52 protein-coding genes and 1 pseudogene (2 of these 53 cut by a window edge) are annotated in these 55,818 nt (G+C 66.8%); 24 read left to right on the forward strand and 29 right to left on the reverse strand.

Annotated features, from left to right (window positions below; all coding sequences use genetic code 11):
* The 4 genes from ACV095_RS00570 to ACV095_RS00585 all read left to right on the forward strand — a co-directional run.
* Positions 1-565 carry the 3' portion of an ABC transporter permease gene (locus tag ACV095_RS00570; protein ID WP_018769746.1) on the forward strand. 425 nt of this gene lie to the left of the window's left edge, so only the last 565 of its 990 coding nucleotides appear in the window; its start codon lies beyond the left edge, outside the window; the stop codon is at positions 563-565.
* Positions 562-2,760 carry an ABC transporter ATP-binding protein gene (locus ACV095_RS00575; protein WP_478222677.1) on the forward strand — a complete coding sequence of 733 codons (2,199 nt, stop codon included), beginning with the start codon at positions 562-564 and terminating at the stop codon, positions 2,758-2,760. The genes ACV095_RS00570 and ACV095_RS00575 overlap by 4 nt, the downstream gene beginning before the upstream one ends.
* A 49-nt stretch (positions 2,761-2,809) precedes the next feature.
* The gene (locus ACV095_RS00580) at positions 2,810-4,525 is read left to right on the forward strand and encodes an ABC transporter family substrate-binding protein (RefSeq protein ID WP_018769744.1); all 1,716 of its coding nucleotides are present in this window, start codon (positions 2,810-2,812) and stop codon (positions 4,523-4,525) included.
* A gap of 124 nt (positions 4,526-4,649) precedes the next feature.
* Positions 4,650-5,711: a Gfo/Idh/MocA family protein gene (locus ACV095_RS00585; protein ID WP_134164895.1), complete on the forward strand. Its 1,062-nt coding sequence runs from the start codon at positions 4,650-4,652 to the stop codon at positions 5,709-5,711.
* A gap of 85 nt (positions 5,712-5,796) precedes the next feature.
* Here the strand turns inward: ACV095_RS00585 and ald are convergent, their stop codons facing one another.
* Entirely contained in the window at positions 5,797-6,915 is a 1,119-nt protein-coding gene (gene ald, locus ACV095_RS00590) for an alanine dehydrogenase (RefSeq protein ID WP_026265840.1), read from the reverse strand.
* Positions 6,916-7,149: 234 nt separating this feature from the next.
* Between ald and ACV095_RS00595 the strand changes: the two genes are divergently transcribed.
* Complete coding sequence (locus tag ACV095_RS00595; protein WP_056392484.1) at positions 7,150-8,370, forward strand: PucR family transcriptional regulator; 1,221 nt, start codon at positions 7,150-7,152, stop codon at positions 8,368-8,370.
* A 16-nt stretch (positions 8,371-8,386) separates the two neighbouring features.
* On the opposite strand, the gene ACV095_RS00600 is transcribed toward ACV095_RS00595, so the two are convergent.
* The 3 genes from ACV095_RS00600 to ptsP are packed head-to-tail and all read right to left on the reverse strand — an operon-like array spanning position 8,387 to position 11,354.
* Entirely contained in the window at positions 8,387-9,196 is an 810-nt protein-coding gene (locus ACV095_RS00600) for an alpha/beta fold hydrolase (protein WP_223993091.1), read from the reverse strand.
* Positions 9,197-9,201: 5 nt separating this feature from the next.
* The gene (locus ACV095_RS00605) at positions 9,202-9,624 is read right to left on the reverse strand and encodes a helix-turn-helix domain-containing protein (protein ID WP_223993089.1); all 423 of its coding nucleotides are present in this window, start codon (positions 9,622-9,624) and stop codon (positions 9,202-9,204) included.
* A 44-nt stretch (positions 9,625-9,668) separates the two neighbouring features.
* Positions 9,669-11,354: a phosphoenolpyruvate--protein phosphotransferase gene (gene ptsP, locus ACV095_RS00610; RefSeq protein ID WP_056392488.1), complete on the reverse strand. Its 1,686-nt coding sequence runs from the start codon at positions 11,352-11,354 to the stop codon at positions 9,669-9,671.
* A 161-nt stretch (positions 11,355-11,515) separates the two neighbouring features.
* Between ptsP and ACV095_RS00615 the strand changes: the two genes are divergently transcribed.
* The 6 genes from ACV095_RS00615 to ACV095_RS00640 all read left to right on the forward strand — a co-directional run bounded on the left by ACV095_RS00615 (position 11,516) and on the right by ACV095_RS00640 (position 17,960).
* Positions 11,516-12,244: a TetR/AcrR family transcriptional regulator gene (locus ACV095_RS00615; RefSeq protein ID WP_026265838.1), complete on the forward strand. Its 729-nt coding sequence runs from the start codon at positions 11,516-11,518 to the stop codon at positions 12,242-12,244.
* Positions 12,245-12,331: 87 nt separating this feature from the next.
* Positions 12,332-14,389 carry a PTS mannitol transporter subunit IICBA gene (locus ACV095_RS00620; protein ID WP_018769736.1) on the forward strand — a complete coding sequence of 686 codons (2,058 nt, stop codon included), beginning with the start codon at positions 12,332-12,334 and terminating at the stop codon, positions 14,387-14,389.
* Complete coding sequence (locus ACV095_RS00625) at positions 14,389-15,552, forward strand: mannitol-1-phosphate 5-dehydrogenase (RefSeq protein WP_018769735.1); 1,164 nt, start codon at positions 14,389-14,391, stop codon at positions 15,550-15,552. The genes ACV095_RS00620 and ACV095_RS00625 overlap by 1 nt, the downstream gene beginning before the upstream one ends.
* A gap of 179 nt (positions 15,553-15,731) precedes the next feature.
* Complete coding sequence (locus ACV095_RS00630) at positions 15,732-16,223, forward strand: GNAT family N-acetyltransferase (RefSeq protein ID WP_082581788.1); 492 nt, start codon at positions 15,732-15,734, stop codon at positions 16,221-16,223.
* A 41-nt stretch (positions 16,224-16,264) separates the two neighbouring features.
* On the forward strand, positions 16,265-16,705 hold the full coding sequence (locus ACV095_RS00635) for a MarR family winged helix-turn-helix transcriptional regulator (RefSeq protein WP_056392494.1): 441 nt from the start codon (positions 16,265-16,267) through the stop codon (positions 16,703-16,705).
* 28 nt (positions 16,706-16,733) lie between these two features.
* Positions 16,734-17,960: an MFS transporter gene (locus ACV095_RS00640; RefSeq protein WP_056392496.1), complete on the forward strand. Its 1,227-nt coding sequence runs from the start codon at positions 16,734-16,736 to the stop codon at positions 17,958-17,960.
* Positions 17,961-18,080: 120 nt separating this feature from the next.
* Here ACV095_RS00640 and ACV095_RS00645 read toward each other — a convergent pair whose 3' ends face one another.
* The 3 genes from ACV095_RS00645 to rraA form a co-directional block, all read right to left on the reverse strand.
* A complete protein-coding gene (locus ACV095_RS00645) occupies positions 18,081-19,520 on the reverse strand; it encodes a sugar porter family MFS transporter (RefSeq protein WP_144601171.1) in 1,440 nt (479 codons plus the stop codon).
* A 200-nt stretch (positions 19,521-19,720) separates the two neighbouring features.
* Positions 19,721-21,385, reverse strand: a complete 1,665-nt coding sequence (locus ACV095_RS00650; RefSeq protein ID WP_478222678.1) for an MDR family MFS transporter — start codon at positions 21,383-21,385, stop codon at positions 19,721-19,723.
* Between the two features lie 71 nt (positions 21,386-21,456).
* Positions 21,457-21,978, reverse strand: coding sequence for a ribonuclease E activity regulator RraA (rraA, locus tag ACV095_RS00655; RefSeq protein ID WP_478222679.1), 522 nt, complete (start codon positions 21,976-21,978; stop codon positions 21,457-21,459).
* A gap of 143 nt (positions 21,979-22,121) precedes the next feature.
* On the opposite strand from rraA, the gene ACV095_RS00660 reads away from it, so the two are divergent.
* From ACV095_RS00660 to ACV095_RS00685, 6 genes are all read left to right on the forward strand, one after another.
* Positions 22,122-23,405: an MFS transporter gene (locus ACV095_RS00660; RefSeq protein ID WP_478222680.1), complete on the forward strand. Its 1,284-nt coding sequence runs from the start codon at positions 22,122-22,124 to the stop codon at positions 23,403-23,405.
* Positions 23,406-23,542: 137 nt separating this feature from the next.
* Complete coding sequence (locus tag ACV095_RS00665; protein WP_134164906.1) at positions 23,543-24,151, forward strand: TetR/AcrR family transcriptional regulator; 609 nt, start codon at positions 23,543-23,545, stop codon at positions 24,149-24,151.
* A 288-nt stretch (positions 24,152-24,439) separates the two neighbouring features.
* A complete protein-coding gene (locus ACV095_RS00670; RefSeq protein WP_142070184.1) occupies positions 24,440-25,639 on the forward strand; it encodes an NAD(P)-dependent malic enzyme in 1,200 nt (399 codons plus the stop codon).
* A 94-nt stretch (positions 25,640-25,733) separates the two neighbouring features.
* The gene (locus tag ACV095_RS00675; RefSeq protein ID WP_478222681.1) at positions 25,734-26,237 is read left to right on the forward strand and encodes a DUF456 domain-containing protein; all 504 of its coding nucleotides are present in this window, start codon (positions 25,734-25,736) and stop codon (positions 26,235-26,237) included.
* 40 nt (positions 26,238-26,277) lie between these two features.
* Complete coding sequence (locus ACV095_RS00680; protein WP_268002193.1) at positions 26,278-26,670, forward strand: nuclear transport factor 2 family protein; 393 nt, start codon at positions 26,278-26,280, stop codon at positions 26,668-26,670.
* A 9-nt stretch (positions 26,671-26,679) separates the two neighbouring features.
* On the forward strand, positions 26,680-27,657 hold the full coding sequence (locus ACV095_RS00685) for a hypothetical protein (protein WP_478222682.1): 978 nt from the start codon (positions 26,680-26,682) through the stop codon (positions 27,655-27,657).
* A 13-nt stretch (positions 27,658-27,670) separates the two neighbouring features.
* On the opposite strand, the gene ACV095_RS00690 is transcribed toward ACV095_RS00685, so the two are convergent.
* The gene (locus tag ACV095_RS00690) at positions 27,671-28,330 is read right to left on the reverse strand and encodes a LysE family translocator (RefSeq protein ID WP_377204917.1); all 660 of its coding nucleotides are present in this window, start codon (positions 28,328-28,330) and stop codon (positions 27,671-27,673) included.
* Between the two features lie 107 nt (positions 28,331-28,437).
* On the opposite strand from ACV095_RS00690, the gene ACV095_RS00695 reads away from it, so the two are divergent.
* Positions 28,438-28,893 (forward strand): Lrp/AsnC family transcriptional regulator, encoded by a 456-nt coding sequence (locus ACV095_RS00695; protein WP_081620204.1) that lies wholly within the window; start codon positions 28,438-28,440, stop codon positions 28,891-28,893.
* An 18-nt stretch (positions 28,894-28,911) separates the two neighbouring features.
* Here the strand turns inward: ACV095_RS00695 and ACV095_RS00700 are convergent, their stop codons facing one another.
* From ACV095_RS00700 to ACV095_RS00710, 3 genes are all read right to left on the reverse strand, one after another.
* A complete protein-coding gene (locus tag ACV095_RS00700; RefSeq protein ID WP_377204916.1) occupies positions 28,912-29,424 on the reverse strand; it encodes a hypothetical protein in 513 nt (170 codons plus the stop codon).
* A 140-nt stretch (positions 29,425-29,564) separates the two neighbouring features.
* Entirely contained in the window at positions 29,565-31,037 is a 1,473-nt protein-coding gene (locus tag ACV095_RS00705; protein WP_018769719.1) for a WXG100 family type VII secretion target, read from the reverse strand.
* A 99-nt stretch (positions 31,038-31,136) separates the two neighbouring features.
* Positions 31,137-31,604 (reverse strand): Lrp/AsnC family transcriptional regulator, encoded by a 468-nt coding sequence (locus tag ACV095_RS00710; RefSeq protein WP_018769718.1) that lies wholly within the window; start codon positions 31,602-31,604, stop codon positions 31,137-31,139.
* 325 nt (positions 31,605-31,929) lie between these two features.
* On the opposite strand from ACV095_RS00710, the gene gluQRS reads away from it, so the two are divergent.
* Positions 31,930-32,829, forward strand: a complete 900-nt coding sequence (gene gluQRS / locus ACV095_RS00715; protein ID WP_478222683.1) for a tRNA glutamyl-Q(34) synthetase GluQRS — start codon at positions 31,930-31,932, stop codon at positions 32,827-32,829.
* Positions 32,830-32,838: 9 nt separating this feature from the next.
* Positions 32,839-33,462 (forward strand): HD domain-containing protein, encoded by a 624-nt coding sequence (locus tag ACV095_RS00720; protein ID WP_018769716.1) that lies wholly within the window; start codon positions 32,839-32,841, stop codon positions 33,460-33,462.
* On the opposite strand, the gene ACV095_RS00725 is transcribed toward ACV095_RS00720, so the two are convergent.
* The 3 genes from ACV095_RS00725 to ACV095_RS00735 form a co-directional block, all read right to left on the reverse strand.
* Positions 33,429-33,977 carry a flavodoxin domain-containing protein gene (locus ACV095_RS00725; protein ID WP_134164916.1) on the reverse strand — a complete coding sequence of 183 codons (549 nt, stop codon included), beginning with the start codon at positions 33,975-33,977 and terminating at the stop codon, positions 33,429-33,431. The genes ACV095_RS00720 and ACV095_RS00725 overlap by 34 nt on opposite strands.
* A gap of 92 nt (positions 33,978-34,069) precedes the next feature.
* Entirely contained in the window at positions 34,070-35,386 is a 1,317-nt protein-coding gene (locus ACV095_RS00730; RefSeq protein ID WP_018769714.1) for an ATP-binding protein, read from the reverse strand.
* A gap of 123 nt (positions 35,387-35,509) precedes the next feature.
* On the reverse strand, positions 35,510-36,457 hold the full coding sequence (locus tag ACV095_RS00735; protein WP_018769713.1) for an L-lactate dehydrogenase: 948 nt from the start codon (positions 36,455-36,457) through the stop codon (positions 35,510-35,512).
* A 90-nt stretch (positions 36,458-36,547) separates the two neighbouring features.
* Here ACV095_RS00735 and ggt point away from each other — a divergent pair, with 90 nt between their 5' ends.
* The gene (gene ggt, locus ACV095_RS00740) at positions 36,548-38,401 is read left to right on the forward strand and encodes a gamma-glutamyltransferase (protein WP_478222684.1); all 1,854 of its coding nucleotides are present in this window, start codon (positions 36,548-36,550) and stop codon (positions 38,399-38,401) included.
* Between the two features lie 82 nt (positions 38,402-38,483).
* Here ggt and ACV095_RS00745 read toward each other — a convergent pair whose 3' ends face one another.
* The 8 genes and pseudogenes from ACV095_RS00745 to ACV095_RS00780 all read right to left on the reverse strand — a co-directional run bounded on the left by ACV095_RS00745 (position 38,484) and on the right by ACV095_RS00780 (position 46,774).
* Positions 38,484-39,998, reverse strand: a complete 1,515-nt coding sequence (locus tag ACV095_RS00745) for an amino acid permease (RefSeq protein ID WP_134164919.1) — start codon at positions 39,996-39,998, stop codon at positions 38,484-38,486.
* A 27-nt stretch (positions 39,999-40,025) separates the two neighbouring features.
* Positions 40,026-41,441, reverse strand: coding sequence for an aspartate ammonia-lyase (locus ACV095_RS00750; protein ID WP_056391096.1), 1,416 nt, complete (start codon positions 41,439-41,441; stop codon positions 40,026-40,028).
* A 40-nt stretch (positions 41,442-41,481) separates the two neighbouring features.
* On the reverse strand, positions 41,482-42,522 hold the full coding sequence (locus tag ACV095_RS00755; RefSeq protein ID WP_134164920.1) for an asparaginase: 1,041 nt from the start codon (positions 42,520-42,522) through the stop codon (positions 41,482-41,484).
* 30 nt (positions 42,523-42,552) lie between these two features.
* On the reverse strand, positions 42,553-43,260 hold the full coding sequence (locus ACV095_RS00760; protein ID WP_018771937.1) for a FadR/GntR family transcriptional regulator: 708 nt from the start codon (positions 43,258-43,260) through the stop codon (positions 42,553-42,555).
* Positions 43,261-43,302: 42 nt separating this feature from the next.
* Positions 43,303-43,938, reverse strand: a complete 636-nt coding sequence (locus tag ACV095_RS00765) for a DedA family protein (RefSeq protein ID WP_018771936.1) — start codon at positions 43,936-43,938, stop codon at positions 43,303-43,305.
* 9 nt (positions 43,939-43,947) lie between these two features.
* Positions 43,948-44,703: a phosphatase PAP2 family protein gene (locus ACV095_RS00770; protein ID WP_144601525.1), complete on the reverse strand. Its 756-nt coding sequence runs from the start codon at positions 44,701-44,703 to the stop codon at positions 43,948-43,950.
* A gap of 83 nt (positions 44,704-44,786) precedes the next feature.
* Positions 44,787-45,404, reverse strand: coding sequence for a uracil-DNA glycosylase family protein (locus ACV095_RS00775; protein ID WP_018771934.1), 618 nt, complete (start codon positions 45,402-45,404; stop codon positions 44,787-44,789).
* A 130-nt stretch (positions 45,405-45,534) separates the two neighbouring features.
* Positions 45,535-46,774 (reverse strand): annotated as a pseudogene (locus ACV095_RS00780) (HNH endonuclease).
* A gap of 300 nt (positions 46,775-47,074) precedes the next feature.
* On the opposite strand from ACV095_RS00780, the gene ACV095_RS00785 reads away from it, so the two are divergent.
* Positions 47,075-47,587, forward strand: coding sequence for a hypothetical protein (locus ACV095_RS00785; RefSeq protein ID WP_478222685.1), 513 nt, complete (start codon positions 47,075-47,077; stop codon positions 47,585-47,587).
* Positions 47,588-47,604: 17 nt separating this feature from the next.
* On the opposite strand, the gene ACV095_RS00790 is transcribed toward ACV095_RS00785, so the two are convergent.
* A complete protein-coding gene (locus tag ACV095_RS00790; protein WP_018771931.1) occupies positions 47,605-47,988 on the reverse strand; it encodes an RNA-binding S4 domain-containing protein in 384 nt (127 codons plus the stop codon).
* Positions 47,989-48,142: 154 nt separating this feature from the next.
* Here ACV095_RS00790 and ACV095_RS00795 point away from each other — a divergent pair, with 154 nt between their 5' ends.
* Complete coding sequence (locus ACV095_RS00795; protein WP_018771930.1) at positions 48,143-48,499, forward strand: hypothetical protein; 357 nt, start codon at positions 48,143-48,145, stop codon at positions 48,497-48,499.
* A 46-nt stretch (positions 48,500-48,545) separates the two neighbouring features.
* On the opposite strand, the gene ACV095_RS00800 is transcribed toward ACV095_RS00795, so the two are convergent.
* The 4 genes from ACV095_RS00800 to ACV095_RS00815 form a co-directional block, all read right to left on the reverse strand.
* Complete coding sequence (locus ACV095_RS00800) at positions 48,546-49,673, reverse strand: sulfite oxidase (protein ID WP_268002184.1); 1,128 nt, start codon at positions 49,671-49,673, stop codon at positions 48,546-48,548.
* A gap of 106 nt (positions 49,674-49,779) precedes the next feature.
* The gene (locus ACV095_RS00805; protein WP_263422511.1) at positions 49,780-50,577 is read right to left on the reverse strand and encodes an SDR family oxidoreductase; all 798 of its coding nucleotides are present in this window, start codon (positions 50,575-50,577) and stop codon (positions 49,780-49,782) included.
* A 78-nt stretch (positions 50,578-50,655) separates the two neighbouring features.
* Complete coding sequence (locus ACV095_RS00810; RefSeq protein ID WP_018771927.1) at positions 50,656-51,660, reverse strand: aldo/keto reductase family protein; 1,005 nt, start codon at positions 51,658-51,660, stop codon at positions 50,656-50,658.
* Between the two features lie 54 nt (positions 51,661-51,714).
* A complete protein-coding gene (locus tag ACV095_RS00815) occupies positions 51,715-52,374 on the reverse strand; it encodes a hypothetical protein (RefSeq protein ID WP_478222686.1) in 660 nt (219 codons plus the stop codon).
* 162 nt (positions 52,375-52,536) lie between these two features.
* Between ACV095_RS00815 and ACV095_RS00820 the strand changes: the two genes are divergently transcribed.
* Complete coding sequence (locus ACV095_RS00820) at positions 52,537-52,935, forward strand: YchJ family protein (RefSeq protein ID WP_018771925.1); 399 nt, start codon at positions 52,537-52,539, stop codon at positions 52,933-52,935.
* On the opposite strand, the gene ACV095_RS00825 is transcribed toward ACV095_RS00820, so the two are convergent.
* Together ACV095_RS00825 and ACV095_RS00830 are read right to left on the reverse strand one after the other, a co-directional pair.
* Positions 52,936-53,769, reverse strand: a complete 834-nt coding sequence (locus ACV095_RS00825) for a TIGR04086 family membrane protein (RefSeq protein ID WP_478222687.1) — start codon at positions 53,767-53,769, stop codon at positions 52,936-52,938.
* Positions 53,770-53,833: 64 nt separating this feature from the next.
* Positions 53,834-55,818, reverse strand: the 3' portion of a protein-coding gene (locus tag ACV095_RS00830) for an acyl-CoA dehydrogenase family protein (protein ID WP_478222688.1). The gene runs 16 nt beyond the window's last position; the window shows 1,985 of its 2,001 coding nt (coding positions 17-2,001); the start codon falls outside the window, past its right edge — the gene reads right to left on this strand; the stop codon is at positions 53,834-53,836.

The raw sequence follows: 55,818 nt of genomic DNA on the forward strand, positions 1-55,818 counted from the left end.
GGCCCTGATCATGATGCCGGCACTCCTGGTGGTGGCCGTCGCCACCAGCGGCGGCGCTGCGGGCCTCAAGCGGGACCTTCCCTCATGGCTGCTGCTCATCATCGTGCTGCTGGTATTCAGCTGGATGGGGACGGCCCGCCTGATCCGTTCCATGTCCATGTCCCTCATGCAGCGTGACTTCGTCAAGGCCGCCCAGTACATGGGCGTGCCGCCGCGGCGGATCGTCTGGCGCCACCTGGTTCCGAACATCGGCTCGCTGCTGATCCTGGACATCACCCGCGGGGTCACGGCGGCCATCCTCGCCGAGGTGGCCTTTTCCTTCATCGGCATCGGGATCAAGGTCCCGGACGTGAGCCTCGGCGTCCTGATCGGCGGTGCCACCTCCCAGGTGCAGACCTTCCCCTGGATGTTCTGGGTACCGCTGACCGTCATGTTCCTCCTGACCGGCTCGCTGGCCATGATGAACGACGGCCTGCGGGACGCCTTCGACCCCAGCTCCAGTTCCACCGGCAAGGCCAGGAAGGCCAAAGCCCGGACCATCCCCGCGGAAAAGAAGACGGCATGAGCAGCGAAACCACCACCGGAGCCATGGAACCCGCCCGGTCGGACGTGGAGCGCCTGCACGTGGCAGGACTGCACGCCCCTGCCGACGCAGTGCTGTCCGTCCGCGACCTGAATGTCCGCTTCAGTTCAGAGAACGGCGTTGTCCACGCCGTCAGGGGCGTCGACTTCGACCTGATGCCCGGCAAGACCCTGGGGATCGTTGGTGAATCAGGCTCCGGCAAATCGGTCACCTCGCTGGCCATCATGGGACTCCTCCCGCCCGCGGCCCAGGTCTCCGGCTCCGTCCGGCTCAACGGCAGGGAACTGCTGGGGCTGAGCGACAAGGCCATGTGCCAATTCCGCGGGAACGACCTTGCCATGGTGTTCCAGGACCCCCTCTCCTCCCTTACTCCCGTCTTCACGGTGGGCACCCAAATCATCGAAGCGCTGGCCATCCACCACCCCTCCATGAGCAGGAAGGCCAAGGAAGCCCGCGCCGTCGAGCTTCTCGCCATGGTGGGGATCCCCAGCCCCCGTGAACGGCTGAAAGCCTTCCCGCACGAGTTCTCCGGCGGCATGCGCCAGCGCGTCATGATCGCCATCGCCATCGCCAACAACCCGCGCGTCCTGATCGCGGACGAGCCGACGACGGCCCTGGACGTCACCATCCAGGCCCAGGTCCTCGAGGTGCTCCACGCGGCACAGGAGGAGACCGGTGCCGCCGTCGTGATGATCACGCACGACCTCGGCGTGGTGGCCGGGATGGCAGACGACATCATGGTCATGTACGCGGGCAAGCCGGTGGAAACCGGTGCCGTGGACGACATCTACTACAACCCGCGGATGCCCTACACCATGGGCCTGCTGGGCGCCGTGCCCCGGGTGGACGTGGCGGAGAAATCCTCGCTCGTCCCCATCGAGGGAATGCCGCCCAACCTGCTCCACGCCCCCACCGGATGCTCGTTCGCACCCCGCTGCCCCCTTGCCTCGGAGGCCTGCCTTGACGGCGAGCCCGCCCTCGCACCCGTCGACGGCGGCGCACTGCACCGTGCCGCCTGCATCAAGTCCGGATCGCTGGGCGGAACTGTGGATGTCCACGACGTGTTCGCCGCCCCGCCGGTGCCTGTGTCCCGCTTCGACGCCATCCCCCGTGCCCAGCGGGACACCGTGCTGAAGCTCAAGGACGTGCGGAAGCATTTCCCGCTGACCAGGGGCGCCTTGATCAAGCGCAGGATCGGCACGGTCAAGGCCGTGGACGGCGTGACCTTTGATATCCGCGAAGGTGAATGCTTCTCCATCGTGGGCGAGTCCGGATCGGGAAAGACCACCACGCTCCTGGAGATCATGGAGTTCCATCCGGACCAGGACGGCGAGGTGGTGATCGGCGGGCTCAGCAACAAGCAGGCTGCCGACGCAAAGACCAAAGCCAGGATGCGCCGCGAGCTCCAGATGGTGTTCCAGGATCCCACCGGCGCCCTGGATCCCCGGTTCACGGTGTACGAGGTCCTTGCCGAACCCCTGCAGAACGCGGGCATGGACCGGGCGGCCACCAGGAAGCGGATCATGGAGCTGATGAAGCTCGTGGGCCTGCAGCCGGACCACGTCAACCGCTTCCCCAACCAGTTCTCCGGCGGCCAGCGGCAGCGGATCGGGATCGCCCGGGCGTTGGCCGTGAACCCCAAGCTGGTGGTTTTGGACGAACCCGTCTCCGCCCTGGACGTATCGGTCCAGGCCGGCGTGATCAACCTCCTGGACCACCTGCGCGCCGAACTGGGCCTGAGCTACCTGCTGGTGGCGCACGACCTCTCCGTGGTGCGCCACATCTCCAACCGGGTGGCGGTGATGTACTTGGGCAAAATCGTGGAGATCGGTGCCGTGGACCGGGTGTTCGACAACCCCCGGCACCCTTACACCCGCGCGCTCCTCTCCGCCATTCCCGTTCCGGACCCCCAGCTGGAACGCACCCGCGAACGCATCATCCTGCAGGGTGACCTGCCCTCGCCGCTGCAGGCACCCAAAGGCTGCAACTTCGCCACCCGTTGTCCTGTCTTCGCGGCGTTGCCGCCGGCCCAGCAGGAAAAGTGCCTCACCCTGGAACCGCCCCTGGAAGCTGCGGCATCCGCCGCGGACCAGCAGTTCGCCTGCTTCTTTCCGGATGGGGAACTGGATGAGGACATGCTGGTGGTCCACGAACCGGCGGACCACCATGCGCCCTAGGACTTCTCGACCCACAAGCACCACCACTCGCACCAATGAAGGGAAAACCATGAGGAAACTGAACAGGATCGGCGGAGCTGCGGCTGTTGCTGCGGCCCTGGCGCTGACGGCCTGCGGCGGTGGCGGTGCCAGCGGCCCCGAAACGGCCAAGGCACAGGCATCGGGAAGCGACCTGGCCAAGCTGATCAGCATCAACGAGAAGCCGGCTGCCGACCTGCAGCAGGGCGGCAAGGTTACCCTTCCGTTGGGCAACATCGGGCCGGACTTCAACGGGTTCTCCAACAACGGCAACAGTGCGGACAACTCAGCGCTGCAGGTTCCCATGAACCCGGTCGCCATGAACGGCGGCGGCATGGGCGGCTGCTGGAAGGTGGACTTCAAGGGCAAGGTCACGCCGAACACGGATTTCTGCGAGTCAGTGGACAGCGTGGTCAAGGACGGCAAGCAGACCATCACCATCAAGGTGAACCCCAAGGCCACCTACAACGACGGCACCCCGATCGACGTCAAGGCCTTCAAGAACACCTGGAACATCCTCAAGAGCCCGGATGCCGGCTACGACATCGTCAGCTCGGGCGCCTACGAGTTCGTTGACTCCGTCGAAGCGGGCAGCAACGACAAGGAAGTCATCGTCAAGACCAGCCAGCCGGTCTTCCCGGTGGATTCGCTGTTCTTCGGACTCATCCACCCCGCCGTCAACACCCCCGAAATCTTCAATGAGGGCTTCAACGGCAACCTGCACCCCGAATGGATGGCAGGTCCCTTCAAGCTGGACCAGTACGACACCGCCGCCAAGACCGTCACCATGGTGCCGAACGACAAGTGGTGGGGCCAGAAGCCGGTCCTTGCCAACGTGACCTTCCGGCAGCTGGAAACCAGCGCCCAGATCGCCGCGTTCAAGAACGGCGAGATTGACGCGATGTCGGCCAACACCATCTCCCTCTACAAGCAGCTGGACGGCACCAAGGACTCCGACATCCGCCGCGGCCAGCGGCTGTTTGCCGGCGGCCTGAACCTGAACGCCCAGCGCATCACCGACGTCAACGTCCGCAAGGCCATCTTCGCCGCCGTCGACCGTGAAGCCCTGCGCAAGGTCCGCTTCAACGGGCTGAACTGGGAGGAGCCCAGCTCCGGCTCCATGATGCTCCTGCCGTTCTCGGACTACTACCAGGACAACTACCCGGTCAAGGAAACCGGCGCGGACGCCGCCAAGAAGGTCCTCACCGACGCCGGCTACACGGCCAACGCCAACGGGATCATGGAGAAGGACGGCAAGCCCGCCGCCTTCAAGATCAGCAACTTTGGCGACGACCCCACCACCCTGGCAGTGGCCCAGACGCTCCAGAAGCAGCTCCAGGCCGGCGGCATGGATGTCGGGATTGACCAGCGCGCCTCCGCCGACTTCGGCAAGGTCCTGGGCAGCCGTGAGTTCGACCTGAGCATCTCCGGCTACACGGTTGGTCCGGACGCCACCGATGCCGTCAAGCAGTACTACGACTCCAAGACCAACGAGAACAAGCTGGGCGACGCCGAGCTGGACAAGAAGATTGCCGACCTCGCCTCGATCGAGGACAACGCCGCCCGCAACAAGGCAGCCATGGATGTGGAGAAGGAGCACATGGCCAAGTACTACTCCATGGGCGTGGTCTTCAACGGCCCGCAGATCTCCTTCGTCCGCACCGGCCTGGCCAACTACGGCCCGTCCCTCTTCAAGAGCCTCTCGCAGGTTCCGGACTGGACCACCATCGGCTGGGAAAAGAAGTAACGTCCCTCCCGCGGCAGTAGCCGCACAACGCCGAAAGACGGCACCCCTGGTCACCAGGGGTGCCGTCTTTCGGCGTTTAACGGGTCTTGTTCGACGTCGCCACGCCAGGGGTAGCGTTGGTTCCATGACCGGAACTGAAGGCGACCAGCGCACTATCCGTACCGCCGTCGTCGGCTATGGGCTCGCCGGCAGCGTGTTCCACGCGCCGTTGCTCGCGGCCAACAGCAGCTACTCGCTGGACGCCGTGGCCACGTCCGACGCCGGGCGGAGGGCGGCTGCCTCATCCAGGCTTCCAGGGGTGGAGGTAATGCGGGACGGGGCCGCCGTCCTTAAGCGGGCAGCCGACCTTGACCTGGTGGTCCTGGCGACGCCGCCCGCGACGCACCATTCGCTGGCCAAGGCAGCGTTGGAAGCGGGGCTGGACGTGGTGGTGGACAAGCCATTTGCGGTCACCAGCGGGCAGGGGCAGGAACTGATCGACCTGGCGCGGCAGCTGGGCCGCGTGCTCACGGTGTTCCACAACCGGCGGTGGGACGGGGACTTCCTCACGCTGCGAAAGCTGCTGGCCGCGCAGTCGCTGGGAAGCGTCACCAGGTTCGAGTCGCGTTTCGAACGCTGGTCCCCGGCCATCAGCAAAGCCTGGAAGGCCCGGGCCACAGCCGTCGACGGGGGAGGCATCCTGTTTGATCTTGGCAGCCACCTGATCGACCAGGCGCTGCAGCTGTTCGGCCCGGCCGCCGTGCTCCACGCCGAGCTGAAGGCGCGGCGCTCGGATGAGCGGACGGATGATGACGTCTTCCTGGTCCTGCGGCACGATTCGGGGGTGACCAGCCACCTGACCATGAACATGCTGTGCGCGCAGCAGGGTCCGCGCTTCCGGGTGCTGGGCTCGATAGGCGGCTTCACCAAGAACGGTGTGGACCCCCAGGAGCCCTACATGGCGGCCGGCGGCAGCCCCCTGGATCCCGCCTACGGCCAGGAGGCGCCGGAGTGGGCCGGCCTCTTGGGCCGAGACGGCCACCTGGACCGGCTCCCCACCGAACGCGGCGCGTACCCCGAGTTCTACCGGATCCTGGCGGACAAGATCCTCGACGGCGGCACCGCGTCGGCCCGTCCCCTCCCGGTAGACCCGGAGGACGCGGTCGCGGCCCTGAAAATCATGGAAAAAGCGCGCGAACTGGCTTAGGCCCGTCGATTGCTCCCCACAGGGCCCCCGTAGACGCCGTTTTGAGGGCTCAAAGGGGCGAGTAGGGAGCAATCGACGGAGGGGCTTACGCGGAGACCAGTTCGTGCCAGTCCTTGACGAGGGGCAGGTTGTGGGCTTCGGACACGGAGTGGTGTGCCACGTGGCCGGCGGCGATGTTCAGGCCGGCGGCGAGGGCGGGGTCGCGGTCGAAGGCGGCCCTGACCCCCAGGTTGGCCAGGGACACGGCGTAGCGCAGGGTGACGTTGGTCAGCGCGTAGGTGGAGGTGTTGGGCACGGCGCCGGGCATGTTGGCCACGCAGTAGAAGATGGTGTTGTGCACCTTGTACGTGGGTTCCTGGTGCGTGGTGGGGTGCGTGTCCTCGAAGCAGCCGCCCTGGTCCACCGCGATGTCCACCAGGACCGAGCCGGGCTTCATCCGGGCCACGAGGTCGTTGGTGACCAGCTTGGGGGCCTTGGCGCCCGGGATCAGGACGGAACCGATCACCAGGTCGGCGTCCACCACTGACTTTTCGATCTCGTACTTGTTGGAGGCAACCGTCTTCAGCCGTCCCTGGTACTGGGCGTCCAGTTCGCGCAGGCGGTTGATGTTGATGTCCAGGATGGTGACGTCGGCACCCAGGCCCAGGGCCATGGCTGCGGCGTTGGTGCCGGCAACACCGGCGCCCAGGACCACCACTTTGGCGGGGCGCACGCCGGGAACGCCGCCCAGCAGGACGCCCTTGCCGCCGGCCGGAGCCATCAGCGAGGTGGCACCCACCTGGACGGAGAGGCGGCCGGCAACCTCGGACATCGGGGCCAGCAGCGGCAGCGAGCGGCCTTCCTGCACCGTTTCGTAGGCGATGGCAGTGACGCCGGAGTTGATGAGTTCGCGGGTGAGTTCCGGCTCGGCAGCCAGGTGCAGGTAGGTGAAGAGGATCAGGCCCTTGCGGAAGCGGTGGTACTCGGACTTGATGGGCTCCTTGACCTTCATCACCATGTCGGCGCGGGCCCAGACATCGTCCGCCTCGTTAACGATCTCGGCGCCCGCGATCGAGTATTCCTCATCGGTAATGCCTGAGCCCAGGCCGGCACCGCGCTCCACCAGGACGGTGTGTCCGTGGGTGCGGAATTCGTGGACTCCGGCCGCGGTGATGGCCACGCGGAATTCGTTGTTCTTGATTTCTTTGGGGACGCCGATGATCATCGTCTGCTCCAGTGTGCGGGGCCGGTGGGCCGAAAAAACGGAAAGGATTTCGTGTTTCAACGATAAATCCGGCTGTGAGCCACGTGACACGGAGCGGGCTTGCAGCCATGCCAAGGACCCCCGTGATTCCGCGGTTTTGACGCTTCAGTGCTCGACAGGTGTCGAGCACTGAAGCGTCAGGTGTCGCCTCGTGTCCGTTCGTCTGTAGAGCTTCCAGCGCAGTAGTGTTGCCCCATGCAGCAGCAGGGTGTGGAACAGCTCGTCGAACAGGTGGCGCAGAAGCTGGGGCGCGGCCTGTCCCTCGAGGACCTGGACGGCCTTTTGCTGGCCTACAGCTCCAACCAGTCCCACGCCGACCGGGTGCGGGTGAACTTCCTGCTGAGCAAAAAGGTCCCGGCGGACGTGAGCGCGTGGCAGCTCTCGCACGGCATCGCCACCGCCGTGCGGCCCGTTGTGGTCCCGGCCAACCCTGATCTGGGCATGCTGGGCAGGGTCTGCGTTCCGCTCATGGTGCGGGGCTTCCGCGTGGGTTACCTCTGGGTGCAGCAGGACTCCGCGGAGGAAAGCCCGACGGCGATCCTCACCCAGCTGCCGGGCGTGAACCATGAGCTTGAGCTGCTGTCCGGCCTCCTGCTCGATTCGAATACGGCCGAATCCGAATTCCGGCGGGGCCGGGAGCGGGAGTTCCTGGCCGCCTGCGCGGGAGAACCGAACGCTGTGGCCGCCGTGGCCGGGTGGAAGGAAGTCCAGGGCCGCGGTCCGTGGCAGATGGTCACGGTGCTCGATGCGGACGGCTGGGCCAGCGGCCCGGACCCCATCGCGTCCACCCTGATCCACCGCTCCACAGCGCTCCAGGCAACCGTGGGCGTGGACGCCGCCCTTTTCAGCGCCGGTACGGAAACCCACTCGGTGGTGCTGTTCCGCGAGTCGACGGGCCGGGCCAACCACGCCCAGGTCCTGGTCCACTACCAGCTGGAGCTGGCCAAACGGTCCGGCCGCCCGGTCCACCGGATCATCCTGGGCATCAGCGAGGGCTTCTCCAAGACCCGCCAGCTCTCCGAGGCATACCGGCAGTCGCGGGTGGCAGCGCAGGCGGCAGCCGTGGACCCGCAGCTGGGTGAACTGGTGGACATCCGCGCAACGGGCGTCTACCAGCTTCTCGCTTCGGCCGGGGGAGGGGTGGGGGCCTGGGCGGATTCCGGTTCGGTGTACTTCCGGATGCTCGAGGACCACGACCGCAACGGCGAGCTCATCCCGGTCCTTGAACTCCTGTATGACAACGATGGGTCCGTGCAGGATGTGGCCGGCAAGCTCCACCTGCACCGCAGCAGCATCTACAACAGGCTGGGCCGGATCCGGCAGCTGCTGGGGGTGGACCCGCTGAAGGGGATGCCCCGCCTGGAGCTGCACGCCGCGTTGAAGATGCGGCGCTGGGCGGCGAGGCCAAGGATCTGAGTACCCAGACCTGGCGTTAGGCACCGGCCCCGGTGAAGGACATGATGGCGGCCGCTACCTGCCGTGGCCGCAGGTGCTGGGCCACGTGTCCTGCCCGGTCGATCTCAACAAAGCGTCCCTGCGGCACCACCTGGGCAAGGAGGCGCGACCAATCCGCGCCCGCCACCGGGTCCTGTTTCCCGCGCAGGACCAGCACCGGCACATTGATGCCCGCCAGCCGTAGCTCCGTGGGGTAGCCCATCATCACGGGGAGCACGGTGAAGTACCATCGCGGACCGCAGCGGAAGTAGTCCGACACCACCAGCCAGTTGGAGGAGGCGCTTTCCCGGAGGAGCGAGTCCAGGAACAGTGCCAGGCCCTGCCGCCCCACGCTGCGGTGCCGCGAATCGACCACGGGACCCATCAACACCAGCCGCAGTGCCTGGTCCGGTGCGCAGAGTGCCGCCTCGATGGCGAACTGGACGCCCATCGAATGTCCCACCAGGATGTACGGGCCAATGCCGCTGGCCGTCAGAGCCTGCGCGATGAAGGCGCCGTAGTCCTCCACGGACAACTGCCTCCCCGGCCTGGGGGTGCCGGCAAAGCCCGGCAGGTCCAGGGAATAGGTGGGGGCAGTGGTGGCGAGCTCACCGTGCAGGCGGCGGAGGTAGCGGTGGGAAACGCCGATGCCGTGGATGAGGATGTATGCGGGCTCTCGCGAACCGTCCGCGCGTTCCAGCCCCGGTGCAGGTGTTCCATCAGCCCAGAGGATCCGGCCTTTCAGCCCGTGGGCTTCCAGGTCGGCTGACTGCAGCGGAGGGATTGTCCCGCCGCCGGCCTTCGCCATGGGCACTATTCCCCCGGGCCGGCGTCTGCCCCGGCGTTCTTGTCCTGCCTGCGCTTGTGTTCGGCAAGTTTCTGGCTTTCGAGCCACGCCATGATGTCAGCCTGCCGGATCCGCCGGTGCGAGCCGCGGTACTCCACCGGGATCTCACCGCGGTCCGTCATGTTGCGCAGGTAGGTGTGCGAAATCCCCGCCAGCTCTGCCGCCTGCGACGTGGTCAGCATTTCCGCCACGCTGCTCACGGTCACCGTTTCGCCGCGGCCCAGCCGGGCAAGGAGGTCCACGACGGCGTCCCGCGCCTGCCCGGGCAGCCGATGGACCGTTCCGTCGACGAAGACAGTGATGTCATTGCTGTCCTCGAGGGCGCGCGTCAGGACGCGGGCTTCGCCGGCGGGCAGGCCGGCCGTGACGCGGGGGGCTATCAATGCCATGGACGTAGCCTATCCCGGCCGCAGCCGGCGTGGCCGCGGACCCGTCAGAGCCCCAGCTCCTCCAATACCGGCAGCTTTTCCCGGACCCACGCGCGCGCCTCGGTGGCGCTCGGCGCGGACAGGGCGAGCTTGGCCAGGTCCTGGGCTTCGGACAGGGTTACCGTCTTCAGGACTGCTGCCACCGCGGCGAGGGACCGCGCCGTCATGGACAGGGTGCTGACGCCCAGGCCGGTGAGGACGACGGCGAGGGCGGGATCGGCGGCGGCCTCGCCGCAGACACCCACCGGTTTGTTGTGGCCCTCGGCCCGGGATCCTTCAACCGTCAGTCCGACCAGCCGCAGGACGGCCGGCTGCCACGGGGTGTTCAGGTTGGCCAGCGGGCCGAGCTGGCGGTCGGCGGCCATGGCGTACTGGGTGAGGTCGTTGGTGCCCAGGCTGGCAAAGCTGACTTCGCGGAGGATGGCCTCGGCGGTGAGGGCCGCGGAGGGGACCTCCACCATCACGCCGGGGGTCTTGATGCCCGCGTCGGCGCACATGGAGGCGAACCGGGCCGCTTCTTCCGCAGTGGAGATCATCGGGGCCATGACCCAGACGTCGGCTCCTGACTGCTTCTGAGCCAGGGCAATGGCTTCCAGCTGCCGGTCCAGGACGCCTGGGGTGGTGAAGTCGGTGCGGTAGCCGCGGACGCCAAGGGCCGGGTTGGGCTCCGTGGAATCCGTCAGGAACGGCAGCGGCTTATCCGCACCGGCATCCAGCGTCCGGAGGACCACCTTCTTGCCGGGGAAGGCATCAAAAACGCTCTTGTAGGCAGCAGCCTGCTCTTCGACGCTGGGTTCGGTGTCGCGCTCCAAAAAGCAGAACTCGGTGCGGAACAGGCCCACGCCCTGGGCGCCCAGCTTGGCGGCCGCTTCGGCGTCCTTGCCGCCGCCCACGTTGGCGAGCAGCGGCACCTCGTGGCCGTCCGCCGTCGCGCCCGTGCCGGTGAATTCAGCCAGCAGCGACGCCGTGGCGGCCCATGCTTCCGCTGTTGCCCGGAGGGATTCGTCGGGGTCGGAAGTGATGAGGCCGGCCGCGCCGTCCACGTACACCTCGGTGCCGTCCGGCAGTTCGTCCACTCCCACGGCGGCAACCACGGCGGGCAGGCCAAGGGACCGGGCGATGATGGCGGTGTGGGACTGGGGGCCGCCGCCGGCGGTGACCAGCGCCAGGACCTTGTTCGGGTCAAGCGTTGCGGTGTCCGCGGGGGCCAGGTCCTCGGCCACCAGGACGAACGGGGTGTTGGACGCGGGAATGCCGGGCGCGGGCACGCCGCGGAGCTCGGCCACGATGCGGGCGCGCACGTCCAGGACGTCGGTGGCACGTTCGGCCATGTAGCCGCCCAGGTTGTGCAGCATTTCGGAGACGGAGGAGCCGGACTCCCAGATGGCGCGTTCGGCAGAGGTGCCGCGGGCCACCAGCTTGGCCGCACCCTTGATCAGCATGGTGTCCTTGGCCATCAGGGCGGTGGCCTCCAGGACGGCCTTGCCGTCGCCGGTGGCATGGGCGGCGCGGTCCTTCAGTTCGTCGTGCACGGCCTGCGCGGCGGCCTTCAGTGCTGCGGTGGCTTCTTCTGCAGTGGTGTCCGGGGCCAGCTGTTCACCGGCGGGAGGCTCACTGATCGGTTTGGGCATCTGCCGGATGGTGCCGATGACGCGGCCTGGACTGACGCCTACTCCTGGGAAGTTCTGCACTGAAGGTCCTCATTCTCTGCCGGTAGACAGGCCCGCCAAGTTCCCCCGGCGCCGTGCCGGGTCCGCCGGAGGACTGCTACGTCCAGGGCGGGAAACGTGCCTGAAAAAATTGTATGTGATTCAGTTCATATAGCAACGCTATAGGTGCTAGGGTAGCGGTTATGAGTTTGGATGGCCAGCTTCCCCCCAAAATGCGGCTGCTCCGTGCTGCCGCGGAACTGCTGGCAAAATCCGCGGGGGCTCCGGTGTCCACGCGCCAGATCACGCAGCTGGCCGGGGTTTCGGCTCCTACGCTGTACCACCACTTCGGTGACAAGGAAGGTTTGTTCGACGCCGTCGTCGCCGCAGGGTTTGAAGAATATGTCGCGGGCGAAAGGGATTTCGCCCCCTCCGGACAGCCCATCGAGGACATCCGGAGAATGTGGGACAACCACGTCCAGTTCGGACTGAACCAGCCCGAGCTGTACCTGGTGATGTTCGGCAATATCCGCCCGGAGAGCCGGCCTGCCATCGTGGCGGACGCCGAGGCGCTCATGGAGGAGATGCTGAACAAGGCAGCGGCGGCGGGCCAGCTGAACGTCCAGCCCCGGGAGGCAGCCAGGTCCATCCTGGCTGCCAACGTGGGCGTGACGCTGATGCTGATTGCGGAGCCCGCTTCCGAACGCAACCTTGAACTGTCCACCATGACCCGGGACGCCATGATCTTCGCGGTGTCCGCCGAGCCCGCCAGCGGCCCGGCCCCGGGCGGCACCGGAAAGTCCTCGGTGGTGGTGGCAGCGATCGCCCTGAACGCCGCACTTCAGGCTTCGCACTCTGACCAGCTTTCCAGCTCGGAACTCAAGCTCTTCCTCGAATGGCTTCACCGGATCTCCACCAGCCCTGCCGGTTAGCCCCGGACTCCCGTAGTACCCAGCAGTACGTCGTCGTAATCATCGGACCACTCCTGCGGAGCAGCAGGAATGAGGTTAGGAAATCACATGGCAACAGAGACAGTTGCAAAACCCCGCACCAGCGCGCGCGTGCACGTCCAAAAGTTCGGGACATTCCTGTCCGGCATGATCATGCCCAACATTGGGGCGTTTATCGCCTGGGGCATCATCACGGCCCTCTTCATTGAGAAGGGCTGGCTGCCCGTACCCGTCCTCGGTGGCTTCGGTGAGACCGGCGGGAAGCCCAACGTCGGCCTTGTGGGCCCCATGATCACCTACCTGCTGCCACTCCTGATCGGATACACCGGCGGCAAGAACGTCTATGACGTCCGCGGCGGCGTGGTGGGGGCCATCGGCACCATGGGCGTGATCGTCGGTGCCGGCATCCCCATGTTCATCGGCGCCATGATCATGGGCCCGCTGGGCGGCTGGACCATGAAGAAGATCGACATGCTGTGGGAGGGCAAGATCCGCCCCGGCTTCGAGATGCTGGTCAACAACTTCTCTGCCGGTATCTGGGGCGCATTGCTCGCGATGCTGGGCTTCTTCGGCATTTCACCGCTGGTCACGGCCTTCAGCACCGGTGCCGGGAACGTGGTGCAGTTCCTGGTCAACAACGGCCTCCTGCCGCTGACCAGCATCTTCATCGAGCCTGCCAAGGTCTTGTTCCTGAACAACGCCATCAACCACGGCGTGCTGACCCCGCTGGGCGTCCAGCAGTCGCTGGACCAGGGCAAGTCCATCCTGTTCCTGCTTGAAGCCAACCCGGGTCCCGGCCTGGGCATCCTGCTGGCCTACATGTTCTTCGGCCGCGGTGCCGCCAAGGCGTCGGCGCCCGGTGCTGCGATCATCCACTTCCTGGGCGGCATCCACGAGATCTACTTCCCGTACGTGCTCATGCGCCCGCTGCTGATCCTGGCCGCAATCGCAGGCGGCATGACCGGCATCGCCACCCTGGCCGTCACCGGCGCGGGCCTGGTTGCGCCGGCCGCTCCGGGATCCATCCTCGCCGTGCTGGCCCAGACGTCCCGCGACAGCTACCTCGGCGTGATCCTGTCGGTGGTGCTCGCCGCCACGGCATCCTTCCTGGTGGCCTCCGTCATCATGAAGACCACCAAGCACAGTGACGAAACAGACCTGGGCGACGCCACCGCCCGCATGGAGGCAATGAAGGGCAAGAAGAGCTCGGTTTCCTCCACCCTGACCGGTGCAGGTGCAGGCGCTTCCGCAGGTGCCGCGTCCGGCGGCCGCGGCGGAGTGGGCGTGCTGGCCGGACCCGTCCGGAACATCGTGTTCGCCTGCGACGCCGGCATGGGCTCCAGCGCCATGGGCGCCTCGGTGCTGCGGAACAAGATCAAGGCGGCCGGGTTCCCGGACGTCAAGGTCACCAACGCCTCCATCGCCAGCCTCAGCGACACCTACGACGTGGTGATCACGCACCAGGACCTGACCGAGCGGGCCAAGCCGGCCACGTCCAGTGCCGTCCACTACTCGGTGGACAACTTCATGAGCAGCCCGCGGTACGACGAGATCGTCGAGCTGGTCCGCGAGAGCAACACGGAAGGCGGAACGTCCGACGCCGGCACCGCCCACGGTGCGCACGCCGCCGAGGCGCCGGTGGACGCAGCGCCTGCCGCAGCAGGTGCGGCAGCGGCAGCTCCTGCCGCCGGCAGCTCCGACATCCTGGCCCGCGAGAGCGTGGTCATGCGCGGTTCGGCCACCACCCGCGACGCCGCCATCGACGAGGCGGGCCGGCTGCTGCTGGCCCGTGGCGCCGTGGATGAGGGCTACATCGCCGCCATGCATGAGCGGGAAGAGTCCGTATCCACCTACATGGGCAGCTTCCTGGCCATCCCGCACGGCACCAACGCCGCCAAGGACCACATCCGCAAGTCGGCGGTTTCCGTCATCCGGTACCCGGAAGGCATCGACTGGAACGGCAAGCAGGTGAAGTTCGTGGTGGGCGTCGCCGGCATCAACAACGAGCACCTGCACATCCTGTCGTCCATCGCCAAGGTCTTCACCAACAAGGAACAGGTTGCCCGGCTCGAGGCCGCCACGTCCGAGGATGAAGTCCTGGAGCTTTTCGGAAAGGTCAACGCATAGTGAAGGCAGTACATTTTGGGGCCGGCAACATCGGCCGCGGCTTCGTGGGGCTGCTCCTGCATGACGCCGGCTACGAAGTGGTGTTCGCGGACGTGGCCGAAGACCTGATCAACCGGCTCAAGGAAGCGGACAGCTACGCCGTGCACGAAGTGGGGGAGAATCCCGCCGTGCGGACCGTGGACAACTTCCGGGCGCTGAACTCCAACGCCCAGGAAGCGGAACTGGTCTCCGAGATCGCCACGGCGGACATCGTCACCACCGCAGTGGGCCCGCACATCCTGAAGTTCGTGGCGCCGGTGATCGCCAAGGGCATCGCCGCAAGGGAGCCCGGCCGGGCGCCCCTGCAGGTGATGGCCTGTGAGAACGCCATCAACGCCACGGACATCCTGGCCAAGGAGGTGGCCGCCCAGCCAGGGGCCACCGCCGCAGTGCTGGACGGCAAGGCAGTGTTCGCCAATACTGCCGTGGACCGGATCGTGCCCAACCAGGAGGCCGGGCAGGGGCTGGACGTAACAGTGGAGACTTTTTACGAATGGGTCATCGACCGCACCGCGTTCGGTGACTCCGCTCCGGCCATTCCCGGCGCCACGTTCGTGGACGACCTCTCGCCCTACATCGAGCGGAAGCTGTTCACCGTGAATACCGGCCACGCCTCGGCGGCATACTTCGGGTTCGAGGCGGGCCTGGAGAAGATCTCCGACGCCATGGCGGACCAGGACGTGGCGGAGGATGTCCGGGCGGTGCTGGAGGAAACCAAGCAGCTCCTGGTGGCCAAGCACGGGTTCAGCAACGATGAGCAGGAAGCCTACGTCCAGAAGATCCTGGTCAGGTTCTCCAATCCCTATCTTCCGGACACCGTCAACCGGGTGGGCCGTGCTCCGCTGCGGAAGCTGAGCCGGAACGAGCGCTTCATCGGCCCCGCCGCCGAGCTGGCCGAACGTGGCGTGGTGCCGGAGGCCCTGCTTGGTGCCATCGCATCAGCGCTCCGGTTCAACGACCCCGCTGATACAGAGGCCACGGAGCTGGCAGAAATCCTTCGCTCCACCAGCCCCGCCGACGCCACGGCAAAAATCACCGGGCTGGCGCCTGGCCACCCGCTGTTCGCCGCCGTTGCCACCCTCGTCGAGGAGCGGCAGGCCGAAATGGCCGGCACCCCCGCCTGACGCGCCAACTGACACGCTCCATCATTACCTGCGCCCTCAAGCGCAACGCTCCATCAGATCCTGCAGGAATTCCGGCGACGCTCCATCAGAACGACGCCGGCACTTACCCAAGTGCCGGCGTCGTTCTTTGTCTGTGCCAAGCTGGGCGGGTGAACCAGAACCCAAATGCCGCGCCTGCTTTGCTCACCGCCGACGTCGACGGCGGGACGTTCCGCCTCAGGCACGCGACGCGTGCCGACATCCCGGACATGGTGCGCCTGCTGGCCGACGACGCCCTGGGCGCCGGCCGCGAGACCGCGAAGGATATGGAACCCTACGAACGCGCCTTTGACGCGATCCACGCCGACCCCGCCCATCTCCTGCTCGTCGGCGAAAGGGTGCCGCAGGGGAAAGAGGAGGGGCCGGTGGTTGCAACCTTCCAGCTGAGCTTCCTTCCCGGCATCTCCAGGCAGGGCGCGTGGCGCTCGCAGCTCGAAGGTGTCCGCGTGGCCGCGTCCCTTCGCGGGCAGGGCCTGGGGAGGCTCATGGTGGGCTGGGCCATCGCGGAGTCGCGGCGCCGGGGCTGCGACCTGATGCAGCTGACAACGCACCATAGCCGTTCGGCCGCCCACAGGTTCTACGAACAGCTGGGCTTCGAAGCAAGCCATGTCGGAATGAAGCGGACCCTCTGACCCTTGACCGTTAGGTTCCCTAACTGTTAGGGTACCTAACGATGACTGACGACGATCCCCAGCTCCACGAACTTGCCGGCGCCTTCCGTGAAGCCCTGCGGCACAGCGTCTACCTGGTCCGGCGCCTCGACGCGGACGGCGAACTCAGCGCCGCCCAGCTCAGTACCCTCAAGATGCTGCTCGGCGAGGGCCAGCGCGTCGGTGAGATCGCCCGGAACCTCGGTGTCCGCGTGCCCAGCGCTACCGAACAGATCATCAAGCTCGAACGCGCAGGCCTGGCGCGCCGGGAACCGGACCCGGATGACTCCCGCGCCGTCAGGGTGATCCTGACCCCCGAAGGCCGTGCCGCCGTCGACTCCGCAAACCGGCGGCGCAACCAGGTGATGGCCGCCATCCTCAGCACGCTCACCGACCAGGACCGCCAAGCCCTGGCGGAGGCCCTGCCGGTCATCGACAAAATCAACGCATCCCTCCAGAACTGAACCAGCCACGAACTTAGGAGCACCCTCCATGGAAGGCCAGCTCGCAGAAACCCTGCAAGCACCAGAATCAACCTTGACGGCCGAAAAGGCCTCATTCCTCAAACAGCCGAAGGCGGTATGGGCCACCGCCCTCGCCGCAGTGTTCGCCTTCATGGGCATCGGCCTGGTGGACCCCATCCTTCCGGCCATCGCCACCAACCTGGACGCCAGCCCCAGCCAGGTCTCCCTCCTCTTCACCAGCTACTTCCTGGTCACCGCGCTGGCCATGCTGATCACGGGGTTCGTCTCCTCCCGCATCGGCGGCAAGCGGACGCTGCTGATCGGCCTGGCCGTCATCGTCGTGTTCTCCTCGCTGTCCGGCCTGTCCGGCAGCGTCGACGAGCTGGTGGGCTTCCGCGCCGGCTGGGGACTGGGCAACGCCCTGTTCGTCGCCACCGCCCTCGCCGTCATTGTTGGGGTGGCCAGCGGCGGCGCCGGCACCGCCATCATCCTCTACGAAGCCGCACTGGGCCTGGGCATCTCGCTCGGCCCGCTGCTCGGCGCCCTCCTGGGCGGCTGGCAGTGGCGCGCCCCGTTCTTCGGCACCGCCGTCCTCATGGCCGCCGCCTTCATCGCCCTGATCGCCCTCCTGCCCAGGACGCCGCTGCCTGAGCGCAAGGTGCGGTTGCGGGACCCCCTGCTGGCGCTGGGTCACAAGGGACTGCGGACGACGGCGGCAAGCGGCTTGTTCTACAACTACGGCTTCTTCACCATCCTGGCTTTCACCCCGTTCATCCTGGGCATGGACGCGTACGGCATCGGCGGCGTCTTCTTTGGCTGGGGTGTGGCCGTGGCGGTATTTTCCGTCTTCGTTGCACCGGTCCTGCAGACCCGCTTCGGCGCGGTGAAGGTACTGACCGGCACTTTGTTCGTCCTCATGCTGGACCTGGCCGGGCTGGGACTGGCCGCGGGGCACTCGGTGCCTGCCGTCGTCGTCCTGGTCATTGTTGCCGGCGCGCTGCTGGGCATCAACAACACCATCTACACGGAACTGGCCATGGGCGTCTCTGATTCGCCCCGGCCGGTGGCTTCCTCCGGCTACAACTTTGTCCGCTGGATGGGCGGTGCCCTGGCCCCGTTCGCGGCGGCGCAGCTCGGTGAGCACTTCGGCCCGCAGGTCCCGTTCTTTGCCGGGGCGGTGGCCATGGTGATCGCCATCCTGGTCGCGTTCGGCGGCCGGGCCTACCTGTCCTCGCACGAACCGCACGTCGTGTAGCCGCTGCCGGCGCACCAACGGACAAACCCTCCATCACGGCATGTGATGGAGGGTTTGGTGTTTTCCTGCGGAAGCTGATGGGGCGTTCCAGGGAAGGCCGCCAAAAGTGATGGGGCGTTGCTAGGCCTTGGCGGAGCCCTTGGGTACGAACAGCGTCTCGGCCTGCTCCAGGGACATGCCGTTGGTCTCCGGGACCTTGAACATGACGAAGAAGAAGGAAGCCGCAGCGAACAGGGCGTACATGGCATAGGTCAGCGGCAGCGAGCCCGCTGCCATGACCGGGAAGCTCAGGGTGATCACGAAGTTGGCCACCCACTGGGCCGCTGCGGCCAGGCCCAGCGCCCGGGCACGGATCCGGGACGGGAAGATCTCGCCCAGGAGGACCCACACCAGCGGTCCCCAGGACGCGCCGAAGCTGATCACGAAGACGTTGGCGGCCACCAGGGCCACGGGGCCCCACGCGCCCGGCAGGCTGATGTTCTCGCCGCTGCCTGTTGCCGAGGAGAACGCCACGGCCATGGCGCCCAGGGACACGGCCATGCCCACGGACCCGGCCAGCAGGATGGGCCGGCGGCCCACGCGGTCCACCAGGGCGATGGCCACGAGGGTTACCAGGATGTTGGTGACGGAGGTTGCCACCGAGATGGCCAGGGAGTCCTTCTCCTGGAAGCCCACGGCCTTCCACAGGGTGGTGGAGTAGTAGAAGATCACGTTGATGCCCACGAACTGCTGGAGCACCGACAGCGTGATGCCCACCCAAACCACAGCCTGCAGGCCAAAGGCCTTGCCGCGGAGGGACCCCTTTTGCCCGGCCAGCTTGTCTTCCTCAATGGCTTCCCGGATGTCCCGGATATGCCGACCGGCATCCTCGGTGGGTGCGATGGACTCAAAGACTTCCCGGGCCTGGTCCTCTTTGCCCTGGAACACCAGGAACCGCGGGGACTCGGGCAGGGTGAACGCCACCCAACCGTAAACGACGGCCGGGACGGCGGCGGCCAGGAACATCCAGCGCCATGATTCAATGCCCAGCCAGAAGGCCTGGTCCGCACCGCCGGCAGTGGTGGCCAGGAGCGCGTCAGACAGCAGCGCGGCAAAAATACCCGTAGTGATGGCCAGCTGCTGCAGCGAAGCCAGGCGGCCGCGGACCTTTCGCGGCGAAATCTCGGAGATGTAGGCGGGCGCGATGACGGAGGCCAGCCCAATGCCCAGGCCGCCCACCAGGCGCCAGAACACCAGGTCCCAGACGCCGAACGCGAAACCCGTGCCCACGGCGCTGACCAGGAACAGCAGGGCGCCCAGCTTCATGGCCGGAATGCGGCCGTAGCGGTCCGCCACCTTGCCTGCCAGGAAGGCGCCGGCCGCGCAGCCCAGCAGGGCAATGGCTACGGCGAAGCCCGTGACGGCCTCTGACAGGGCAAATTCTTCCTTCATGGCGTCCACGGCGCCGTTGACCACCGATGAGTCGAAGCCGAAGAGGAATCCGCCCACCGCCCCCGCGAGCGCCAGCCAGATCACCCGCCGCGGTATCCCGGTTGTGGTCTGCTCCTGTGCAGTGGGCATGGTTCTCCCTGGGTTTGGGGGTTTTATGGATGCGGTGCGGACGTCGTCGGCTGCGGTACCGGCAGAATGGCCGGCGCACACGCGCTAAACAGTGTGGCACGTCACCGCCCGAGGTTCCACTTGGCGCCGTTTGCCCCGTTAACGCAGGACGACGACGGCGGGCTGTGCCGCCGTCGTCGTCCCACCCGTGCGCTTGCGGGCTAGTGCGCCGGAATCTCCATGCTGTCCTTGTCCTGCGGGGATGCCTTCTGGTCGGTCAGCTTCTTCCGCGGAAGGGCGAAGCTGATGAGGAACGCCAGGCCGGTGAGCGCCGCGGCCGTCAGCATCACGGTGTCGATGGACGTGGCGAAGCCCTCGGTGATGGGCCTGGTGAGGGTGCTGTTGGCGGTATGCAGCCAGCTGGTGTCGTTCAGGGAGTCGTTGGAGGCGCCGTTCTTGAAGAATTCGTAGAGCTTGGCGTTGGCAGGGTCCGACGCGACGGCAGGGTCCTTCAGGACGGCCAGGTAGGCGGGGTCCGTGGTGGCGGCCTTCATGCCGTCGGCAATGCGGCTTGCCGCCATGCTGAAGAGCATGGAGATGAAGACGGCGGTGCCCACGGCGCCGCCCATGGAGCGGAAGAACGCTGCGGAGGAGGTTCCCACGCCCATGTCCCGCGGCGGTACCGAGGTCTGCATGGCCAGGGTGAGCGGCTGCATGCAGAAGCCCAGGCCGACGCCGAAGAAGACGGCGATGAGTCCGGGGACCCAGAGTTCGGTGTCCACTGCCAGTGAGAAGCCCATCACCAGGGCGGCGGCGGTCAGGATGCCGGTACCCATGATGGGGAAGATGCGGAAAGTGCCGGAGGCCGAGATGGTGCGGCCGGCGGTGATGGAGCCGAACAGGATGCCCACGGTGAAGGTGATCATCATCAGGCCGGCCTCGGTGGGGGTGAGGCCCTTGACCAGCTGGAGGTACATCGGGAGCATGGCGATTGCGCCGAACATGCCGATGCCGATGATGAAGTTCAGCAGCGAGGACAGTCCGAACGTGATGTTGTGGAAGAGCCGGAGCGGGATCAGGGCGTAGTCGCCGGCGCGCTTCTCCGCCAGCAGGAACCAGGCAATGCCCACCACACCCAGGCCGTAGCAGAGGAAAGAGTTCACGGAGGTCCAGCCCCACGTGCGGCCCTGCTCAGCCACCAGGAGGAGCGGAACGATGGCCACGGTGATGGCGGCGGCGCCCCAGTAGTCGATTTTCTGTTTCAGGTGCTTGGCGGGCAGGTGCAGGAACAGGAACACCACCGTCAGCGCGGCAAGGCCAATGGGAATGTTGATGAAGAAGACCCAGCGCCAGCCGTCAAAACCGAGGATGTTCGCCGACCCGGCGAATGCCCCACCCACCACCGGGCCCAGGACCGAGGAGATGCCGAACACGGACATGAAGTAGCCCTGGAACTTGGCGCGGTCCTTGAGCGAGACGATGTCGCCGATGATGGTCAGCGCCAGGGCCAGCAGGCCGCCGGCGCCAAGGCCCTGGATGCCGCGGGCAACTGCGAGTTCGGTCATCGAGCGGACCGAGCCGGCGTACAGCGAGCCCACCAGGAAGATGAGGATCGCGGTCAGGTACAGCGGGCGGCGGCCGAAGATGTCACTCAATTTGCCGTACAGCGGGGTGCTGACCGTGGAGGTGATCAGGTACGCGGTGGTGGCCCACGCCTGCAGGGAGAGCCCGTCCAGGTCATTGGCAATGGTGTAGATGGAAGTGGAGACGATGGTCTGGTCAAGGGATGCCAGGAACATGCCCAGCATCAGGCCCACCATCACGGTGACGATCTGGCGTTGCGTCAGGGTTTCTCCGGGGCCGGGCGCGGCAGTGGCTTTGGACATGGGTGCTCCAAGGGGAAGGAAAGGATATAAGCAGCGATAGTTGCTTTCAGTAACTATCTTACTCGTTGTTTTTATTCCCCGCCCTGCCGGGCTTCCTGCTGGCGCTCCACGAGGATGCCGTCCGGATCGCACCAGACGGTGGCTCCGGGACGGAAGGTCACGCCGTCGATCACCACATCCACGTCAACCTCGCCGGCCCCCGCCTTCTGGCTCTTCCTGGGGTTGCTGCCCAGGGCCTTGACGCCAAGGTCCAGGTCCGCGATCGCCAGCCGGTCACGGATGGCGCCGTTGATGACGACGCCGGCCCAGCCGTTTGCCACGGCGCTTTCGGCGATCATGTCCCCCATCAGGGCCGTGCCCAGCGATCCGCTGCCGTCCACCACCAGGACCGCCCCGTTCCCCGGTGACCCCAGCGTGGACTTCACCAGGGCGTTGTCCTGGAAGCAGCGGATGGTGCGGACCGGGCCGCTGAAGTGCGAGCGGCCGCCCAGGGACTGGAACTGCAGGGAGACGGACGCCAGCTCGTCGCCGCGCTCATCGTAGAGGTCGGCGGTATTGACCGCTGTGCCTTCGGTCGGGGTGGGTGCGCTCATCTGGTTCTCCTCGATACTCGGCAATTTGTTACCCGGCAACGTGATCCCCCGGGCGGCGTTGACCGTCGCGTGCCCGGTGGCCCGGTACCGCCCACGATAGTCTGATTCCACCGCCAGCCGGCCGCACCAGGGGGAGCACGCCAATGAGTCCGTTCAACAAGCCCGCGCCGCCGGATGATGCCGCAGGCAAAACCGCGACGGCGGCGCTCGCCGAGCCGGTGCAGAAGGTCACCGCCCGTTGGGTCACCGGCCTGGTGCTGGTGAACGTGGGCATCAACGCGGCGTTCTTCGGTCCCATCAACGTGTTCATCGGCCAGCAGGCCATCAGCATTGATGCGCCTTCCAAGGAAGCCATCCTCTCGCTGGTGACGGCCTGCGGTGCGGGGGTTTCGCTGGTGGCCAACCCCCTCTTCGGTGCCCTCTCGGACCGGACCACGTCCCGGTTCGGCCGGCGGGCCCCGTGGGTGCTGGCCGGGGCAGTCCTGGCCACGGCGGCGCTGCTGGCCATGTCCTTCTCTGCCGCGGTGGCCCTGATGGTGCTTTTCTGGTGCCTGGTGCAGCTGGGTGCAAATGCCGCGTACGCGGCCATTACCGCCGCCGTCCCGGACCGGGTTCCCGTCATCCAGCGCGGGGCCGTGGGCGGACTCGCGGCCATGGGGCAGACCCTTGGCATCCTCACTGGCGCGGTTTTCGGGGCAGTGGTCTCCGGCAACTTCATGGTGGGCTACTGGCTGTGTGCGGGCGCCCTGCTGGTGTCCGTGCTGCCGTACCTGTTCCACCGGAATGATCCCGCCCTGCCCAAGTCCGGGCTGGAGGCTTTCCGGCCCAGGGTTTTCCTCAAGGGTTTCTGGATCAGTCCCCGGCGCCACCCGGATTTCGCCTGGGCCTGGCTCACGCGCTTCCTGGTCAACGTGGGAAACCAGCTGACCATCGTCTACCTGCTCTTCTTCCTGCGTGACGTCATAGGCCATGAGGATCCTGCCGCGGGGGTTCTGGTCCTGACGGGTATCTACGCGGTGATGGTCATGGCCACCGCGGTGGTGGCCGGTCCCTGGAGTGACCGGGTGGGCAGGCGGAAACCGTTCGTCATCGCCTCCTCGGCCACAATCGCCATGGCCGGAGCCATCATGGCCTTCTTTCCCGTCTGGCCCGGCGCGCTCGCCGGCGCCGCCGTCCTGGGCGTCGGTTTCGGCGCCTACCTGGCCGTGGACTTTGCGCTGCTGACCCAGGTCCTGCCGTTCGCCGTCAGCCGCGGCAAGGACATGGGGATCATCAACGTGGCCAACTCGCTGCCGCAGGTGGTTGCCCCGGGACTGGCGCTGCTGGCCGTGGCCTACTGGGGTGGCTACCGGACGCTGTTCCTCACGGCGGCTGCCATCGGGCTGCTGGGTGCCGTTTTCGTGGTGAAAATCAAGGGCGTCGACTGACCTGCCGGCGCCCGAAACTAAGGCCGCTGACTAATTAGGGCACACGCCTGTGCCGTATAGTTGAACCGGGCTGCAGGGCGGTACGGAAGTGGGGGCGCTCCTGGCCGCAGTCCCTACGACACAACCCCGGAATGCTGATGCCCGAGACTTTTTCAGACCATCCGCCCATGGCCGCCCGGCCTTCCGCTCCACGCCAGCGCCTCCGCTACACGCGGATCCTGGACACCGCCGCAGGGTTCGCCCGCACGGGTCTTGACGCCGTGGAACTCTCCGAAGTCGCAGAAAAAGCGGACGTGCCACTGGGAACCCTCTACCGCTACTTTCCGTCCCCCACCCACCTGATGCTGGCGCTGTACCGGCAGCAGCTGGACGAGCTGCAGGCCGGTTCCCGGGGCTCGTCGCCGCGCTTCCGGGGCCGGGCACTGTCCGGCCTGCTGATGGAAATCTTCCACATGCGCGTCATGCAGCCCGCGGTGGAGCAATGCCTCAGCCGGGGCGTGTACCACCCGGACAAGGACACCACCGCACTCCTGCGCGAGATTGATGCACTCAGCGAAAAGCTCGTTGCGGGTGCCTGCGGCGACGCCGTGGGAGCCAGGGTCCTCCTCCTGACCGTCACTGGTCTGGTCCAGTCCGTCCGGAACCGCCGACTGTCCCTCTTCGAAGCCGAGGAGGACCTGAAAAAGGCGTGCGGTCGGCTGTCCCCCGGGGCCGAGGCGGGCTTCACAGTGTCCCGGTCGGCGTAACTGGTCTAGACCAAAAGGCAATTAAATACGCCATAATGCCGTGATCTGGATCACAAATCATCCTGCATAAACGTTTTGGCAGGCTAAAGCTGTGTCAAGCAGGACCCGGCAGCCCTTTCGGGCCTGCCTACCATTGGGGCACAGGAGCGGCAGGGCGGAAACATCCCCGGCGTTCCCGCGGACCCGCCACCCTTGGGTTTCCTGTCGCACTACCTTCCACGCCTGGGCCCGGGAGGGCCCGGTTCCCGATGTGCCGTGTGCCCACGGCCAGCACCAGGAGACAACGACGTGTCCATTGACGCAATCACAGCCACCGACGATTCAGCAGCCACGGCCTTGACCGAAGACGAAATCTTCACGGCCCACCAGGGCGGCAAGCTCTCCGTCACCAGCACTGTTCCGCTGTCCAACAAGCGGGACCTGTCCATCGCCTACACCCCCGGAGTGGCCGAGGTGAGCCGGGCCATCCACGCCAAGCCCGAACTGGCCCGCACCCTGACCTGGGCCGAGCGCCTGGTGGTCGTGGTCAGCGACGGCACTGCCGTCCTGGGCCTGGGCAACATCGGGGCCAGCGCCTCGCTGCCGGTCATGGAAGGCAAGTCCGCCCTCTTCAAGACCTTCGGCGACCTTGATTCCATCCCCCTGGTCCTCAACACCACGGACGTGGACGAGATCGTGGAAACCCTGGTCCGCCTGCGCCCCAGCTTCGGCGCCGTGAACCTTGAGGACATCTCCGCCCCGCGCTGCTTCGAGCTCGAGGAAAAGCTGATCGAAGCCCTTGACTGCCCGGTCATGCACGACGACCAGCACGGAACCGCCGTCGTGGCCCTGGCAGCGCTGACCAACGCCGCCAAGGTGACCGGCCGCGGCCTCGAGGGCCTGAAGGTGGTGGTGTCCGGCGCCGGCGCGGCGGGGATCGCCGTCGCCGAGATCCTGCTCGCAGCCGGGATCACCGACGTCGTCCTGCTCGACTCCCGCGGAGTCATCAACAGCGGCCGCGCCGACCTCGCTGCCAGCCCCGACAGCAAGAAGGCCGACATCGCCGGCCGCAGCAACCCCCGCGGCATCACCGGCGGACCTGCTGAAGCGCTGGCCGGTGCCGACGTCTTCATCGGCGTCTCCTCCTCGAAGCTGGACGAGGCGCACCTGGCATCGATGAACCAGGACGCCATCGTGTTCGCCCTGTCCAACCCGGATCCCGAAGTCCTGCCCGAGGTGGCCGTAAAGTACGCCGCCGTGGTGGCCACCGGCCGCAGCGACTTCCCCAACCAGATCAACAACGTCCTGGCGTTCCCCGGCATCTTCCGCGGTGCCCTCGACGCCGGCGCGCGCCGCATCACCCCGGCCATGAAGCTCGCAGCGGCGCGCGCCATCGCCGGGCTCGCCGCCGAGGACCTCTCGGCCGACTACATCGTCCCCAGCCCGCTGGATCCCCGCGTGGCACCGGCGGTCACCGCGGCCGTCGCCGCGGCGGTGGAAGCGGAGTAAATCCCCTTTCCGGCAGAAACCACGACGGCGGTGCCTCCTTCCCCGAAGGAGGCACCGCCGTCGGGCGTTAAGGGCCGGCCCTAGACTGAAGTCCATGAGCTCCGAAACCGTGGTGACCATCCTGTGCGGCCTGGCGATCCTGGTGGGGGTGGCCGGCACCATCATTCCCGTCCTGCCAGGCAGCCTCCTCATTGGCGTGAGCCTGCTGGCGTGGGCCATCTGGGGCGGCGCCGGGTCTGCGGGGTGGGTCGTGTTTGCGGTGGCCATGATCTTTGTCGCCGCGGGGATGACGGCGGGTGCCGTCCTCACCGGCAGGAAGCTCAAGCAGCATGCCATTCCCAGCCGCAGCATTGTGGTGGCCCTCGTGGCGGGCGTGGTGGGGATGTTCATCATCCCTGTGGTGGGCCTCTTCGTTGGTTTCGCGGCCGGGCTGCTGGCCAGCGAGTTCCTCCGGACTCGGAATTTTTCGACGGCGGCGAAGTCCAGCTGGGCCGCGCTGAAGGCCACCGGGCTGGGGATGCTCGCGGAGTTCGGGCTGGCCTGCCTTGCCGCCAGCACCTGGGTCATTGGTGTGTGGATCGCCGCCGCCAACGGCTGAGTCCATTGCGCCCCGGACGCTGCCCGGGTACAACCAAGGTATGACCCAGCCAGCTTCAGCCCGGGACCATGTCCACGCCTGGATGGAAAAATACCAGGCTGCCTGGACCAGCAACGGCGCCGATGACATCCGCAACCTGTTTGCCCCGGACGCACTCTACGAGACGCGTCCCCATGATCCCGAACCCTGGCGCGGCCAGGACGGGATCGTCCAGGGCTGGCTGGCGGCACGTGACGAGCCGGCCGACTGGACGTTCAGCTGGGAACTGCTGGGGTGCGACGGCGACACCGCCTTTGTCCAGGGCCTCACCACCTACTCGGGCGGCAGGCCCACGTACGACAATCTGTGGGTGATCAGGTTTGATGGATCCGGCCGTGCCCGCTCCTTTACTGAATGGTTCATGGCGGGGAAGCCGGAGATCCCTCCCGGTTAGCATGGAAAGATGAGCGCCGGGGAGACCGCACCGATCTACTGGGACAACCGCGACCTCACACCGTTCGGGCAGGCCCAGCTGCGCACCCCTGTCCACGACCTTGCCGGGGGAGTGGGCGGCCTGCTGACCGGCGTCCTCGGCGGCCGCAACCCTGCCCTGCTCTCCATCGACGGCGAGGTGCCGCGGCTCAAGCGGCTGCTGCCCAAGCCTGCCAAGGCGGTTCATGAAGCCGTCTTCACCAGCCACGAACCGGAGCGCCTGATCACCCTGGCGCGCGCCTACCCCGGGTGGGCGGGGCTCTGCTACCTCATGGGCGGGCTCCTGGCGTACAAGCACGGCGGCTACCTGCGGGCGTCGGAACTCCTGCAACGGGGGCTCGCCACCCGCAATGACGACGAAGCCAACCGTTACTCATCGACCTACCTCACCCGTATCGTCACCCGGATCGAACTGGCCGAGCGGGTGGAGATCCCCGTGCTGTTCAGCGAGGAATCGGTGTTCCTTGCCCTGTCCCATGCGCTGCGCGAGACGGGCCGCACCGAAGCGGCGCTCGACGCACTGGGCGGGCTGCCGCCATCGCTTCCCATGGCCCTGGCGCGCTGCTCGCTGGCCCTCACCCTGGGACGAAGCCGCACGGTCATTGACTGGACGGAGGGGCTGCTGAACGCGGACGATCTCTCCGCGGCCCTGCTGCTGGTCCGCGCCCGTGCCCTGCGGCGTGAAGGCCGGCTGGAGGCTGCGCACCAGGCCATCGCCGAAGTTTTGCGCCGCCGCAAGACACACCTTGTGCTCCGCAACGACGCGCTGACGGACCGGGCATTGCTCGTGCTGGAATCGGGCCGGCGGTCGCTGAATCCCCGCGACTGGGGACGCCGGCGCGGGGACCCGGAACCGCAGCGCGAACTCGAGGCGCCGCCGCGCATCCGCAAGGATGAGGAGATGCGGCGGATCTGGGAGCAGGACTGGAAGGAACTCGGCGGAGAGTAGGAACCCGGACCGGCTACTGGGGGCGGCCGGCCAGGAACGGCACCAGCTGCTCGCCGAGCAGCACGGCCCCCAGTGCCACCATGATGATGCCGCTGGCAAGCGTTACTGCCCGGGCGGCGCCGGGCCTGCTTTGCAGCAGGGAGCGCGAGAGCAGGGCCACCACCGTGTAAACCAGGCCCGCCAGTGCCACGAACGTCATGCCCAGCAGCCCGGACTGCACCGGCACGGGCAGGGAGGCCTCGGAGCTGACGAACTGCGGTATGAGGGCCACATAAAAGAGCAGGCCCTTGGGGTTGATCCCGCTGGTGCCCATCCCCTGCAGGAAGGTGCGCAGCTGTGTTCCGGCGGCCTGTGTTCCGGCGGCGCCGGGCGCGTCCGCGCTGAAGCTCGCGCCGCGCCAGGACCGGAGGGTTCCCACCCCCAGCCACAGCAGGTAGCCCGCGCCGGCCAGGGTAATCCAGCCCAGGACCCCGGGCATGCCTGCCAGCACGGCGGCCAGCCCGGCCACCAGCAGGACGGTGTGAAGGACGTATCCGCCGCAGAGCCCGGCAACCGCGGGGACGAAACTGCGCTGCCGCAGGCCCGCCGCGATGGTGTAGGCCCAGTCCACCCCCGGCGTGCAGGCCAGGGCTGCAGCAACCACCAGGAAGGCAAGGAACAACTGCGGGTTCATCGGGTTTCTCCTGTCGAAGGGCTCTCAGGAGCAACCATAGGGAGAATCCGGCCATAAGTGCTGTCCTGTTTTCGCCCGCCCCGCGGTGACAGCAGTATGTTTATTGCGTGATAGACAAGATTGACAGGAATATCTTGCGGCACCTCCAGGAGGACGGGCGCATGACCGCCACCGCGCTGGCAGCGAAGGTGGGCCTGACGGTGGCTCCCTGCCACCGGCGGCTGCGCGACCTGGAGCGGTCCGGGGTGATCCGCGGGTACAAGGCAGACATCGACCCCGCGGCGGTGGGCCTGGGGTTCGAGGCGATCGTTTTCGTCACCCTCCGCCAGGTGGACCGCCCCACCATGGAGATTTTCGAGAACCGGGTGGCGGACAATCCGAACATTGTGGAGGCACAGCGGCTGTTTGGTTCCCCGGACTATCTGCTGAAGGTCATAGCGGAGGACCTGCCGGCGTACCAGCGCTTCTACGACACCGAGCTCACATCGCTGCCCGGCGTTGAACGGCTGACGTCAACGCTGGTCATGAAGAACCTCAAGTCCAACGCGGGCCCGCCCGTCTAGGTCCCCGCGGTCCGCAAGTCAGTCGGCAGGCAGAATGTGGACGATGATCACCTGCGTGTCCTTGCTGCCGTCGTAGCGGAGATCGTAGTTCACCGTCAGTCCGGTGCCTGTTCCCGGCGTGATGGAGAAATCGCTCTTGGAAGCAGGATCCGCCTGGGTGCTGCTGATCCATTCTTCAGCCGGCTCCGCTGCTATCCCGTAGCGCTGCACGCCGTCCCTGATCAACTCAAAGTACTCGTCAGGTGAGCCGGCGGTGAGGAAGTAGGTGACCTCGCTGAAGTCCGTCCGCCGGTCCGTGGTGTTGAAACGGATCCGGTCCGTTTCGGCGGTTATTTCGCCGTTGGGCGCCAGGATGCTGAGGCTGATCTTGCCCGAACCCCGGGTATTGATCTCGGGGCCGTAACTGTCCTTGGTGACGCGGACGGCGTCCTTTTCCAGGCGTCCCGAGCTCATATCCAGGCGGGCCGTCCCGGTGGTGCGGATACTTTCCACGCCGGCGGCGTCAAGGGTGGAGAAAGCGGAGGTTTTCACGGGGCTCCCTGCAGAAGATGAAGTGGCGGTGGTCGGATCGGCCGGAGTTGGCGCTTTGCAGCCGGCCAGGACAAGGAGTGAAACGAGGGCAATGACGACGGCGGTCCGTTCGCCGGGTGCGGCGCGTCGGCGGGGCGCAATCACTGGTGGACCTCCGCGTCGAACCCGTCAAGGAACCGGTCCATGATGCCGGGAATGTTGTTGGTGGGACGGTACTGGTCCACCCGGCCGTCAAAGTCGGAGCCGATGATCTGCGCCGCCCGGTCCGGGTCCGTGGCCAGAAGATGTTGGTAAGCGGGGAGGGTGTCCTGCCGGATGAGGTTCCAGCGCTGGTCCGCGTTGGCGATGTTGCCGTCGGGGAAGCCCGTGGTGAAGTCGGTGCGGAACTGGGCGGGATTGTCCCAGCTGGTGAAGGGGATGTTCTCGGGCCCGGGGCTTTCCACGCTGAAGCTGTAGGGAAACACCTCGGGGTAGCTTTTGGCGCCCGGGATGGAGGGTTCCCCGGCGAGCGTCACCATATAGGTCACGGCTTCCCCTCCAGGGTGGCCGCGCATGTTGTCGTAGTCGTCCGCGATAATTTCGTTCTGCTCGCGGTACAGGAGGGCCGTGTTTCCTTCACGGACCTGGTCGGGATCTCCCGAATCGATCTGCGCCCACGCGTTGGCCGTGGCCTGGTCGATGGCGCCGGAGTCGCGAAGGCGGTTGATCTCATCGATGCCGCCGTTCAGATACGCCTGGTGCTGGCGCGCCTGGTCCAGGAAGATTTCCTTGTTCATGTCCAGCATGCTGGTTTCATAAAAGCGGATTTCCGCATCCGTCATCCCTGCGAGCTGTTCCAGCTGGTCCAGGACGGGAAGGGGGATGTCCGAGGCTGGATTGTCGGTGATTTGTTGAGCCAAATCCCGCAGCATGGCCATGTCCCGGAATCCGCCGGCGAAGGACGGGCCAATCATGTTGGCCATGCCTGCCCACTGCAGATCCGGGTTGGCAAGGTAGGCCTGGCCGTAAAAGTCGTAGACCTTGGTGATGGTCTCCCAGTTGTATTCCGTACCTTTTGACGTGTCCCAGTCGGCTGGATCAATGCCCATGTCCAGCATCGCCTGCCGGTTCCAGTAGGAATTGAGGAAGTCCTGGTAGCCCTTGGAGTTCTTGCTGATCAGGCCGGAGTCCGCCGCGGCGTCCATGGCGGTTTTGGCTGCCTCCGGGTTCGCCTGGGCCCACTGGCGGAACCCGTCGCTCAGCAGGTAGGCGCGCCGCTCGGCCGGGGTCATGGCATTCAGTCTGTCTGTCAGGTCCTGGGCGGTTCCGCTCCCGGATCCGCCCGACCCGGGTCCTCCCGGTCCACCAGTGCTGGCCTTCTCCTGTTCGTCCGCGTTGGCAAGGAGTGTCCTGGCGGCCGACTCCAGCCCTGCCGTTGCCGACCTCAGCAGCCTGGCGTGCGATGACGTCCACTCGCTGCGGAACCTGTCGCCGTCGCGCCCTTTCCACAGGCCGGAACCAATGCTGCTGCTGAGCTGCTGCCCCAGGACGTTGAGCCGGTTGGCGCCGGCAGCCAGGTCCTTGGCGAGTTGCCGCAGCTGCGCCACATCGCCGCCGTAAAAGTTTCCCGCCATGCTGCCCCCTGTTGGCTCCCCCGCTGTTGGCTCTTCCGTGCCAGCCTAACGGGGCATCCTCCGTGCGGCGATGGGGAGTGGTGCCCCTGTGGTCCCCGCCTACTCGGCCTGGTCCCCCAGGAGCCCGGTGGTCCGGTACGGGATGACTTCGCGGAGGAACATGCTGGTGGACGTGCGGACGATGCCCGGGCAGAGCCGGATCTCCTCCGACACCCGGTAGAGGTCGTCGGGGCTCTTGGCCACCACGCGGATCAAGAGGTCGGTATCGCCGGCCGGCGCATGGCACTCCAGGACTTCGGGAATTTCACGCAGGGCAGCGATGGCCTCGTTCAGGTGGCTCTGGTCCAGCTCTGCGCTGACCGCGGCGGCCACGCCCCGTCCCAGGGCCGCCGGAAGCACCCGGCTGCTGTTGGGGCGGAGGGCGCCGGATGCCGTCATCCGCTCCAGCCGGCTCTGGACGGTTCCGCGCGCGAGGCCCAGCCGCTGGGCAAGCACCATGATGGGGACACGCGGATCCTGGTCCAGGGCATTCAGGATGCGCCGGTCGGTGGCGTCCAGTTCCTGCAATCTGACCACTTCCTGTTGCTGCTGGCCTCAGGGATTGATCAAACTGATCAACTCAAGTAGGGCCAATTGTCCCAACTGTATGTTCTCTGCTGGAATAGTGGCAACAAGGACAAAAGCTACCGCTGGTCCGCGCAGGCTACAGTTTCCCCGGCACACCACCCGGCACCTGGACACCGCTTCCCGCAAGGAAGCCGCCGCTGATTGACGCTTGTTCACACCACGCTCATTCTGCAAACACGGCAAGAGCCCCTGAGCTACCGACGCCCGCCTCCCGGAGTCATCGGTAGCTGAGGGGCTCTTGTGTGCTTCCGTCTAGGGTTAATCCATGACCTCCGCCGGCCGCTTCGCCCCCAGCCCGTCCGGTGAGCTGCACGTGGGAAACCTGCGGACCGCAATCCTCGCCTGGCTTTTCGCCCGCTCCACCGGACGCCGCTTCCTGCTGCGGGTGGAGGACCTGGACCGCGCCCGCGCAGGAGCGGAGGCCGTGCAGCTGCGCGATCTGGCGGCAGTGGGCATCACCTGGGACGGCGATGTGGTCCGGCAAACCGACCGCGGGCCCCTCTACGCCGCGGCGATCACACGGCTTGAAGAGTCCGGCCTGACGTACGAGTGCTTCTGCACCCGCCGCGAGATCCAGGAGGCGCCGTCCGCCCCGCATGCTCCGCAGGGTGCCTATCCCGGCACATGCCGCAACCTGGACCGGGCGGAACTGGACTACAAGCGGTCCACGCGGCCGGCCGCCATCCGCCTGCGGGCGGATGTGCGGGAATACACGGTCCAGGACGTCCTCCACGGCGAGTTCACCGGGGCTGTGGACGACTTCGTGCTTCGCAGGAATGACGGGGTAACCGCCTACAACCTTGCCGTCGTGGTGGATGATGCCGCGCAGGGCATAGACCAGGTGGTCCGCGGCGATGACCTGCTCCCCTCAACGCCCCGGCAGGCTTATCTCGCCTCGCTCCTGCATATTCCCATCCCGGAATATGTGCATGTTCCCTTGGTGGTGAACCGCGACGGCGTGAGGCTGGCAAAGCGTGATGGAGCGGTCACGCTGGCGGACCTCGCCCAGGCCGGGGTGGGTGCCCACGACGTGCGGAACCTGCTGCTGGAGTCCCTGGGATTACCCGCCGGAACGCTGGGCCACGCACTGCAGGCCCTGGACCCGGCACGGTTGCCCCGCGAACCCTGGGTGTGGCCCGGGATGGACCGCCCGGCCGCTGGCTAAGCTGGGTAGATGTCAGACGAGCACATTCCGGCCCAGGCCCGGACGCCAAGGTTCACCGTGGAGACCGCCAAAGTCCTCGCAGAGGTTGCCCACAACCGGCAGAAGGACAAGCTGAAGCGGCCCTACCGGGACCATGTCCTTGCCGTCGGGGATGCCCTGGCGGACTTCGACGACGAGATCCGGATCGCGGGTTACCTCCACGACATCGCCGAGGACACACCGATGACACGGCAGGCCCTGCTGGACATGGGGGTTCCCGAGCGCTCCGTGGACATCATCGAGCGCGTCACCAACCGCCTGCACAGCGACCCCGACGATTACCAGTCCGGCATCCGTGAGATCGCCGGGGACCATGACGCCGCCCTGGTCAAGATCGCCGACAATGCGCACAACTCCCTGCCCGAACGCGTCCAGGCGCTGGCGGAGAAGTGGCCGGACAAGCCCCCGGTGACAAAGTACCGGGACGCCAGGCCGGTGCTTTACGCAGCCGTGGAGGTGGAGGAGGTCCGCAAGATTTTGGCTCGGGCCAATCCGTGGCTGCTGGAGGAATTCGACGCGCAGCTGGATGAGGCCGATGACACCGACTACGAGAACCTCCGCTACGATTCCGGCCCGGGCTCCCGCTCCAAGTAGACCAGGAACTCCTCCGCGAACCGCCGCACCCCGTCCCATTCCGTGTAGATGTAGTCGCGGCCGGTGTCCGTATCCGGGCTGCCCTGGCCGCTGACGATCTTCTTCATCATCATGCGCTTGAGGAATCCGTACTGGGTGTAGAGGAGGGCGCCGCCGAACATCGCCACCTTGTCAGGATGCCAGCCGGTGCTGTCCTCGAACTCCGCAACGTACTTTTCCGCCTCTTCCGGCTCCGCGTGCGCCGAGAGGCTGACCGAGAACAGGGCGGCCGGCAGGCGCTCCAGGCCGGACCGGTTCCGGCGGACAAAATCGGCCACGTAGCCCTCGTGCTTCCCGGCATGGATGGAAGCACCCACTATGACGCCGTCATAGCCGTCAGGCAGGCCGTGGTCTGCGTGCTTGAGGTCCAACGTGTCGGCCTGGTGCCCGTGGGCCTGCAGGACATCAGAGATGTAGTCGGCGATGCGGGCCGTTTGCCCTTCCGAAGTTCCGTACGGGATCAGGATTCTTGCCATGACCACTACTCTGGCGTCCGCCCGGAACCGGGCAAAGGGGCAAAGGTCCCTGTATGCGGTGCCCTGCAGGCGTCCTGCGGAGCAGCCGGGGACTAGACCCGTCCCAGCGCTTCGATGTCCTCCAGGAAGTCCGCCTGCACCTCCGCGCTCACGGTGGTGCGGGTATCACCAATGGCGTCGAGGTAGTCCTGGGTGGAGGGACCTTTCCTGACGGCGGCGCGGACGGAAACGTCGCCCCCGGAGGCCAGCCCGCCGTCGTCGTACACGGCTTTTTCCAGCGCCCGCTGGGAGGCGCTGCGGGCCGCGTACTCGATGTCGGCCGGGGAGAAGCCCTCGGTACGTTCCACCAGGAGTTCCACGTCCACGGCATCCACCACGGCCGCCGGGATGAAACGCTGCCACATCGCCTCCCGGGCCTGCCGGTCCGGCAGCCCGATGGGGATGACGTAGTCGAACCGCCCGTGGCGCAGGAAGGCCGAGTCGAGGGCGCGGATGAAGTTGGTGGCGCAGACCAGGAGCCTGCCGGGCTGTTCCCGGAATGCGGGAATGATCTTCAGCAGCTCGTTGGTCACCCCCTGCAGCGGTGACGGCGGATCACCGGCGCGCTGGGAGGCGATCTCCTCCACCTCGTCGATGAACACCACCGCGTGCTCCAGTTCCGCGATTTCCAGGAAGGTCTCGCGCAGCGCGCCGGCCAGGCCCTGAGGGTCGCCGGCCAGGCGGGACGGGAAGACCTCCACGAACGGCCACTCCAGCCGGGAGGCGATGGCCTTGGCAAAGGTGGTCTTGCCGGTGCCGGGAGGCCCGAAAAGGACGACGGCGCGCGGCGGCACCACGCCGAATTCATCGGCCAGGTCCGCCTCGGCGAGCGGCAGCACCAGGCGCCGTTCCAGCAGTTCCTTTTCCCTGCGCATGCCGGCAACGTTTTCCCAAAGGTCGCGGGCCAGGACGCGGCCGCCCAGCTGGCCCAGGGCGCCGAGCTCCTGGCGCTGGACGGGAATGGTCCGCTCGAAGTAGCGCAGGTTCTTCTTGAGTGCGAAGCCGCGGCCCAGGAAGGCCTCCACGCGGGTTTCGGACTCAGGCATCAGGGCGGAGAGCTTGTTCAGGCCGTGCGGGGCCATCCGGTTTTCGACGGCGGCGAGCAGCGAGGTGCCGATGCCCCTGCCGCGGTACTCGGGAAGGGTGGCCAGGAACACGATCCAGCCCTGGTCGTGCGCCGCCCGTCCCACGGCGGCGCCCACCACCTGCTCGCCCTGCACCGCAACCACCGCATGGTCTTTTTCGCACGATGCCAGGACCTCGGACAGGGCGTATACGGGTTCGACGTTGTGGGCCTTGAGCGTCTCCCACAGGTGCAGGATGCCGTCCAGGTCCGCCGAGTGGAAATCCCTGATCCGCCAGTTGGTCATGCGTTACTCCTGTTGGTTCGTCATTGAGCCAGTCGTGGTCGAGCCAGCGTGGACATCTCAGGTGAGCATATGTGAAGCAGGCACCGGGCGGGGTTGCGGTGGCGTTGCATGACGTGCCGCGGCTCAAACCCCCAGCATGTCCATCGTGTTCCGCAGCGTGTCCGCGGAATGGTGCAGGGCGGCCAGCTCGACGTCGTCCATGGGCGTTTCCAGGACACGGTGCACCCCGCCCCTTCCCACCACGCTGGGGAGGGACAGCGCCACGCCGGAAATCCCGTACAGCCCCGACAGCACAGTGGAAACCGGAAGGACAGCGTTGTCGTCCCGGAGCAGCGCCTCCACAATGCGGGCACCGGACAGGCCGATGGCGTAGTTCGTGGCCCCTTTTCCGGCGATGACCTTGTAGGCGGCCTGCACCACTTCACGGGCGGTGCCGGCGAGGTATTCGGGCGTGAAGATCCGCTCCCCGCCCACCGTCCAGTCCCTGATGGGGACCGGACCGATCGTGGCGCCGGACCACAACGGGAATTCCGTGTCCCCGTGCTCTCCCACCATGCTGGCGTGGACGCTGGTAACGGAAACCCCGGCCTCCAGGGCCAGGAGCCACCGCAGCCGGGACGTATCCAGCACCGTGCCGGAGGAGAAAATCCGTTCCGGTGGCAGCCCGGAGATGCGCTGGGCAGCCACCGTCAGGACGTCGCAGGGGTTGGTCACCAGGACATAGACAGCATCCGGCGCACGTTCCAGCAGAGGCGGCATCAGCTGCTCGAGGATCCGGACGTTGGTCCCCGCCAGGTCAAGGCGGCTCTGGCCTGGGTTCTGCTTGGCACCGGCCGTGATGACCACGACGTCGGCGCCTTCCGTGACGGCGATATCCCCGCCGCCGGTGACGGTGGCCGACGCCGCGGCGAACTGGCTGCCGTGGGCAAGATCCAGTGCTTCCGCCTCCGCCTTGGGCGTGTTGACGTCGTACAAGGCGATACTGCTGGCGGAGCCGCGGATCAGCGCGGCGTACGCCAGCGACGTCCCGACGCTCCCGGCGCCCACCACTGCGAGCTTGGATCCTGCCATGGTGCACTCTGCCTTTCCGGAGCCGTTGAGTGTGTCCTACCCGAAGAGTAGCGTGGCCCACATCACTCAAATCCCCAATTAGGAGCCACCATGCCACATTATGGAGGCCGGCTCGCAGCTGTTACTGCAGCGCTGGCTATGAGCGTTACCACCGGGGCCATCAGTCCTGCTTTTGCCACCAACCAACACGGCGCCGATGAACGGCACACGGACAAGAATCCCACCGCCACCGGTTACGGCGGTGCCGTCAGCACCGTGGACCCGGAAGCTTCAGCGGCGGCCATTGACGTCCTCCGTCACGGAGGCAACGCTGTGGACGCCGCCGTGGCTGCTGCGGCCACCCTTGGCGTCACCGAACCCTACAGCGCCGGCATTGGCGGCGGCGGTTATTTCGTTTACTACGACGCGAAGTCCGGAAAGGTCAGCACCATTGACGGCCGCGAGACGGCTCCGGCGGGGATTACCCATGATGCGTTCATCGATCCGGCCACCGGCAAGCCCTACCCGTTCACTCCCGAGCTTGTCACCAGTGGCGTCTCGGTGGGTGTTCCGGGGACGCCTGCCACCTGGGAGCGCGCGCTGGAGCGCTGGGGAAAGTTCAGCCTGAAGAAGGCGCTGGAACCCGCCATCGAGGTGGCGGACCGCGGGTTCGTGGTGGACGAGACGTTCCGGAGCCAGACGGCGGACAACCAGAAACGGTTTGAAGCCTTCACCTCAACCAAGGACCTGTACCTGCATGACGGGAAGCTCCCGGAGGTGGACTCGGTCTTCAAGAACCCTGACCTCGCAGACACCTACCGGCTGCTGGCAGACAAGGGCATGGACGCGTTCTACGACGGAGCGTTGGCCAAGGAGATCGCCAAGACCGTACAGAACCCGCCCAAGTCTCCGGACACCAAGCTTCCTGTGCCCAAAGGCTCCATGACCGAGGAGGACCTGGAGCACTACAAGGCCCTGGACCAGGACCCCACCCACGTGAACTACCGTGGCTATGACGTCTACGGCATGGCACCCTCCAGCAGTGGCGGCACCACCGTGGGTGAGTCGCTGAACATCCTGGACGTGTTCAACCTCCCGTCCCTCAAGGCTGACCAGCCCGCTGTGCTGCACCACTACCTGGAGGCCAGCGCCCTGGCTTTCGCGGACCGTGCCAAGTACGTGGGGGACCCCGCGTTCGTGAAGGTGCCCACCAAGGCGCTGACCGATCCCATCTTCGGCAAGGAGCGTGCCTGCGAGCTTGATCCCATGCACGCGGCTATTAAGCCCTTGAAGACCGCAGGCGATGTCACCTCCTACGACGGCACCTGCCCGGTCAAACCGGCTGCGCTCGCGGATGAGAAGGACACGGAAAACATCTCCACCACCAACATGACCGTCTCGGACAAGTGGGGCAACGTCGTCGAGTACACGCTGACCATCGAACAGACCGGCGGCTCCGGCATGGTGGTTCCCGGCCGCGGGTTCCTGCTCAACAACGAGCTGACCGACTTCTCCACGGTCTATGACCCTGCCGACCCCAACCGGATCGAGCCGGGCAAGCGGCCGCGGTCGTCCATGTCGCCCACCATCCTGCTGGAGGACGGCAAGCCGTTCCTGGCCCTGGGCTCCCCGGGCGGCTCCACCATCATCACCACGGTGCTGCAGACGCTGGTCAACCGCATCGACCTGGGCATGAGCATCCCGGACGCCATCGCCGCTCCCCGTGCTTCACAGCGGAACACCAAGGCCGTCACTGCTGAGCCGGCGTTCATCGACAAGTACGGCGCAGCACTGACGTCGCGCTTCGCGCACACCCTGACCCCATCGGGCGACTCGTTCTCCTCCGCCTCGGAGATCGGGGCGGCCACCGCCATCGAATTCCTGGGGGACGGCCGGACACTAGCGGCAGCCGAGCCGGTCAGGCGCGGCGGCGGATCGGCCATGGTGGTCAAACCGTCAAAGTAGAAGAGCCACTGCCTTAAACGCCCGACGGCGGCACCCGGCTCCTGGATTTCCAGGACCTGGGTGCCGCCGTCGTTCAGGGCAGCTACTTTTTGAAGGTCTCCGCCGGGGCATTGGCAACCACCGGCGACATGCCGGTGTAGCCGTCGCGGGTTTCGGCGATTTGGCGGATGCGGGTGCGGCAGGCGTACCAGCCGGCGACCATGAGGATGGAGGCGATGGCGGTGACGAGCATGGTCAGGGGTGAGTCGATGAAGACCATGATGAGGACGCCGATGAGGAAGAGCAGGGAGAGGTAGCCGGTGTAGGGGGCGCCGAACATGCGGAAGGAGGGGCGGGTGACCCAGCCTTTGTCGGCCCAGCGTTTAAGTTGGATTTGGCACAGGACGATGGTGGCCCAGGTCATGATGATGCCCACGGAGGCGATGTTCAGGACGATTTCGAAGGCTTCGGCGGGGACGAGGTAGTTCAGGGGGACGCCGAGGAGGGAGACGGTGGCGGTGATGGCGATGCCGCCGTAGGGGACGCCTGCTTTGTTCATGCGGGAGGCGAAGCGGGGGGCGGAGCCGTTGACGGACATGGAGCGCAGGATCCGGCCGGTGGAGTAGAGTCCGGCGTTCAGGGAGGACAGGGCGGCGGTGAGGACGACGAGGTTCATGATGACGTCTACGCCCTGGACGCCGATGGAGCCGAAGAAGGTCACGAAGGGGCTGACGCCTTTTTGGTAGGAGGTGAAGGGCAGCAGCAGGGCCAGGAGGATCACGGAGCCGACGTAGAACACGGCGATGCGGAAGACCACGGAGTTGATGGCCTTGGGCATGATTTTTTCGGGGTTTTCGGTTTCGCCGGCGGCGGTGCCGACGAGTTCGATGGAGGCGTAGGCGAACAGGACGCCCTGCATGAGGATGATCATGGGCAGCAGGCCGTTGGGGAAGATCCCGCCGTTGTCGGACAGGAGGCTGATGCCGACCTGTTGGCCGTCCACGGGGGTGCCGAAGATGACGAAGTAGGTGCCGATGATGAGGAACGCGACCAGGGCGGCGACCTTGATCAGGGCGAACCAGAATTCCATTTCGCCGAAGACCTTGACCGAGACCAGGTTCAGGGCCAGGACGACGATGAGGGCGGTCAGTGCCCAGGCCCACTGGGGGACGTCGGCCATCCAGGGGATGTAGTTGCCGAAGAAGTGCATGTAGAGGGCGGCGGCGGTGATGTCCACGATGGTGGTGGTGGCCCAGTTGATCCAGTAGAACCAGCCGGAGACGAACGCGGCTTTTTCGCCGAAGAATTCGCGGGCGTAGGAGACGAACGAGCCCGAGGAGGGCCGGTGCAGGACCAGTTCGCCCAGGGCGCGCAGGATCAGGAACGCGAAGAATCCGCAGACCGCGTAGGCGATGACCAGGGACGGGCCCGCGGCGTTGAGCCGGCCGCCGGCGCCCAGGAACAGGCCGGTGCCGATCGCGCCGCCGATCGCGATCATCTGGATCTGCCGGGGCTTGAGGTTCTTGTGGTAACCCTTGTCCTCCGCGTGCAGGGAGGTCTCGGACGCATGCGCGTGACCACCATCAATCAGGTGGTCGGGAAGGGGAGTATTTGTCATTGGTGTGTCCTTCGGAGCAGGTGGGGACTACTTGCTGAGGTTTGCCAGGCGTTCGGGGCTCAGGAGTTCCTGGAGCTGGGCGTCGGTGAGGAGCCCGTGTTCCAGGACCAGTTCAGCCACGCCCTTGCCGGTGGCAAGCGCCTCCTGCGCGATGGCGGTGGCGGTGGCGTAGCCGAGGTGGGGATTCAATGCGGTGACCAGGCCGATTGACTGCTCCACGGTGCGGCGCAGGTGCTCGGTGTTGGCGGTGATGCCACGGATGCAGCGGGCCGTAAGGGTGCGGCATGCTGCTTCCAGGTGGGAGATGCTCTTGTGGAGGCTGTGGACGATGATCGGTTCGAAGGCGTTGAGCTGCAGCTGCCCGGCCTCGGCGGCCATGGTGATGGTGACATCGTTGCCGATCACCTCGTAGGCCACCTGGGAGACCACTTCCGGGATGACCGGGTTGATCTTGCCGGGCATGATGGACGATCCGGACTGGACGGCCGGCAGGTTGATCTCGCCGAAGCCGGCGCGGGGGCCTGAGGAGAGCAGGCGGAGGTCGTTGCAGATCTTGGACAGCTTGACCGCCACACGCTTCAGCACGCCGGACAGGTGCACAAAAGCGCCCACGTCCTGGGTGGCTTCAATGAGGTCGACGGCGGTCACCAGCGGCAGTCCGGTGACCTCCGCAAGGTGCCGGCAGGCCGTTGCGGCGTAACCGGCCGGGGCATTCAGGCCGGTGCCGATGGCGGTGGCCCCGAGGTTGATCTCGTGGATCAGCAGCTCTGCCTCCGCCAGGCGCAGCCGGTCCTCGCCGATGGTGACGGCGTAGCTGCCGAACTCCTGGCCCAGGGTCATGGGGACGGCGTCCTGCAGCTGGGTGCGGCCCATCTTGACCACGGTGCGGAATTCCATGGCCTTGGCAGCGCAGGCATCCTCGAGTTCTTCGAGAGCAGCCAGCAGCTCCCTCGCGGCGAAGATGGTGCCCAGCTTCACGGCCGTGGGGTACACGTCATTGGTGGACTGGCTGAGGTTGACGTGGTCGTTCGGGTGCAGCCGCGCGTAGTCACCCTTGGGGTGGCCAAGGATTTCCAGCGCCCGGTTGGCGATGACCTCATTGGCGTTCATGTTCGACGACGTCCCGGCACCGCCCTGCACCACGTCCACCACGAACTGGTCGGCAAGCCGTCCGGCCAGGACGTCCTGGCATGCCTGTTCGATGGCGTCGGCGCGTTCGGCGTCCAGCAGGCCAAGCTCGCGGTTGGTGCGGGCGGCGGCCAGTTTCACGGCGGCAAGCCCGCGGACCAGGTGCATGTTGGAGGACAGCTTCTGGCCGGTGATCGGGAAGTTCTCTACCGCGCGGAGCGTGTGCACGCCCCAGTAGGCGTGGGCCGGTACGTCGCGGTCGCCGAGCAGGTCGTGCTCGGACCGGACGTCTGCGGTGGTTTGGGTGATGGTCATGGGGTCCTTACGGGGCGTCGTTGTCGGGTTCGGACGGTGGTTATGCGGAAACAGGGGCAAGAAAATCGGTGGCCAACAGCCGGCCCACCTGGTGGCCGCCGCCCAGCACGGGTGCGGTGGCGATACCGGTGAGCGGTTCGATGTCCACGCCCAGCGCATCCAGCAGGCGGACGGTGGCGGGCATCCGGGCGCGGTCGCCGCCGTCGGAAATCTTTACAGCCACGGCGCTGCCGTCGGCCAGGCCCACCAGCTGCACGCCCTCAAAACCGTCCTTGGCCACGGCGCCGGGCAGCAGGCGCATCAGTTCGGTGACGTCGCGGCCTTCCCCGGCCACCATGTGCGGGTGCTGCTGCATGGCCAGCCCGACGGCGGCCTCCGCACTTCCCGAATCCAAGGCGTCATTGTGCGCGGCCGCTTGGGCGATCCGGCCAAAGGCGCGGGCCATGCCGCGCAGGCTCAGGGCAAACAACGGGGTCCCGCAGCCATCGGTGCTCGCCGCGGCCGGCTCCTCGCCGGTCAGGTCGGTGACGGTCTGCGCAACGAGCTGCTGCAGCGGGTGGGCGGGATCCAGGTAGCCCTGCACGGACCAGCCGTTGATGGCGCAGGTGGCGGCCATGGCGGCGTGTTTCCCGGAGCAGTTCTGGGTGATCCGGGTGGCGTTTCCGCCGTTCCGCAGCCAGTCCTCACGCTCGGTGGTGCCGTAGGGAAGGTCGGTGCTGTTTTCCAGGTCGGTGGGGGCGAGTCCGTGCAGTTCCAGGATGCGCAGGGCGCCGTCCCGGTGGACTGCGGCACCCGAATGGCTTGCGGCGGCCAATGCCAGGAGGTCTGCGGGGAGTTCAAGGCCGGCGCGGACCAGGGCGACTGCCTGGAGGGGCTTGAGCGCAGAACGGGGGTAGAAGGGAGTCTGGGGATCCCCAGCGGCCGCCGCCACTGAACCGTCAGCCGCAAGGGCGATCGCTGAGCCGTAGTGGACACTTTCCACCAGGCCGTCACGGGTGGCGGCCACCAGCGGGACGTGCTGCGGCAGGGCCAGCTGGGCCGGGGCAGCGGTGTGGGCAGCAGAAAACACGGGGGATGGCATGGAGTCCTAGGAAGGTTTGGTTGGATACGGCTAGTTGTTAAGGATGGAGTCCAGGGCCACGCCCACGGCTTCCAGGTGGTGGGCCATGGCGGCGCGGGCGTTTTCCGCCGAGCCGGCCTCGATGGCAGCGAGGATCTGCTGGTGCTCAATATCGGAGGCATGCTGGCGGTCTGCCACCATGTTCAGGGTCTCGGACTGGTGCGCCAGAGCGTCGCGGATGTCAGCCACGACGCTGGCAAACACTTTGTTGCCGCTGGCGCGTGCGATCGCGGCGTGGAAGCTGGAGTCCAGGGCCACCCAGGATTCCGGATCGGTTTCCGTGGCCATGGCGGCAACGATCCCGCGGAGGACGTCGAGCTCCTCCGGAGTGCGGCGTTCCGCTGCCAGCCCTGCAGCCGGGACCTCGATGTGCGGACGCGCTTCTGTCAGGTCCCGCGCCGAGTATTGCCCCAGCATGAGGTCGTTGGCCACCTTGCTGGCAATGACGAACGTGCCCTTGCCGGTCCTGGTGACCGTGAGGCCCAGCGCGGTGCAGGAGCGGAGGGCTTCCCGGATTACCGATCGGCTGACTCCGTACTGCTGCGAGAGGGTTGCCTCCGAGCTGAGCTTGCTTCCCACCGGAAGCGCGCCGGACTCGATGTCCTCACGGATGGCGTTGAACACCGCCTCGGCAGCGCTCAGCCGGGCAAGGGGGCGGAATGCAGGCTGTCCTGCTGTCCGGCTGTCTGACAGGTTCACGCCTTAAATATGGCACTGGTCACAGTTGCTGTCAAGCTCTCCCTAGTCCTGCCGCCGGCTGGCCGCACGCCGCCGGTCGCGCCGCCGTCGTGACCGGACGTGCCAGATGATGAGCCCTGCCACCGCCACGATCGCTATGACGACGGCGAGATCCCGGCCCGCTGCCTGGGCAACGGCTTCGTAGGAGTTGCCCGCGAGGAAACCCAGCAGGACGAAGCCGATGCCCCACACCATGCCGCCCACCGCGTTGTAGGCAAGGAACCGGCCATAGGGCATCCGGGACGTGCCCGCGAGGGCGGGCATGACGGCCCGGAAAAAGGCGGTGAAGCGGCCCAGGAAGACTGCCGAACCGCCCTTGCGGCGGAGGAAGTCCTGCGCGTTCTCCAACCTCCCGGCATGGCGGCGCAGCATTCTTGCCTTCATGATGCGCGTGCCCAGATGTTTGCCCACTTCGTAGCCCACGCTGTCGCCGATGATGGCGGCAGCGACCACCAGGGCCATCATCGCGCCCAGCTGCACTTCACCGCGGCTGGCCACTACTCCACCCAGGACGGCCGCTGTCTCACCTGGAACCACGAAGCCCACAAACAATGCGTCCTCGGCAAAGACCAGGCAGAAGACGGCAATATATGCCACAAGCGGGCTGACGTTCAGGAGGCCGTCGATGAAGCCCGTCATGGCTGCTGGTCAGCCTTGCGGGGCCGGGACGGGGCCGAGCTTTGCCAGGAACGGGACCCGGGCCAGCAGTGACAGCCCAAAGCGGTTCCACAGGCCGGTCAGGAACGCGGCTCCGGTAGCTGCGGTAAGGAAGGATGCCGTGACGTCGGTGGGGTAGTGCACGCCGAGGTAAACACGGGAGAAGGCCACGAGGACCGCCACGGCGATTCCGAGGACGGCAGCCGCCCGCTGCCACCTGGTGCCGCGGGCCAGCAGGAAGACGGCAATGGCCAGCGCGGAAGCCAGCGCCACATGCCCGCTGGGGAAGCTGTCCGTTCCCGGCTCCGGGATGAGCGGGTTGTACAGGGCTGTCGAGTCCGGGCGGTGCCGGGCCACCAGCACCTTGAACAATTCGCTGCTCACCCAGGCGCCGGCCGCAACCAGGCCCGTGGCGACGGCGTTAACGGGGCTGCGGCGGACCAGCAGCAGATAGAGGCACAGGGCTGCGATCATCAGCACCCCGCCCGCCGGGCTGAACACCACATTGATGAACATCGCCATGCCGGTCAGAGGTGCGGTGTGGTCATGGCTCAGCTCGGCGTCCACGGACATGTCCGCTGACGTCAATGCCGGGCTGAACCTCAGCGCCAGTCCGCCTGCCACAATCAGGACTGCTGCGATGACGGGCACGGCAATCCAGTGCCGAAGCTGGGGGAGCACGGCCATGCGGATGGCTGCAGCCTCCGCTGGAGGTCCTGCCTCATGGGAACGGTCGGGGTGGGACATCAAGGTCAGCCTGGTTCTCTCGCCGGTCAGGGTACCTACGAGTATGCGCCTGCGCGGCTGGAAGAAAGCTGGGAAACCGTCCGCTAAAGGTGCTGGATGCCTGCCCGCTGCATGGCATCACGGTAGGTGTCCACGCTCTTGGCCAGCAGTTCTTCCTGCTTGGCTTCGGAAACAGCAAAGGCCCTGCCGCCGAGGGCAGAGGCCTTGTAGATTTTGATGCCGGCGTTCTTCAGCGATGAATGGTAGGTCTTCTCGAACAGGGTCAGGAACGTGGAGGCGTCCGTGCCGTGCGCGATGATCGCCGAAACGCGGGAATTGATTTTGAGGAACTGCCGGAAAGGACGCAGGCCGTCGGTCTTTTCCTGGACACTCAGGGCCGATGGGCTGCCACTTTCGCGGACCCACGGGTAGGCGTTCCACGGCATGACGTAGCGCGGATCCAGTTCAGCGAGCTCATAGATCTGGGTGGCTCGGCGGGCCGCTTCGTCGTCGTTGTTGTGGGAGACGAATCCGGACTCCGTCCCCTTGCCGGGGCTCGCCTGGAGGCTGATGATCCTGCACTCGTCTTCGTCGTGGACGGGGTCGATATAGGGGACGACGGAACCGGGCTTCTTTTCCATCAGCTCATCGCAAAGCTGGGTTACCTTCGCGATATTTGGTTCCTGTAGCAGGGCCTTTTTTTCGTCCCAATCAATCGTCACGATTTCTCCCTTTGCAGCGAGGCGTCCAGAATCAGGCGTCCTATGCCACTCTACGCTTTTGCGGGGAGGGGTGGGCACACCAAATTTGGGCCGGTCGGGCTGTGGGAGTAAATGACGACGTCAGGGGGCCTCATGCGCGAACGCCAGCCACTCTTCGTGGGAGTTGCGTGATCGTGCTCCTGCCGGCGGGCGAGCAGGGGTGTGGCGTTCCGGGTGGTGGTGGTGCGGTGGAATGGTAGGTGTGGCCGGTGGGGGTGGTGGTTGCCACCGTATGCCGCGGGCCGGGCACCTGTTGGGCGGTCCAGCCGGGGGTTTCCTTGGTGTGGTTGCAGGCTTCGCGGAGGCCCTGGCCGTTGCCGGCGCTCGTGGATCCGCCATCGCGCCAGGCGGCGATGTGGTCGTGGTGCCGGATCGGGGCGTCGCAGTACGGGGTGCGGCAGGTATCGTCCCGGATCTGCAGGAAGCGTTTCAACCCCGCCGGGAACAGCCGGGCCCTGGAATCCATGCCCACCAGATCCCCGCTGCCGGGGGCGGTGTAAAGCCGGCGGACCCACAGGCTGGGTTCGGTGTGGCCGGCGCCGGTGAGGGCGATGTTCCGGGCCCAGGCGGCGGGGATGGTGCCGTAGCCGGGGAGCCGTGCGGGTTCGGCATCACCCTGGAGGAAGGTCCGGTCGGTCATCACGAGCTGGATCTCGACCCCGCTGACGCCTCCAGGGGTCCCGGTGACGCGTTCGACGAGGGCGTCAGCCATGACCTGCCCCCGGGAGCGCCCATCCCCGGCCGAACGCACCGTATCCGCCTCGCGGGACAACGCGGCGTAGGCGGCCACGGCCTGGGCGACGGGCAACAGCGCGGTCAGGTAGGCCATGGTGTCCGGGGCCGGCCGCAGGCTCACCGTCCGTTCCTTGACCGCACGGGCGGCCCGTTTGGCGACCGCTGCCGGGTCCCGCCGGTACGCGGCGGCCCGGACTGCGGCACTGATGGCCTTGTCGCCGGCGCTCGTCCAGGGTGCCGGTGTCGGCGGCGAGTGCCTCATCCACCCCGGCCCGGTCCTCCGCTGACAGACAGATGGTTTCCTTCACGATGAGGGTTGCCCGCCATTCATTCAGCCGGCCCGCCCGGAACGCCGCGAACGTGCGCGGCATCCCGGGAAGGGTTCTGGCCAGGCCGAGCAACCGGGACCCCCTGGACGGGGATTCCCGCCGGGCCAGCGCGAGCTGCGCCGCGACCCCGGCACCCTGCTCATGAGCCGGGACCCCGGCGGCGGCCTGCTCACCCCGCTGCTGTAGATCAAACGCCACCGCGGTATCGGCCTGACGGGCACCGGCAAGGCGCTTCAAATCCTCCAGCCCACGCATCTGGTCGATCATCCCCGCGCTGTCGGCAGCCAGCGGAACAGAAGCGAGCAGCTTCAAGACATCACCAATCGAAGGCGCAGCAGGCGGGAACGGAAGCCCATCCTTGACACCCGTAACAGCAAAAGTGCGATGCGGCGGACCAGCAGCCAACAGCCCCCGAGGCTCCGCCCCAAGCACTGCCGCCATCCCACCAACCGCTTCCATGACCAAAGTCTTCCACCAGGGTCCGGCAACGACAGCCACCCAAAAGCCCTATGTGGAAAACGGCAGGCTGCAACAGTGAGGGTCCGAGGACATGCTGTTCAATGGATTATGCAGTTCACCAGGAAGGGCCTGAAGGCCGAAGGTTTCGCTGGCTTCCGGCCCATCCAGGATCTCGAGACCATGAGGATCCCGCAGGCAACAGGCCTCTTCACCGTCGTGGCTCCGGAAGGTTTCCAGCCGCGCTTCCTCACGAAAAGCACAGCAGGAGTCTTCAAGAAGAAGGAACCGTCCCTCTCCGCCGCCGCTTTGACCGCCGAGTGGGTAGAGGGCGTCGTCGTTCTCTATGTCGGAAAGGCCGGGCCGGGAAGCAAAGGTAACCGGGGGCTGCGACGTCAGATCCAGGAGTTTGTGGACTTCGGGCAAGGAAAGCCGCCCGGGCACTGGGATGGGCGGGCGATCTGGCAGCTGGCGAATGCTGGATCACTGGCCATTGCGTGGAAAGAACTCCCGGCGGAACAACTGAATGACGCAGAAGCGGCCTGCCATTCAGCTTTCGTGGCGGAATTCGGCCGGTTGCCGTTCGCTAACCTCGTGCAGGCGCGCACCAAGTCTGGCGGTTGACCTCTGCAGCACGCTCCTCACGCAGGGCCGCGCAAACGCTCCATCTCGCGACGGTCCTTCTTGGTGGGCCGCCCGGCGCCCCGGTCCCGTTGCGGCAGGCCAAGTGCCGGCAGGACTGGCCGCGGGGGAGTGTGGTCGGTAAAGCAGTGCGATGCCGCCTCGGCTCCCACACGTTTGGCGATCAGCCGCCGAACCTCCAGGATGCGCTCGTATCCCGGCATGCGGACGGTCACGGTATCACCGGTGACGAGGGTGGCTGATGCCTTGGAAGGGCTGCCGTTGAGGCGGACATGCCCGGCGCGGCAGGCTGCTGTGGCGGCGGACCGCGTCTTATAGGCGCGGATCGCCCACAGCCAGGCATCGATTCGGACACTGGCGGGGGAGGAGGGGAGGCTGGTCATGGTTGGCACCGAGTATAGCCGCGGCCGCGTCGTGCCGTCCCGCGCCTCGTGCAAGACTTGGAGCACCTGCCAGGAAGAGAGAAACGTGGAGCCCTACCGCCCTCACCAGCACCAGGACCCCAGAGCCTGTCCGGATTCATCACAAAGGCCTGCGTTGCCTGCATGGGCGGGGACGTTCCGGACGGTCCTGCTGGTCCTGGCCGCGATTTTGTTGCTGCTTCTGCTGCTCCTGCTCATGATGGGCACGTCAAGAGTCGGGGACATGTATGCCGGCGGCACTTCGGCAGTCCTGCAGGCGACCATCTGGATTGGATTGGCGCTGCCCGCCCTGGGCGTCCCGTACGTGGTGGCCAGCATTGCCTACGGAGCCTTGTGGACGGCAAGGCTGCGGGGCAGGGGCTACCGCCGCTACCCGGCCACGACGTGGATGCTTGTGGCAGGGCCGATTGTTGTGGGACTCTCCATCACGGCCCTGGTCGCGCTGGTCATGGCACCGGCCAGCCTGCTGTGATGCCCGGTAACCCTGACCGGCCGTACCCTTGCACGCAGGACTAACTTCACTCCACCGTCACGCTGACCCGCTGCACCACGTTGTTGCCCATCCCCTGGTAGTTCCAGTTCTGTTCCAGGGGCTGGGTGGCACCAGTGACGTCCGTGGCGCGGCAGGCCAGGACGTGCTCGCCGGGGTCGGCCACCCAGGGCAGGCTCCACCTCCGCCACGCGAATCCGCCGGACGGCTTGTCCAGATGGGCCGGCAGCCAGGTGCCGTCAATCCCCACCTCGACGGCGGTCACGGCGCCTTCCCCTGACCAGGCCCTGCCTTCCAGCATGACCGGGCCCGGGCGAAGGAACCGTTGCCGGGTGAAGAAGTCCGGAACGCCCGGCGGAACCATCAACGAACGCACCCTGATCCGCGTGACCGGCCTGCCGGCGTCGTCCGCGGAACTCTGGTAGCGGTAGGCGGACTGCTGCTGGAACCCGGTGAACGGCGCCCGGACCACGTCGATGGACTGCAGCCACTTCACGCTGGCCATGCCGTACCAGCCCGGCACCACCAGCCGCAGCGGGTACCCATGCTGCGGCGGAAGGTCGGTGCCGTTCATCTTGTAGGCAAGAACGACGTCGGGACGCAGCGCTTCACGGATCGGCAGGCTCCTCGCGTACTGCTGGGGGACGCCGCCCTGAACCCCGGCATCTGCTCCGGTGAAGACCACCTCCACCGCGTCCGGCAGCACCCCCGCCTTGCCCAGGAGGTACGCCAGCGGCACCCCGGTCCAGTGCGCCGTGCCCACCGCCTCCAGCACCCAGGGCTGGCTCAGGGGCCGCGGTTCCAGGAGCGAGCGGCCGTTGCCCGCGCACTCGAGGGTGACCGGGACGGTGATGGCCGGATCCCTGCGAAGTGCCGCCATTCCCAGCTCCAGGGCACGTTCCACTGCGCCGCCGATCCGCAGATGCCAGGACGAAGCATCAAGGTCTGGAATGTCGAAGTGGGTCAACACGTAGTGAAGCCCCGGCGGCGTGACGTCGCGGCGGAGCGCCTCCAGCGGCAAGGAATGGTTCCGGGCGGCGAGCTGCAGCTCCTCACGCGTCAGTGGACCTGACACGGGCTGCGCGGCCGGGGACAGCACCGGCGCCTGCCCTGCCGCCGGCTCCTGGCCAATGGACTGCTGGTTGCTGTGATTCATGGCGGTGCGATTCTGCTTGGCGTAGTAACCCTGCTTGGCGGAGTAAAAGGTCCCCGCCACAGGTCTACGCCGGGTCCACCCGCCCGTCAACGCATAAAACTGCCCGCTACAGCACCGGCCGCGTCAGGAACTCGGCAAGGCTGATGGGGTCCTGGCCGGTCAGCCCGTGGATGTCCGGCGAGAGCCCCGCCATCTCACCGGCGGCCATCGCCGTGTAGGTGCTGACCCAGGCGTCCAGCTGCCACTGCGGCACACCGTAGGAGGCCCGGGACGCATAGGCTTCCTCCACCGTCTCGGGGTGGTAGCTGATGGTGCGCCCGGTCCCGGTGCTCAGCACCTCCGCCGCCTGTGCCAGGGTCAGTTCCTCCGGGCCGGTCAGGTCATAGGTCTTGCCCTTGTGGATGGCCGGATCCCGCAGGACCGCATGGGCGCAGCGGGCAACATCCTCCCGGGCCACGCCCGAGAACACGCCGTCGCCGGCAGGCCCGCGGATCACGCCGTCCTCCCCGGCCAGCAGCGGCAGGAAGTCGAGGTAGAAGTTGTCCCGCAGGAAGGTGTATTGCAGCCCGGACGCCCTGATCCGCTCCTCCGTGGCGTGATGGTCCCTGGCCAGGGTGAAGGTGGCGTCCGGCGCGGCACGGTAAAAGGACGTGTACACCACGTGCTCCACGCCGGCATCAGCAGCGGCGTCCACAAATGCGTAGTGCTGCTGCAGCCTGTCTTCGGCCTCCGCGGCGGACACCATGAAGAGGATTTTCGCCCCCTCCAGGGCGCGCCGGGAGGCAGCGCCGTCCCCGTAGGAACACACCACGGGATGGGCGTCATCCAGCTGTGGCGCCCGTGCCGCATCGCGCACCAGCAGGCGCTGGGCGAAGCCGGAGGCGGCAAGCTGCCGCGCCAGCATTCCGCCCAGGCCTCCGGTGGCCCCGGTGACCGCAAGCTCCGGGAGCTCTGACGGGGACAGTTCCGACGGGGACGCCACTTACGCTTCCCGGGTGGCCGGCGACTTGGTCTGTGCGGGGTCCCGTTCAGCAAGGCCACCGACGGCGTCGTCGATCTTCTTGAGGACCTCCGCCTCCAGCTTCACTCCGGCTGCGCCCACGCTGTCGGCAATCTGCTCGGGCCGCGAGGCACCCACGATGGCTGACGCAACGTTGGGGTTCTGCAGCACCCATGCCACAGCCAGCTGCGGCATGGAGAGGCCCGCTTCCTGGGCGATCGGCTTCAGTTCCTGCACGGCTGCCAGGACGTCGTCGCGCATCCAGCGCTGGATCATCTTGGCGCCGCCCTTTTCATCCGTGGCGCGGCTGCCCTCCGGAGCGGGCTGGCCGGGCTGGTACTTGCCGCTGAGGACGCCCTGGGCCATGGGCGACCAGACAATCTGGGAGACCCCCAGTTCCTCCGACGCCGGGACCACCTCGGCTTCGATCACGCGCCACAGCATGGAGTACTGCGGCTGGTTGGAGATGAGCTGGAAGCCAAGCTCTTTGGACAGCTTGTGGCCCTCGCGGAGCTGGTCAGCGGTCCACTCGCTCACGCCGATGTACAGCGCCTTGCCCTGCCGGACGATGTCCGCGAAGGCCTGCATGGTTTCTTCCAGCGGCGTTTCGAAGTCATAGCGGTGGGCCTGGTAGAGGTCCACGTAGTCCGTTTGCAGCCTCCGCAGCGAGCCATTGATGGACTCCATGATGTGTTTGCGGGACAGGCCAAGATCGTTCTTGCCCTTGGGGCCGGTGGGGCCAAAGACTTTGGTGAAGATTTCCAGGGACTCGCGGCGCTCGTCCTTCAGGGCCTGGCCCAGGACGGTTTCCGCGGCTGTGTTGGCGTAGACGTCGGCGGTATCGAAGGTGCTGATGCCGGCGTCGAGGGCAGCCCGCACGCACTGGGTGGCAACGTCGTTTTCCACCTGCGAGCCGTGCGTCAGCCAGTTGCCGAACGTGATTTCCGAGACTTTGAAGCCGCTGTTTCCGAGGTATCTGAATTCCATATGTTCACGCTAACCCAGATGGTTGCTCAGGGTAAGGGCTTGGCCGTTTCTCCCTTACGGCTGGGGGCCCGGATCCTGCGCCTTCTCCTTGAGCACCTGCTGCGGGCCGGCTATGGAAACCAGGGACCCGGTATCCAGCGGCGGTACCGGATGAGGCGGCTGGGGCTTCTTGAAGGACCTGGGCAGCTCATGCGGCGGCCGGTGGTTGTGCAGGGCGGACTCCACCAGCGGGGCTACCTCGGACACCTTGTCGGCAGGGACGGCCGGGTCTGGAAGGTCCCGCACCGACAGTTTGATTTCGGGTGCCGCGGCGCGCGCCCTGGCCTGGGCGCGCTTGTCGGCCTCGGCGACCGCGGAGGCCCAGTCCTCAGCGAGGACCGGGGGGTCGTGGCGGGCGGCGGCAAGCTTGGGATGGCGTTCGACGGCGGTGCGGAGCGACTTTTTCAGCCGGTCCGGCTTGAGTGCGGAGGCCCGAGCCCGGAGCGGCCTGCGGGCTTGGCCCGGATTCATGGGGGCGCCGGCGGTACCGGGAGAATCCCTCCTGCCGGGAACGCGCCCGAACAAGGCCATCAGCACAAGGGCGGCAAACCGGCCCAGGCCCGCGAGCACCAAGGTGATAACGCCCAGCAGGAAGAGGACCAGAAACATAAGGAGGGCAACGCCCACCGTGCCCAGGAATGTCAGGTTGAGGACGAGAGTGTCCGGGTTCTCCACGTCTTCTCTCCTCTCCAATCAACATCCTGGGCCGCCCCGGCACTCACGGCCGGCGGCAGGCTCCTTCTCCACCATACGGATTTTTATCAGGCGATGCCGCCGCCTGCCCGGCACGGTTCGAGGTTGTAGCGAAGCTGTTACCGGATATGGCAGCATCACCGGATGACCGAATCGATGGAGTCCGCGAACTGCACGTGCCTGTCCGGGGAGCCGTACGCCGAATGTTGCGGCAGGTTCCTTTCCGGCCGCGCATCTGCAGCCACTGCCGAACAGCTGATGCGGTCACGCTACAGCGCCTTCGTCCGGCTGGATGAGGACTACCTGCTGCGCACCCACCATCCGTCCACCGCGCCGGCCAGCCTGGACCTGGACACGGCCATGGAATGGCGCCGCCTGGACATTGTGTCCACCAGCAACGGCGGTCCCTTCGATTCCGAAGGGACCGTCGAATTCAAGGCCTACTACCGGCAGAACCGGGAACGCGGGGTCCTGCACGAGAACAGCAGGTTTGTCCGGGAGGATGGCCGGTGGCTGTATGTGGACGGTGACATCCTCGCCTGACTACTCCCCGTCGTCGTAAAACTCGCTGTCCGGGGTGAATCCGGCGCGGTCGACCTTCCGGTGGAACCGCATGCCCGCCAGGCCGCCCAGCAGCGCGCCGACAAGGGCGACTGCCGCCACCACGATCGCGGCGATGATGCTGGTGGTGGTCAGCTGTCCCTCGTTGATTGGGATCCGCGGGAAGCTGTTCAGGTTGGCCAGGACGTTGAACTGTTGCCCGGCCACCAGGCCCAGGATGGCCACCACAACGGCTGCGATCAGCGCCCAGATCCAGACCATGAGTCCCTGCTTGAGGCCGTTGAAGCGGGCCATCCGCCCGGCCACGTAGCCGCCGCAGTAGTAGGAGAGGAAGAGGATCGCCAGCAGCACGATGATGCCCACCAGGCCAACCGTGCCGCTGTTCTGCGCCGCCTGGTTCACGGCCTCGTTGACGTCGGTGTTGCTGGCCAGGCCCACGGCGGTTCCGGCGGCTGCCACCAGTGCGGTGAGGAGCACGGCCATCCCGGTGGCGGTCAGCCATCCGAAGAAGGCCGAGCCCACTTTGATGCCGCCAAACCGCTCCTTCTGGCGCGCGACGGCGGTTTCCCGGTTCGCAAGCGTTGGGTCTGCCACCGGTTCCACCACGGGTGTGGCCCTGGTGGGGGCAGGCTGGTATTCGCGCTCCGCGGCGGGGGCGCGGGTGTAGTCCCGCTCCCGCTGGCCGGCCGGCGCCTGGTCCATCGAGCGCGTGGCGGCATCGTCTGCGGCTGCCTCCCGGTAGCTTCCGCTGCGGGCGGTTTCGTCCTCCCGGGCACGCCGGGGAGGCAGGTTCTCTGGTTCCGTTGAGCTGCTCATGGCTCAACTCAACCACCCGCCCCGGGTGATAGCAAGCGTGCTTACTATTTTGTGACCTGCGGCTTTACCGGTATTTCCGGTGCAGGTCCTCCTTCCTGGATGGGCCCGGCGAGGCATCGGCGATCCACGGGCCGGTGCCTTCGGACTGGTCCAGGACCCCTGCCTCAAGCCATAGGTAGTCACCGGCGAGGACCTTCCGCGTCAACGCCCGGTCGGCATCGTCGGTGTTCCGCCACAGCTGGTCGAAGTACTCGTCCACCCGCACCCTGGCCTGCTCGCAGTAGGCGTCGGCAAGCTCGTAGGCGCCGGCAGCCTTTTCCGGGGCGGTTTTCAGCAGCATCTCTGCACGGGAGCAGCATGCAGTCATGGCGAACAGTTCGGCGCCGATATCCACCACTCGGCCCAGGAACGCCTGCTTCCGCTCCAGCTTGGCCTGCCACCGGCCCATGCCATAGAAGGTCTGCCGGGCCAGCCGTCGCGACGACCGTTCAACGAACCGGAGGTGTTTGGCCAGCCTGCCGAACTCCCCGTAGGAGCGGGGGTCCATGCCGGCGCCGGCCACCAGCTTGGGCAGCCACTTTGCATAGAAGCCGGAGGCGCCGACGGCGGCCTTCGCTTTGTCCGCCATGCTCGCATCCAGCGAAGCAAGGTCGCCGGCGGCAGCCAGGTGCGCATCCACCGCCTCGCGCGCAATCAGCAGCCGCATGATTTCGGAGGACCCCTCGAAGATCCGGTTGATCCGCATGTCCCGCAGCTGCTGCTCCGCCGCTACGGCACGTTCACCGCGCGCGGCCAGTGATTCAGCGGTCTCAAACCCCCGTCCGCCGCGGATCTGGACCAGTTCGTCCGCGATCCGGCAGCTGATTTCCGTGGCCCAGAGCTTTGCGAGCGCGGCCTCGATCCGGACGTCCTTCTGCCCGGCATCGGCAAGTTCTGCGGAGAGTTCGAACACGGCATCCAGGGCAAAAGCCGTGGCCGCGATGAAGGCGATCTTCTTGCCGACTGCCTCATGTTCACCCACGGGCCTGCCCCACTGGGTGCGGGCGTTGGACCATTCACGGGCAATCTTCAGGCTCCAGCGCCCGGACGCCACGCACAGCGCCGGAAGCGCCAGGCGGCCGGTGTTGAGCGTGGTCAGCGCGATCTTCAGTCCCTGGCCCTCCCGGCCCAGCCGGTTGGCGGCCGGCACCCGCACCTGGTGGAACCGGGTAACCCCGTTCTCGATGCCGCGCAGGCCCATGAAGGCATTGCGGTTTTCCACCGTGATGCCCGGCGAGTCCATTTCCACCACGAACGCGCTGATGCCGCCCTTGTGCCTGGTGCCGTCCGGATCGGTGTGCGCCGGGACAACTGCCATGACCACCACCAGTTCCGCGATCACCCCGTTGGTGGTCCAAAGTTTCACGCCGTCCAAAAGGTACGCGTCGCCGTCGTCCGTGGGAGTTGCCGTGCTGCCCAGCCGGGCGGGATCGCTGCCCACGTCCGGTTCGGTGAGGAGGAAAGCAGTGACGGCGCCGGCAGCGCACCGCGGCAGGTACTCACGCTTCTGTTCGGGCGTGCCGAACACCTTGACCGGCTCGGGCACGCCGATGGACTGATGGGCGGAGATGAGGGCGCCCAGGCTGGGGTGCACGCTGCCCAGCAGGGCAAGGGCCCTGCCGTAATAGACCAGGGAGAGGCCCAGGCCGCCGTATTCCTCCGGGATTTTCATCCCGAAGACGCCCAGGGCTGCCAGGTCCTTGATGTATTCGTCCGGAATCTTCGCTTCCCGTTCAATGACCCGCCCGGACATGGTTTTGGCGAACTCCGTGAGGCGGCCCATGAATGCCTCGCCCTTGTCCACGGAAGCGGGGTCGGCAGCCGGCCAGGGATGGACCAGGCCCAGGTCGAAACTGCCCAAATAGAGGCCCTTGGCGAAGCTGGGACGGTCCCAGCCGGATTCACGGGCGGCTTCGGCAACGGCCCGGGCATCTTCGGCGGTGGCTCCGGCGCCGATGTTGCCGGCGGGGACGGGGGTTTCTTCAGCCGGGGCGTCTTTGGCCTGGCTGT

Source organism: Arthrobacter sp. JDC6, assembly GCF_056484025.1.

Excerpts from the sequence above, each read along its gene's own strand:
- ACV095_RS00615 (WP_026265838.1), top strand. The coding sequence starts at position 11,516 with ATGAGTTTGGATGGCCAGCTTCCCCCCAAAATGCGGCTGCTCCGTGCT.
- ACV095_RS00650 (WP_478222678.1), bottom strand. The coding sequence starts at position 21,385 with ATGTCCAAAGCCACTGCCGCGCCCGGCCCCGGAGAAACCCTGACGCAA.
- ACV095_RS00725 (WP_134164916.1), bottom strand. The coding sequence starts at position 33,977 with ATGGCAAGAATCCTGATCCCGTACGGAACTTCGGAAGGGCAAACGGCC.
- ACV095_RS00665 (WP_134164906.1), top strand. The coding sequence starts at position 23,543 with ATGCCCGAGACTTTTTCAGACCATCCGCCCATGGCCGCCCGGCCTTCC.
- ACV095_RS00585 (WP_134164895.1), top strand. The coding sequence starts at position 4,650 with ATGACCGGAACTGAAGGCGACCAGCGCACTATCCGTACCGCCGTCGTC.
- ACV095_RS00575 (WP_478222677.1), top strand. The coding sequence starts at position 562 with ATGAGCAGCGAAACCACCACCGGAGCCATGGAACCCGCCCGGTCGGAC.
- ACV095_RS00680 (WP_268002193.1), top strand. The coding sequence starts at position 26,278 with ATGACCCAGCCAGCTTCAGCCCGGGACCATGTCCACGCCTGGATGGAA.
- ald (WP_026265840.1), bottom strand. The coding sequence starts at position 6,915 with ATGATCATCGGCGTCCCCAAAGAAATCAAGAACAACGAATTCCGCGTG.
- ACV095_RS00785 (WP_478222685.1), top strand. The coding sequence starts at position 47,075 with ATGCAGTTCACCAGGAAGGGCCTGAAGGCCGAAGGTTTCGCTGGCTTC.
- ggt (WP_478222684.1), top strand. The coding sequence starts at position 36,548 with ATGCCACATTATGGAGGCCGGCTCGCAGCTGTTACTGCAGCGCTGGCT.
- ACV095_RS00635 (WP_056392494.1), top strand. The coding sequence starts at position 16,265 with ATGACTGACGACGATCCCCAGCTCCACGAACTTGCCGGCGCCTTCCGT.
- ACV095_RS00600 (WP_223993091.1), bottom strand. The coding sequence starts at position 9,196 with ATGGCGAAGGCCGGCGGCGGGACAATCCCTCCGCTGCAGTCAGCCGAC.
- ACV095_RS00690 (WP_377204917.1), bottom strand. The coding sequence starts at position 28,330 with ATGAACCCGCAGTTGTTCCTTGCCTTCCTGGTGGTTGCTGCAGCCCTG.
- ACV095_RS00765 (WP_018771936.1), bottom strand. The coding sequence starts at position 43,938 with ATGACGGGCTTCATCGACGGCCTCCTGAACGTCAGCCCGCTTGTGGCA.
- ACV095_RS00640 (WP_056392496.1), top strand. The coding sequence starts at position 16,734 with ATGGAAGGCCAGCTCGCAGAAACCCTGCAAGCACCAGAATCAACCTTG.
- ACV095_RS00790 (WP_018771931.1), bottom strand. The coding sequence starts at position 47,988 with ATGACCAGCCTCCCCTCCTCCCCCGCCAGTGTCCGAATCGATGCCTGG.
- ACV095_RS00825 (WP_478222687.1), bottom strand. The coding sequence starts at position 53,769 with ATGAGCAGCTCAACGGAACCAGAGAACCTGCCTCCCCGGCGTGCCCGG.
- ACV095_RS00805 (WP_263422511.1), bottom strand. The coding sequence starts at position 50,577 with ATGCTGGCGCGGCAGCTTGCCGCCTCCGGCTTCGCCCAGCGCCTGCTG.
- ACV095_RS00705 (WP_018769719.1), bottom strand. The coding sequence starts at position 31,037 with ATGGCGGGAAACTTTTACGGCGGCGATGTGGCGCAGCTGCGGCAACTC.
- ACV095_RS00755 (WP_134164920.1), bottom strand. The coding sequence starts at position 42,522 with ATGCCATCCCCCGTGTTTTCTGCTGCCCACACCGCTGCCCCGGCCCAG.
- ACV095_RS00750 (WP_056391096.1), bottom strand. The coding sequence starts at position 41,441 with ATGACCATCACCCAAACCACCGCAGACGTCCGGTCCGAGCACGACCTG.
- ACV095_RS00820 (WP_018771925.1), top strand. The coding sequence starts at position 52,537 with ATGACCGAATCGATGGAGTCCGCGAACTGCACGTGCCTGTCCGGGGAG.
- ACV095_RS00605 (WP_223993089.1), bottom strand. The coding sequence starts at position 9,624 with ATGGCATTGATAGCCCCCCGCGTCACGGCCGGCCTGCCCGCCGGCGAA.
- ACV095_RS00620 (WP_018769736.1), top strand. The coding sequence starts at position 12,332 with ATGGCAACAGAGACAGTTGCAAAACCCCGCACCAGCGCGCGCGTGCAC.
- ACV095_RS00660 (WP_478222680.1), top strand. The coding sequence starts at position 22,122 with ATGAGTCCGTTCAACAAGCCCGCGCCGCCGGATGATGCCGCAGGCAAA.
- ACV095_RS00745 (WP_134164919.1), bottom strand. The coding sequence starts at position 39,998 with ATGACAAATACTCCCCTTCCCGACCACCTGATTGATGGTGGTCACGCG.
- gluQRS (WP_478222683.1), top strand. The coding sequence starts at position 31,930 with ATGACCTCCGCCGGCCGCTTCGCCCCCAGCCCGTCCGGTGAGCTGCAC.
- ACV095_RS00730 (WP_018769714.1), bottom strand. The coding sequence starts at position 35,386 with ATGACCAACTGGCGGATCAGGGATTTCCACTCGGCGGACCTGGACGGC.
- ACV095_RS00595 (WP_056392484.1), top strand. The coding sequence starts at position 7,150 with ATGCAGCAGCAGGGTGTGGAACAGCTCGTCGAACAGGTGGCGCAGAAG.
- ACV095_RS00685 (WP_478222682.1), top strand. The coding sequence starts at position 26,680 with ATGAGCGCCGGGGAGACCGCACCGATCTACTGGGACAACCGCGACCTC.
- ACV095_RS00580 (WP_018769744.1), top strand. The coding sequence starts at position 2,810 with ATGAGGAAACTGAACAGGATCGGCGGAGCTGCGGCTGTTGCTGCGGCC.
- ACV095_RS00645 (WP_144601171.1), bottom strand. The coding sequence starts at position 19,520 with ATGCCCACTGCACAGGAGCAGACCACAACCGGGATACCGCGGCGGGTG.
- ACV095_RS00800 (WP_268002184.1), bottom strand. The coding sequence starts at position 49,673 with ATGAATCACAGCAACCAGCAGTCCATTGGCCAGGAGCCGGCGGCAGGG.
- ACV095_RS00720 (WP_018769716.1), top strand. The coding sequence starts at position 32,839 with ATGTCAGACGAGCACATTCCGGCCCAGGCCCGGACGCCAAGGTTCACC.
- ACV095_RS00810 (WP_018771927.1), bottom strand. The coding sequence starts at position 51,660 with ATGGAATTCAGATACCTCGGAAACAGCGGCTTCAAAGTCTCGGAAATC.
- ACV095_RS00675 (WP_478222681.1), top strand. The coding sequence starts at position 25,734 with ATGAGCTCCGAAACCGTGGTGACCATCCTGTGCGGCCTGGCGATCCTG.
- rraA (WP_478222679.1), bottom strand. The coding sequence starts at position 21,978 with ATGAGCGCACCCACCCCGACCGAAGGCACAGCGGTCAATACCGCCGAC.
- ACV095_RS00770 (WP_144601525.1), bottom strand. The coding sequence starts at position 44,703 with ATGTCCCACCCCGACCGTTCCCATGAGGCAGGACCTCCAGCGGAGGCT.
- ACV095_RS00735 (WP_018769713.1), bottom strand. The coding sequence starts at position 36,457 with ATGGCAGGATCCAAGCTCGCAGTGGTGGGCGCCGGGAGCGTCGGGACG.